46 protein-coding genes, 1 tRNA gene and 1 riboswitch (1 of these 48 cut by a window edge) are annotated in these 57,671 nt (G+C 58.2%); of the genes, 25 read left to right on the top strand and 22 right to left on the bottom strand.

Translation table 11 applies throughout. The features are described from left to right. Positions 1 to 167: 167 nt before the first annotated feature. The 6 genes from RX328_RS43010 (at position 168) to RX328_RS42985 (ending at position 5,785) form a co-directional block, all read left to right on the top strand. Positions 168 to 608, top strand: a complete 441-nt coding sequence (locus RX328_RS43010) for a shikimate kinase (protein WP_317258603.1) — start codon at positions 168 to 170, stop codon at positions 606 to 608. A gap of 491 nt (positions 609 to 1,099) precedes the next feature. Beyond that, positions 1,100 to 1,195, top strand: a riboswitch (TPP riboswitch). Beyond that, entirely contained in the window at positions 1,186 to 1,860 is a 675-nt protein-coding gene (locus tag RX328_RS43005; protein WP_213253613.1) for an O-methyltransferase, read from the top strand. Its footprint overlaps the riboswitch before it by 10 nt. Before the next feature lie 241 nt (positions 1,861 to 2,101). Further along, complete coding sequence (locus RX328_RS43000; protein ID WP_213253614.1) at positions 2,102 to 2,752, top strand: MFS transporter; 651 nt, start codon at positions 2,102 to 2,104, stop codon at positions 2,750 to 2,752. After that, on the top strand, positions 2,731 to 3,315 hold the full coding sequence (locus RX328_RS42995) for an MFS transporter (protein ID WP_213253615.1): 585 nt from the start codon (positions 2,731 to 2,733) through the stop codon (positions 3,313 to 3,315). The genes RX328_RS43000 and RX328_RS42995 overlap by 22 nt, the downstream gene beginning before the upstream one ends. Positions 3,316 to 3,900: 585 nt before the next feature. Next, on the top strand, positions 3,901 to 4,137 hold the full coding sequence (locus tag RX328_RS42990) for a hypothetical protein (protein ID WP_213253649.1): 237 nt from the start codon (positions 3,901 to 3,903) through the stop codon (positions 4,135 to 4,137). Between the two features lie 13 nt (positions 4,138 to 4,150). Then, positions 4,151 to 5,785, top strand: coding sequence for a recombinase family protein (locus tag RX328_RS42985; RefSeq protein WP_213253616.1), 1,635 nt, complete (start codon positions 4,151 to 4,153; stop codon positions 5,783 to 5,785). Here the strand turns inward: RX328_RS42985 and RX328_RS42980 are convergent. The 3 genes from RX328_RS42980 to hsdR all read right to left on the bottom strand — a co-directional run bounded on the left by RX328_RS42980 (position 5,756) and on the right by hsdR (position 10,884). Next, positions 5,756 to 5,832, bottom strand: a tRNA-Arg gene (locus RX328_RS42980). The genes RX328_RS42985 and RX328_RS42980 overlap by 30 nt on opposite strands. 279 nt (positions 5,833 to 6,111) lie before the next feature. Then, positions 6,112 to 8,391, bottom strand: a complete 2,280-nt coding sequence (locus RX328_RS42975; protein ID WP_317258602.1) for an N-6 DNA methylase — start codon at positions 8,389 to 8,391, stop codon at positions 6,112 to 6,114. A 42-nt stretch (positions 8,392 to 8,433) separates the two neighbouring features. Next, complete coding sequence (gene hsdR / locus RX328_RS42970) at positions 8,434 to 10,884, bottom strand: EcoAI/FtnUII family type I restriction enzme subunit R (RefSeq protein ID WP_213253617.1); 2,451 nt, start codon at positions 10,882 to 10,884, stop codon at positions 8,434 to 8,436. A gap of 1,967 nt (positions 10,885 to 12,851) precedes the next feature. Between hsdR and RX328_RS42965 the strand changes: the two genes are divergently transcribed. The 3 genes from RX328_RS42965 to RX328_RS42955 all read left to right on the top strand — a co-directional run bounded on the left by RX328_RS42965 (position 12,852) and on the right by RX328_RS42955 (position 15,409). After that, on the top strand, positions 12,852 to 13,715 hold the full coding sequence (locus RX328_RS42965; RefSeq protein ID WP_213253618.1) for a hypothetical protein: 864 nt from the start codon (positions 12,852 to 12,854) through the stop codon (positions 13,713 to 13,715). An 820-nt stretch (positions 13,716 to 14,535) separates the two neighbouring features. Next, positions 14,536 to 14,727: a hypothetical protein gene (locus tag RX328_RS42960; protein ID WP_213253619.1), complete on the top strand. Its 192-nt coding sequence runs from the start codon at positions 14,536 to 14,538 to the stop codon at positions 14,725 to 14,727. A 169-nt stretch (positions 14,728 to 14,896) separates the two neighbouring features. Next, entirely contained in the window at positions 14,897 to 15,409 is a 513-nt protein-coding gene (locus RX328_RS42955; RefSeq protein WP_213253620.1) for a hypothetical protein, read from the top strand. A gap of 620 nt (positions 15,410 to 16,029) precedes the next feature. Here RX328_RS42955 and RX328_RS42950 read toward each other — a convergent pair. The 3 genes from RX328_RS42950 to RX328_RS42940 all read right to left on the bottom strand — a co-directional run bounded on the left by RX328_RS42950 (position 16,030) and on the right by RX328_RS42940 (position 17,793). Continuing rightward, entirely contained in the window at positions 16,030 to 16,419 is a 390-nt protein-coding gene (locus RX328_RS42950; RefSeq protein ID WP_213253621.1) for a hypothetical protein, read from the bottom strand. A 41-nt stretch (positions 16,420 to 16,460) separates the two neighbouring features. Further along, positions 16,461 to 17,087, bottom strand: coding sequence for a site-specific integrase (locus tag RX328_RS42945; protein WP_312018071.1), 627 nt, complete (start codon positions 17,085 to 17,087; stop codon positions 16,461 to 16,463). 415 nt (positions 17,088 to 17,502) lie between these two features. Further along, positions 17,503 to 17,793 (bottom strand): hypothetical protein, encoded by a 291-nt coding sequence (locus tag RX328_RS42940; RefSeq protein WP_213253623.1) that lies wholly within the window; start codon positions 17,791 to 17,793, stop codon positions 17,503 to 17,505. A 258-nt stretch (positions 17,794 to 18,051) separates the two neighbouring features. Here RX328_RS42940 and RX328_RS42935 point away from each other — a divergent pair, with 258 nt between their 5' ends. From RX328_RS42935 to RX328_RS42910, 6 genes are all read left to right on the top strand, one after another. Then, positions 18,052 to 18,894, top strand: coding sequence for an HNH endonuclease signature motif containing protein (locus RX328_RS42935; protein ID WP_213253624.1), 843 nt, complete (start codon positions 18,052 to 18,054; stop codon positions 18,892 to 18,894). 46 nt (positions 18,895 to 18,940) lie between these two features. Beyond that, positions 18,941 to 19,336 (top strand): hypothetical protein, encoded by a 396-nt coding sequence (locus tag RX328_RS42930; protein ID WP_213253625.1) that lies wholly within the window; start codon positions 18,941 to 18,943, stop codon positions 19,334 to 19,336. Positions 19,337 to 19,604: 268 nt separating this feature from the next. Then, on the top strand, positions 19,605 to 20,789 hold the full coding sequence (locus RX328_RS42925; protein ID WP_213253626.1) for an SIR2 family protein: 1,185 nt from the start codon (positions 19,605 to 19,607) through the stop codon (positions 20,787 to 20,789). Positions 20,790 to 21,046: 257 nt separating this feature from the next. Continuing rightward, entirely contained in the window at positions 21,047 to 22,672 is a 1,626-nt protein-coding gene (locus RX328_RS42920) for an ATP-binding protein (RefSeq protein WP_249726787.1), read from the top strand. Further along, positions 22,605 to 22,898 (top strand): KTSC domain-containing protein, encoded by a 294-nt coding sequence (locus RX328_RS42915; protein WP_317258601.1) that lies wholly within the window; start codon positions 22,605 to 22,607, stop codon positions 22,896 to 22,898. The genes RX328_RS42920 and RX328_RS42915 overlap by 68 nt, the downstream gene beginning before the upstream one ends. Positions 22,899 to 22,901: 3 nt before the next feature. Further along, positions 22,902 to 23,558: a hypothetical protein gene (locus tag RX328_RS42910; protein WP_213253627.1), complete on the top strand. Its 657-nt coding sequence runs from the start codon at positions 22,902 to 22,904 to the stop codon at positions 23,556 to 23,558. An 18-nt stretch (positions 23,559 to 23,576) separates the two neighbouring features. Here the strand turns inward: RX328_RS42910 and RX328_RS42905 are convergent, their stop codons facing one another. The 6 genes from RX328_RS42905 to RX328_RS42880 all read right to left on the bottom strand — a co-directional run bounded on the left by RX328_RS42905 (position 23,577) and on the right by RX328_RS42880 (position 33,379). Beyond that, a complete protein-coding gene (locus RX328_RS42905) occupies positions 23,577 to 24,314 on the bottom strand; it encodes a UPF0489 family protein (RefSeq protein ID WP_213253628.1) in 738 nt (245 codons plus the stop codon). 299 nt (positions 24,315 to 24,613) lie between these two features. Next, a complete protein-coding gene (locus tag RX328_RS42900; protein WP_213253629.1) occupies positions 24,614 to 26,581 on the bottom strand; it encodes a hypothetical protein in 1,968 nt (655 codons plus the stop codon). A 195-nt stretch (positions 26,582 to 26,776) separates the two neighbouring features. Next, positions 26,777 to 29,323: a hypothetical protein gene (locus tag RX328_RS42895; RefSeq protein ID WP_213253630.1), complete on the bottom strand. Its 2,547-nt coding sequence runs from the start codon at positions 29,321 to 29,323 to the stop codon at positions 26,777 to 26,779. Between the two features lie 746 nt (positions 29,324 to 30,069). Next, positions 30,070 to 30,984, bottom strand: a complete 915-nt coding sequence (locus RX328_RS42890) for a plasmid partitioning protein RepB C-terminal domain-containing protein (protein ID WP_213253631.1) — start codon at positions 30,982 to 30,984, stop codon at positions 30,070 to 30,072. Further along, positions 30,981 to 31,889 (bottom strand): plasmid partitioning protein RepB C-terminal domain-containing protein, encoded by a 909-nt coding sequence (locus RX328_RS42885; protein ID WP_213253632.1) that lies wholly within the window; start codon positions 31,887 to 31,889, stop codon positions 30,981 to 30,983. Before RX328_RS42885 ends, RX328_RS42890 begins: the two co-directional genes overlap by 4 nt. After that, entirely contained in the window at positions 31,886 to 33,379 is a 1,494-nt protein-coding gene (locus RX328_RS42880) for a recombinase family protein (protein ID WP_213253633.1), read from the bottom strand. The genes RX328_RS42885 and RX328_RS42880 overlap by 4 nt, the downstream gene beginning before the upstream one ends. Positions 33,380 to 33,544: 165 nt before the next feature. Between RX328_RS42880 and RX328_RS42875 the strand changes: the two genes are divergently transcribed. Beyond that, a complete protein-coding gene (locus RX328_RS42875) occupies positions 33,545 to 33,943 on the top strand; it encodes a hypothetical protein (RefSeq protein ID WP_213253634.1) in 399 nt (132 codons plus the stop codon). A gap of 984 nt (positions 33,944 to 34,927) precedes the next feature. Here RX328_RS42875 and RX328_RS42870 read toward each other — a convergent pair. After that, a complete protein-coding gene (locus tag RX328_RS42870) occupies positions 34,928 to 35,824 on the bottom strand; it encodes an HNH endonuclease (protein ID WP_249726788.1) in 897 nt (298 codons plus the stop codon). A 457-nt stretch (positions 35,825 to 36,281) separates the two neighbouring features. Here RX328_RS42870 and RX328_RS42865 point away from each other — a divergent pair, with 457 nt between their 5' ends. Continuing rightward, complete coding sequence (locus tag RX328_RS42865; RefSeq protein ID WP_213253637.1) at positions 36,282 to 36,758, top strand: universal stress protein; 477 nt, start codon at positions 36,282 to 36,284, stop codon at positions 36,756 to 36,758. Positions 36,759 to 36,780: 22 nt separating this feature from the next. On the opposite strand, the gene RX328_RS42860 is transcribed toward RX328_RS42865, so the two are convergent. Then, on the bottom strand, positions 36,781 to 37,188 hold the full coding sequence (locus RX328_RS42860; RefSeq protein ID WP_213253638.1) for a YccF domain-containing protein: 408 nt from the start codon (positions 37,186 to 37,188) through the stop codon (positions 36,781 to 36,783). Positions 37,189 to 37,332: 144 nt separating this feature from the next. Here RX328_RS42860 and RX328_RS42855 point away from each other — a divergent pair, with 144 nt between their 5' ends. Beyond that, entirely contained in the window at positions 37,333 to 38,412 is a 1,080-nt protein-coding gene (locus RX328_RS42855; RefSeq protein WP_213253639.1) for an LLM class flavin-dependent oxidoreductase, read from the top strand. Between the two features lie 183 nt (positions 38,413 to 38,595). Next, a complete protein-coding gene (locus tag RX328_RS42850; RefSeq protein ID WP_249726790.1) occupies positions 38,596 to 40,491 on the top strand; it encodes a patatin-like phospholipase family protein in 1,896 nt (631 codons plus the stop codon). Here the strand turns inward: RX328_RS42850 and RX328_RS42845 are convergent. From RX328_RS42845 to RX328_RS42835, 3 genes are all read right to left on the bottom strand, one after another. Beyond that, positions 40,407 to 43,514 carry an EAL domain-containing protein gene (locus tag RX328_RS42845; protein ID WP_409410867.1) on the bottom strand — a complete coding sequence of 1,036 codons (3,108 nt, stop codon included), beginning with the start codon at positions 43,512 to 43,514 and terminating at the stop codon, positions 40,407 to 40,409. The genes RX328_RS42850 and RX328_RS42845 overlap by 85 nt on opposite strands. 209 nt (positions 43,515 to 43,723) lie before the next feature. Further along, positions 43,724 to 45,499: a putative bifunctional diguanylate cyclase/phosphodiesterase gene (locus RX328_RS42840; protein WP_213253642.1), complete on the bottom strand. Its 1,776-nt coding sequence runs from the start codon at positions 45,497 to 45,499 to the stop codon at positions 43,724 to 43,726. 208 nt (positions 45,500 to 45,707) lie between these two features. Further along, positions 45,708 to 46,670 carry a sensor histidine kinase gene (locus RX328_RS42835; protein ID WP_213253643.1) on the bottom strand — a complete coding sequence of 321 codons (963 nt, stop codon included), beginning with the start codon at positions 46,668 to 46,670 and terminating at the stop codon, positions 45,708 to 45,710. A gap of 187 nt (positions 46,671 to 46,857) precedes the next feature. Between RX328_RS42835 and RX328_RS42830 the strand changes: the two genes are divergently transcribed. The 3 genes from RX328_RS42830 (at position 46,858) to RX328_RS42820 (ending at position 49,682) form a co-directional block, all read left to right on the top strand. Then, the gene (locus RX328_RS42830; RefSeq protein ID WP_213253647.1) at positions 46,858 to 47,700 is read left to right on the top strand and encodes an SDR family NAD(P)-dependent oxidoreductase; all 843 of its coding nucleotides are present in this window, start codon (positions 46,858 to 46,860) and stop codon (positions 47,698 to 47,700) included. A gap of 159 nt (positions 47,701 to 47,859) precedes the next feature. Then, positions 47,860 to 48,891: an IS110 family transposase gene (locus tag RX328_RS42825; RefSeq protein ID WP_247510610.1), complete on the top strand. Its 1,032-nt coding sequence runs from the start codon at positions 47,860 to 47,862 to the stop codon at positions 48,889 to 48,891. Positions 48,892 to 49,184: 293 nt separating this feature from the next. Beyond that, positions 49,185 to 49,682, top strand: a complete 498-nt coding sequence (locus RX328_RS42820; protein WP_213253462.1) for a cupin domain-containing protein — start codon at positions 49,185 to 49,187, stop codon at positions 49,680 to 49,682. Positions 49,683 to 49,792: 110 nt separating this feature from the next. On the opposite strand, the gene RX328_RS42815 is transcribed toward RX328_RS42820, so the two are convergent. From RX328_RS42815 to RX328_RS42805, 3 genes are all read right to left on the bottom strand, one after another. Continuing rightward, complete coding sequence (locus RX328_RS42815; protein ID WP_213253461.1) at positions 49,793 to 51,169, bottom strand: cytochrome P450; 1,377 nt, start codon at positions 51,167 to 51,169, stop codon at positions 49,793 to 49,795. A gap of 410 nt (positions 51,170 to 51,579) precedes the next feature. Continuing rightward, positions 51,580 to 52,821, bottom strand: coding sequence for an LLM class flavin-dependent oxidoreductase (locus RX328_RS42810; protein WP_213253460.1), 1,242 nt, complete (start codon positions 52,819 to 52,821; stop codon positions 51,580 to 51,582). Between the two features lie 213 nt (positions 52,822 to 53,034). Further along, positions 53,035 to 53,445 carry an Lrp/AsnC ligand binding domain-containing protein gene (locus RX328_RS42805; RefSeq protein WP_317258600.1) on the bottom strand — a complete coding sequence of 137 codons (411 nt, stop codon included), beginning with the start codon at positions 53,443 to 53,445 and terminating at the stop codon, positions 53,035 to 53,037. A 51-nt stretch (positions 53,446 to 53,496) separates the two neighbouring features. Between RX328_RS42805 and RX328_RS42800 the strand changes: the two genes are divergently transcribed. Continuing rightward, the gene (locus RX328_RS42800) at positions 53,497 to 54,708 is read left to right on the top strand and encodes a PHB depolymerase family esterase (protein WP_213253458.1); all 1,212 of its coding nucleotides are present in this window, start codon (positions 53,497 to 53,499) and stop codon (positions 54,706 to 54,708) included. Between the two features lie 34 nt (positions 54,709 to 54,742). On the opposite strand, the gene RX328_RS42795 is transcribed toward RX328_RS42800, so the two are convergent. After that, positions 54,743 to 55,411, bottom strand: a complete 669-nt coding sequence (locus tag RX328_RS42795) for an MBL fold metallo-hydrolase (RefSeq protein ID WP_213253457.1) — start codon at positions 55,409 to 55,411, stop codon at positions 54,743 to 54,745. A gap of 160 nt (positions 55,412 to 55,571) precedes the next feature. On the opposite strand from RX328_RS42795, the gene RX328_RS42790 reads away from it, so the two are divergent. Together RX328_RS42790 and RX328_RS42785 are read left to right on the top strand one after the other, a co-directional pair. Further along, a complete protein-coding gene (locus tag RX328_RS42790) occupies positions 55,572 to 56,387 on the top strand; it encodes an RMD1 family protein (RefSeq protein WP_213253468.1) in 816 nt (271 codons plus the stop codon). Positions 56,388 to 56,655: 268 nt separating this feature from the next. Next, positions 56,656 to 57,141 carry an MmcB family DNA repair protein gene (locus tag RX328_RS42785; RefSeq protein ID WP_213253456.1) on the top strand — a complete coding sequence of 162 codons (486 nt, stop codon included), beginning with the start codon at positions 56,656 to 56,658 and terminating at the stop codon, positions 57,139 to 57,141. A gap of 140 nt (positions 57,142 to 57,281) precedes the next feature. On the opposite strand, the gene RX328_RS42780 is transcribed toward RX328_RS42785, so the two are convergent. Next, a protein-coding gene (locus RX328_RS42780; protein ID WP_213253455.1) for an ActR/PrrA/RegA family redox response regulator transcription factor crosses the window boundary here: on the bottom strand, positions 57,282 to 57,671 show its 3' portion. It continues 165 nt past the right edge of the window; only the last 390 of its 555 coding nucleotides appear in the window; its start codon lies beyond the right edge, outside the window — the gene reads right to left on this strand; its stop codon occupies positions 57,282 to 57,284.

The following is a 57,671-nucleotide window of genomic DNA, read 5'->3' as shown; positions in this document are numbered from 1 at the left end:
TTTTGTCAAGGGGTCATTGCCACCTCAAGAGGTTTCGACAGGTATGTTTAATCTAACTTGCGGAAACGTCGCAGTCGGGCAACTGCGAACGCTTCCGGACGGCAATGAGGAGAAGCCGCGTGAAGCGTGTGTTGATCACAGGCATGTCCGGCACTGGAAAATCGGCCGTGGTCGGAGAACTCGCGGCAAGAGGCCATCAGGCCGTGGATCTGGATACGCCGCAATGGTCCGAATGGATCGACGTCGATCCCTCAGACACATTTACGCCGGGAAAAGGGAAGGATTGGGTCTGGCAGGAGAGCCGGGTACGAGCACTTCTCGCTGGGCATAATCAGGGCACGCTGTTCCTTAGTGGATGCGCGGAAAATATGGAGCGGCTATTCCCCCTCATCGACAAGATCATTCTTCTCTCCGCGCCAGTCGCAACGATCATGAAGCGGCTCGAAGCACGTTCGTCCGACGGTTATGGCAACAGTGAGGAGGATCGGCAAAAGGTGCGTGAACTCATTGCGCTGATCGAGCCGCTGCTCAGAAAATCCGCCGATCATGAGATCGACACGACAGGGCCGGTTCATGCCACGGTCGCCGAAATCCTCCGGATTTCTTAGCTCGCCTTACAACGGAAAATGCCGATTGTTTGCCGTCGCGTCATTGGTCGCCGAAGGACATCATATTGATGCGAAGGTCGAATGCCGCCGAGCACCACTCCTCCTGCGGCAACGAATTTTCTCCCACCTCGGCCCGGTGTAGCAGGTCGCAGGAAATCGCAGATATGAGGGGGAATCTGGCGCGCCGCGGCCGATGAAGATGGGCACTACTGCTTCGCCGTGGCGCTATGAAGTCGCAACCTATCTCATGCCGTAACCCGAGAATATTCGATTGCCTACGATTTGGCACTGCGCTCAAAGGAGCTGCTTCCGATGTCGCGGGCGTCTCGATGTGCTTCCATGGACATGGCACCGAACCACCCTGGGTATCGGTGCCATGTCCGTTCCAGGGGGCGACCCAGAAGTTGAAGGCAAGGTGCTAAAATGACGCGTTTGACCCACAAGAGACATTCTGACCGCGATGCTTGACGGCTATACGTTGACCTGAAACGTTGGCGCGTCCGGGGTGCCCGTTTGACGCGGGCTGAGATCACACCCGTTGAACCTGTCTGGGTAATGCCAGCGAAGGGAGCAGACCATGACCGTACTTGGCAATCAGGCATTGCAGGACTTCCTTGATGCTCTTCACGCGAAGAGCGACGAGCAGGCCGCACTGATCCTGGCATTCGAGGCAAAACGGGACAGCAGCGAGCTTTCTCCAAGCGCAGAAGAAATTAGGGCCTTTCGGAGCGACAAGCTCGTTGCACTTGATCGCGACAAGGCGGAGTTCTGTTACCAGCTATGCCGAGCGAAAAAAGTCTCCAAGATCATCGAGGTTGGCACGTCGTACGGTGTATCGACCATCTACCTCGCTGCAGCCGTGCGCGACAATGTTAATGCATTCGGTGGCAACGGAGTGGTCATTGGGACCGAATATGAGCCAAGCAAAGCGGCGGCTGCACGGGCACATTTCGCGCAAGCCGGATTGAGTAGTTTTATCGAACTGCGAGTAGGCGATCTTCGCGAAACCCTAAAGCAGATCGATGGGCCGATCGACTTCGTCCTAATGGATGTTTGGATCGCGATGGCGCGACCTGCATTAGAATTGATTTCGCCACATCTTTCACAGGGCGCGGTTGTGGTGTGCGACAACACCAAAAAACATCGGGGGTTTTATGCTGACTATTTCGCGTTTCTACATGATCCAGCCAACAGCTTCACCACAATGACACTGCCCTTCCAAGGTGGCTTGGAAATATCAGTTCGGTGTTAGACGTGGCGCAGAACACGGACTTCCATTCACTAGCCGATCGTTGACGCTCACGGAGCGAGTTTCTACACTGGGCGTAGATCATTGGAGATATTTGAGATGACGATCGCAACCGTCGTAGTAGGGCGCTGGCGCATGGACCGGTAACGGCATCCATGCCGGTACCCCGTGCGCCCCCGACAAGTTCGGGGGCTTTTTTTTGAGCAAGTTTCTGTCCGGCTTGTCAGATTGAGAAGAGGAAACCATGCCAGGGAAAGCCGCAGACCCGCCGGCCCTGATGACCTTGATCGCGCTGAGCGGTCTGTCGGTGGTATCTCTCAACATGTTCCTGCCCTCATTGGCAAACATCGCCCATGAGTTTCAGGCGGACTATGCGCTCGTCAATCTGTGCATCGCCGTATACGCGGCCGTGAGCGTCGTGCTGCAGCTCGTGATGGGGCCGTTGTCGGATCGCTTCGGCAGGCGACCTGTGATCCTTGCCGCCCTGCTGCTTTTCCTCGTCGCCTCGCTGGGCTGCCTGTTGGCGGCCAACGTCTGGGTGTTTCTCGCCTTCCGCATGATGCAGGCGGTCATCGCCCCTGCTTACGCCGTTTCGGTCGCCATTATTCGGGATTTCTCCGCAGGCAACAAAGCTGCAAGCTCCATCGGCTACGTGGCCATGGCCTCGGCCGTCGCTCCCATGCTGGCCCCGATGCTGGGTGGTACACTCGATGAGCTGTACGGATGGCGGGCCAGTTTCTGGGCCTTTCTCGTCATGGGCGGCGCGACCCTCGCGCTGTGCTGGCTCGATCTGCGGGAAACCAACAAAACACCCGCGGCTACGTTTGCGCGGCAATTTCGATCATATGCGAAGCTCGTGGGATCTGGGCGTTTTTGGGTTACGCGCTGTGCATGACGTTTTCCCGGGGGGCGTTCTTCATCTTCATTGGCGGAGCGTCGCTTGTCGCTGTCTCCACGTTCCGGATTTCCACCGCGGAGCTCGGTTTCTATATGGGAACCATCACGGTCGGTTTTGTTCTCGGCAGCTTTCTGTGCGGCCGCTTCTCCGAACTTTATGGGCTCACGACGATGATGCTGATGGGCGGATTGGTGGCGTGTGTGGGCCTGGTTCTGGGAATCCTGCTTTGCTTCTATGACGCGGTGAATTTGCCGATGTATTTCGGCGCCTGTGCCTGCGTTGGTCTCGGCAACGGATTGGCGATCCCGAGCAGCAATGCCGGTGTCGTCTCTGTTCGGTCAGAACTTGCAGGCAGCGCGTCGGGGCTGTCGGCTGCGCTGACGGTGGGCGGCGGGGCACTCCTGACGGCAATCACGGGCGCGGTTCTGACCGAAGCGAATGCGGCCCCAACCCTGTTAGCAATGATGCTCCTGTCCTCGGGAATGGCCTTGCTTGCAACGCTGTACGTAATGCGGCTCGACGTGCAAGAGAACCCGCTGGAGCGAGAGCTCGATGCTTGAACGAATTTTTGCCTATTGCGGGCTCGTCCGGGATTTCTGACATAGGTCGGCGGCGCCCGTGCGTTTTGTCTGATCGCATTTTGGGGAAGATTCGCGTGGGGTCGGCGAGGACGAGACCGTCGACCGACCGAGGGCAAGATAAAAGCGACGGTGTCGCTCCGTGCCGTCGAGGGTCGTAAGTGTTTGTCTGCACATTGTTTTGGATGGCACTGCGGCGGCACCGTATGAAGCGGCCTGGTGCCGCTCGAACCGAGAAAGCATTCGAAATCAACGATCCGTGCGCCATCGTTCGCAGCGTAGCGTCTTGTTGCGAATGCCCGGCAGGATGTCTGGCCATGATCGCATGGGAGGCCGCTGCCGGACCAACGGTGCGCCGTCAAGGCTCGCGCTGCGCACGACCGGCTCCGCCGGCTTGCGACCTTGACTGCGCTCCGCTCGCCCGGCTCTTTGCCGCCATGCGATCATGGCTTGCTGTGAGCGATTGCGCTCACGCCGCAAGGGAAGCGCGAGGTCGGAGCACGGCAGCGTGATGTGGCGTGGACTTCGGCTGTTCAGTGGATCGGCCAAGCTTGCCACAGTGGCGCCATGGCTTCCTCGCAAGAATCGCAGCCACGGCATGCGCCGGGCGGCGCGCTATTCGACGATCACTATGACTATGTGGCCGCGCCCGCTCGTCCTGGCCGTCGACGGGCGAAGCGCGATCGGACGACATTGACGGTGACGGATGACTGGCCGGAAGACGTGCCGGTGACCGAGGCCGAGATCGCCGTGTTCGAGGCGTGGTTTGGCGAGTTGTTCGACGAGCTATTTGGAGACGGCTGAGGGGGACATCACCATGGCAGCGGCAGTTCGGGCGGCTCTCTACCTCCGAGTCTCAACGGGGCGGCAAGCCGACAACGATCTCTCCATCCCGGATCAGCGCCGCCAGGCGAAAGCCTACTGTGCGTCGCGCGGCTGGGAGATTGCCGCTGATTATGTCGAGCCCGGTGCCTCCGCAACCGACGATCGGCGACCGGAGTTCCAGCGCATGATCGACGCGGCGACGGTCAAGCCGCCAGCGTTCGGAGTGATCCTGGTCCACAGCTTCAGCCGCTTCTTTCGCGACCAGTTCCAGCTTGAGTTTTACGTCCGCCGGCTTGCCAAGAACGGCGTGCGGCTGGTGTCGATCACCCAGGAGCTCGGCGATGATCCGATGAGCAACATGATCCGCCAGGTCATGGCGCTGTTCGACGAATACCAGTCCAGGGAAAACGCCAAGCATACGCTGCGAGCCATGAAGGAGAACGCGCGACAAGGCTTTTGGAACGGCGCGCTGCCGCCGATCGGCTACCGCATCGTGGAAGCCTCTGAGCAACGCGGCCACCGTACCAAGAAGACATTGGACATCGATCCCATCCAGGCCCAAACTGTGCGGCTGATCTTCCGCCTAGCGCGCGAGGGAAACGGCTCCTCGGGGCCAATGGGCGTCAAATCGATCGCCAAACATCTGAATGGGTCTGGCATCCGAACGCGCGACGGCGGGCGCTGGGGCGTGGACGCCGTCCACAAGGTGCTGACGCGAACGACGTATATCGGCCGCCACCGCTTCAACACCAAATATTGGAAGACCCGCGAGCGCAAACCGGACGCCGAGGTGGTCGAGATGGCCGTGCCGCCAATCATCGACGTAGCCGAGTTCGAGGCGGTGCAGAGGCTGCTCAAAACGCGCAGCCCTACAATGACCGCGCCGCGCGTCGTCAGCGGCCCCACGCTCCTTACCGGCATCTGCTTTTGCGCCACTTGCGGCGGAGCCATGACACTGACGACGGGAAAGAGCGGCAGGTACAGGTATTACACCTGCTGCACCAAGGCTCGGCAGGGCGAGACCGGCTGCAAGGGACGAACCGTTCCGATGGAAAAGCTCGACAGCGTGGTCGCCGAGCACATCGAGCAGCGCCTCTTGCAGCCCAAACGTCTCGAGCAAATCCTGTCGCGTGTGCTCGACCGCCGGGAGGAGCGCGCCGAGCGCCGAACGGCGCACGCCGCCGAATTACGCAAGCGTGCGGCCGAAGCAGGCGCCAAGCTCAAGCGGCTTTACGACGCCATCGAAAACGGAATCGCTGACGTGTCTGACCCGATGCTCAAGGAGCGGGTGACGGTGCTGAAGGCCATCCGCGATCAGGCCCGCGCCGACGCAGAACGGGCCGACGGTGCGCTCGATCGGCTCGGGCCGAGCATCACGCCGCAGGCGCTCAAGACCTTCGCTAGTCAGGCGCGCAGGCGAATGCGGACCGAGTCGGGCGGCTATCGCCGCGACCACCTCCGCGCGCTGGCCCAGCGCATCGAAGTGGACACGAAAGAGGTTCGCATCATGGGGTCGAAAAGCGTGCTGCTGCGGACGCTCGTCGCTGCCTCAAGCGCAAAAACGGCAGGTTTTGGAGTGCCCAGTTCTGTACCGAAGTGGCGCACCCGACACGATTCGAACGTGTGACCTTTGCCTTCGGAGGGCAACGCTCTATCCAGCTGAGCTACGGGTGCTTCGGGGGTTCATTTAGCCGATTGGCCGGGCAGGGGCAACGGGCTTTGGAAGCTCCTGCGGCAAAGGTCACACGTTCAAATCGTGTCGGGTGCGCCAGGAAAGCACGTGCCGGGCGTGCCGGGGCTGTGGCGGGCCGAAATCGCTGCTTTGCAGCGATTCAGCTGCTCGGGAACCAATAGCCGGGCATTCCGAGAGCGCGAAGCTTAACCGAGTTTGTAACAGCCGATGGAGCTGATCGTCGTGGCCGTGAATATCGCTAACCATGTCGTATCCTAAGGTCACTCCGCGGCTTCTCTTTCTTGAGCGGGCATTGGTGCCAAGGCCTCGGCTAGGAGAGAGTCGAGTAGCCGACGTCGGGTTGCGGCTGCAGCGATCAGGCTGGCCTCCAGCCGGTCGCAAATCGCCATTAGCGCATCGACCTTGGCGACGATGCGATTCTGTTCGGCGAGGGGTGGGATCGGGATAGGAAGTGGCTTCAAGTTTGCAGCCTTGATGCCCTTTGCCGTCATACCGGTTGCGTGTCTGTCGATCAGCGATTGCATGACGTCGCTCATCAAAGCGAACATCAAAAATTTGGTGTCGATACTTGCATATGGCTGAAAACAGATGGCTCGCTGTGCGAGCGCGAAAGGTTCCTCGATGTCGTTGAGGCAAATATTGGCTAGGGGAGCTTCAGTGGTGAAGAACAAATCACCGATCTTAGGTAGGCCGCGCGTCATCCATGTCTTGAACGTCGCCCTCGATATGTATTCGCGTGGCTCGCGGTTTAGGTGGCCCATGCGAATGTTCTTGGCGGTGATGAGTGGGATGCCTTCGTCCGTTTTTGGCGGCGTATTGCCACGATAGTCGATAAATAGAAATAGGTTTTCGAACGATTGGACTGCCCATCCACGGGGAAGCGGCATCGCCAGTTCCTCGGGCTTCGGATCGGGCTCAATCTTGATCCGGGCATCGTCGGTTTTCCTCTTCCGGTCGACCTTTGCTATCGCAATACGCTTCAAAAGCTCTGTTGCCGGCTCATCGTTCGTGTTCTGCGGTTCAAGGTTGCCGCGCACCGCGAGGTCGAGCACGAAGCGACGCAATCGGTCGACAGCGTCGGGTGCGTCGGCGATCCGTTCGTAGTGCTTAAGCAAGCGTCCTGCGTTGATCGGGCGAGCCTCAGCGAGGATCGTCTTCAAGTGGTGATGGTAAAGCGTCGTCTCGGCTTCGACTGCAGCAAGATCGACCAGCAGCTTTTTCGGGTTGCCGTAGTCGTCCGGCACGCTGTGCGGATTCTTAATATCGAGATTGTAACCGCGCGCCTTCACCGCCTCCGCCGTCACTTTCCACGCGCGCGGCGTCTCCTTGCGGCCTTTGCGGTTCTCGTCGCCCCACCAGTCGATGCAGTCCTGGAAATGTTCTAGGCGGATCGGCCTTGTCATTGAATAGGCCTTCTGGCCGTCCGGCACGCGGTGTTCGTAGAACCAGATGTCCTTGGTCGGCGCACCTTTTTCGAAGAAGAGCAGATTGGTGCCGATCGAAGCGTAGGGTTTGAATGCCGAATTTGGCAGCCGGACGATGGTGTGCAGGTTGCACTCCTCCATCAGATGTTCCTTGAGACGTGTCTTGATCCCCTCGCCGAACAGCGTGCCATCGGGCAACACCACGGCGGCCCGTCCGCCTGGCTTCAGCAACCGGACGATGAGGGCAAGAAACAAATCTGCCGTCTCCTTGGTGCGGAAGGTTGGAAAGTTGTCCTCAATTCCGTCTTCCTCTCGGCCGCCGAAGGGCGGGTTAGTGAGGACGATGTCTACCCGCTCGTCCTTACTCCAGGAAATGAGGGGCCGAGCAAGCGTGTTGTCGTGACGCACAAAGCTCGGATCTTCGACGCCGTTCAGCAACATATTAGTGACGCAAAGCATATGAGGGAGCGGCTTTTTCTCAACCGCGCGTAAGGCTGCTTGCATCTTCTCGCGTTGCTTGGGTGTGCGAACGTAGTCCCTCTCCATATGCCTTATTGCGCAGGTCAAAAAGCCGCCCGTGCCGCAGGCGGGATCGAACAGGAGTTCACCGGGGTGGGGGTCGATCCGGTCGACCATGAAGGCGGTGACGGCACGCGGCGTGTAATACTCGCCGGCATTGCCCGCGCTCTGAAGATCATTGAGAAGTTGTTCGTAAAATTCACCGAAGTGACGGCGGTCGTTCAGGTTGTTGAAATCGATTGCGTTGATTCTGTTGATCACCTGCCGAACCAAATGGCCGGATTTCATGTAATTGTAAGCGTCCTCAAACACGTCGCGCACCATGCGGTGGCGACCGTCCGTTTTCGCAGTGACGGCCAAGCCCTTTAGCGCGGGGAATAACTCGCCGTTGATAAACGCGAGCAGCGCGTCGCCGGTAATGCCCTCAGGGTCTGCTGCCCAGTTGCGCCACTGATATTTCTTCGGGATTGGGGAGCGATAATCGTCTTTTGTGAGTTCTAGCTCCTGGTCTTGATCGTCGATGATTTTCAGGAAAAACGTCCAGCATAGCTGACTAATACGCTGCGCATCGCCATCGACACCGCTGTCTTGACGCATGAGATCTTGAATAGATTTTACAGTGGTCCGGACTATCATGGTTCAAGCAGTCTCCTGATAGAGAACATCCTGCAACTCGTGGACGGCCTTTTCAAAGCCCTCCCTGCCGCCGAACGCTTTGATGAGTTGAACGACGCTGCCCATCGCGCTGAATGGCGCGATTTTGAGGACGTTGGCGTCGTCGAGGTTGAGAATGCCTTCGTCGCGATATTTTTCGAGGAGAGCTTCAAGGATGGCGCGAGCTTGAGGGCCGTATTTCGTAAACACGTCACGCTTCTTGACGTTGTCGGCCCGCTCGCGTCGCGTCAGCGGCTTTCGATCAAAGGCGACGTGGCAGATTAGATCGAAGGGATCGAGGTGCTTTCCGAGTTCCTCGCCAATGGCATCGAGCGAAAGCCCCTCGGCTTCCAGTTCTTCAATAATCGCCTGCTTACGCTCGGCCGCTTTCCAGCGCTTGAGGAAGTCGTCAAGGCTGGTGTAGCGCTTCTTCAGCGCGCTCTTGGTGAAGTCTCGAAGACTTTCGGTCACGAGCCGGCCGTTCTCGTCGAGATATTCGACACGCTCAGCGACAATACGCGCGCCGACACCGTCCACGTATATTTTTCGCGACCCGCCGCCAGTCGGTCGCGGAAAGCCTGGCCAATCGACAAGGGTTTCGTCCTCCGGGAGACCGAAAGGCGTCTGATCTGCTTCCCCCATATCGTTCGGCTCGCCCGCCGTGTCCGGAGGCGTGATCGGGTCGTCTGCGTCCGGCTCGTAGATCTGCACCGGGTCACCGTCGTATTCCGGATCGGCAAAGTGGTTTGTTGCGCCACGGAAGTCGATGAGGGTGAAGTAGAATTTCTTGGTATCCTCGTGAACGCGGGTGCCGCGCCCGACGATCTGCTTAAATTCTGTCATCGAGCCCACCGGGCGATCTAGCACGATCAACCGGCAGGTCTGGGCATCGACGCCGGTGGATAGCAGCCGCGAGGTCGTAACCAGAACCGGATACCGCGATTCTGGATCGATGAAGTTTCCGAGCTGATCTTGCCCGTCCTTATCGGTGCCTGTAATTCTCATAACGTATCGGTGATTGTCGTCGCAAAGGTCCCTGTTCTCATTGACCAGGGCCTGTCGCATCCGAGCCGCGTGCTCCTCGTCGACGCAAAAGACGATTGTTTTCTGAAATCGGTCGCCGCTCTCCTTGAGGAATTCGGTGATCTTTTTCGCCGTAAGCAGGGTGCGGTCGTCAAGCACCAGCGTTCGGTCGAAGTCCTTCGCGTTGTATATCCGGTCCTCAATCGCGTTGCCATCACGGTCGAGCTGGCCGAGTTCGGGGCGATAACCTTCGATGTCACGGTCGATATGAACCTTGATGACCTTATAGGGTGCGAGAAACCCATCGCTGATGCCCTGCCGCAGAGAATAAGTGAAGGCCGGCTCGCCGAAGTAGTCGGTATTAGAGACATATTCTGTCTCCTTTGGCGTAGCGGTCAGACCGATTTGGGTTGCACCCGAAAAGTGGTTGAGTATTTCGCGCCATGCGGAATCGTCCGCGGCGCTTCCGCGGTGACACTCGTCGATTACGATCAGGTCGAAGAACTCCTTGGAGAATTCCTTGTAGAGTTTTTGGCGTTCCTCTGGACCCGTGATCGCCTGATAGAGTCCGAGATAGATTTCAAAGGCGGTGTCGATACGTCGCTTCTTGTCGAGCGCAAGCGTTAGATCGACAGTTGAGCCGTCCTGCCTCTCGATGGTCTTGGAGTTAGTCGAGAGCTTCGCCATCGCCGCGCCGAACGGACGAAAATCGTTTACCATTGTCTGGTCGATCAGCACATTGCGGTCCGCCAAGAACAGGATGCGTTTCTTCCTGCCGGCCTTCCAAAGTCGCCAGATGATCTGGAAGGCGGTATAGGTCTTGCCGGTGCCGGTCGCCATCACGAGTAAGACGCGGTCTCGGCCAGCGGCAATGGCTTCGATCGCGGCGTTGACAGCGTTTACCTGATAATAGCGCGGGGCTTTACCGCCCCCGTCGTCGAAATAGTCCTGGAGCACAATCTGCTCGGCTTCTGCGACAATTCCCTTCCAGGCGCAATACCGCGTCCACAGGTCAGCGGGCGACGGGAACGCGTCTAGGCCGATATTTACCTCCTTGGTAGCGCTTTGGCCGGTGCGGTCATGGAACAGGAAGCCGTCACCATTCGAGGAGAAGACGAACGGAATGCGCAGCGCGAGGGCGTATTCGAGGGCCTGCTGAATGCCGTCGCCGACGCTATGGTTGTTGTCCTTCGCCTCTATGAGCGCGATGGGGATATTTGGTTTGAAGTAGAGAACGAAGTCGGCCTTTTTGGCCTTGCCGCGAGTAACCAATTTGCCGCGAACGATGATCCTGCCATTGGTAAAGAAGACCTCCTCGCGGACCTGCAACATCTCGTCCCACCCGGCACGCTTAAGGGCGGGCAGGATGAACTTCGTGCAAATGTCGCGCTCGGTGAGAGACCGCTTATCCATCGTTTCGCGACAAGTGCTCGAGGTCGATTAGCGGCTGGAGGCAACGCGCCCCCTTCAACACCCAAGGGCTGTCCTTGCAGGCCTCAATCGCACTCTCTGTTGTTTTCGAGCGCCCGCGTGCCATCCCGCCCCCAAGCCGGTGATAACGCTTCGTTTGGCCGAAGCGGTTTGAGGCTCAATCTAGGGTGGCCGGGCTATTGCAGGCAATACAAATTCGAGCGCTTCAGACGGGGATCTGCTGTGCGGTCCAATTTGTCATCTGTCGGAGTAGGGGCACGGCAGGAGGCTGAGCAGCCACAATGCTGGGGTCCTAGGTTTTATCGAGCCCCAAACTTTGTCCGGCGACCAATTGGTGCTCTGCACCGATCGAAGCTATGAGTATTGGAATGCCTCTCAAAAATATGCCGCCTCAGCTTGCCGGTAGCGGGGTCTACGGGATTGGTGTGTCGAGCAGTTCATCTTCGCCCGTCATTCCGAGAGCCGTCGCCCCAACAGTTCGCTGAAAGAGCTCTTTCGAGTCGAGCAATATTGATTCAAGAACCGAGCTCTGGACGCACGATAGATTCAAGACACGACCACTCCTGATTCTATTGTTGCGCAAATCTCATCTAGGCCGAGCTTTTCGCGACAGCTAAAGGCTGCCGCCACTTCGGGTTGAGCCGCTACCTCACGAACCGGACTGATTTGCACCAAGGATAAGAGAATCAACCCCGTCAGGACAGTGGAGACGATCGTCCCAAACCATCGTCCTAATACGAACCAAACGATTTCCTACCAAACGTGTTCTCGCCCCGCTCTGCGGCCGGCGCCTCGACAAATCGTTGCGTGCGGCCCCCCGTTGAGGCGGAGGGGCGTGTCGGTTCTTGTCGTTTTTGGCCTCTTACTGAGCTACGCCGAACTATATTGGATACGATGGATATTGAGCTTCTGGTGTTTTGGCTCTCTCGGTCGGCCTCTCGGGGGAATAGTCGAAAGTCGGCCTATGCTCTCTCGTTCGCATTTGGCGGAAACGTCCGGAGGTTGTGCTGATTGGCACTGCTTTTTCGCCCGCTGGCCTAGGTTCCCAAACGAGTTTGTCATTCAAAAAATTATTCTGAGGCCTAAATCGCAAACTAATCGCAAGTTAATTCCTATTGCATAAGCAATTAAACAGACTGTGAGTTTGCGGTCTGACAAACTCGAACGATTCTTTTTTGCTGCTCCGGTCTTGGAACTTGCGCAAATCGCAAACTGCAGCTGGTCTACCGCAAACGCAGCTTGCATCTTAAGGTAGTTTTTTAGGGGCGTTGAAGACCTGCCTGGAGACCCACTCGTCTCTGATCGTCTCTCCGGCCGGAGGTCGTTGCCGACTCCACGGCCGTGACAACGTCTCTGACGTGTTTGAGCGCGTCCACGTTGCCATCGAAGTCGCAGCCGTCGATCATCTGGGTGAGCCTACTTCGGAATGTCGCCTGGACTGCCGCCAACGTTTTCAATGCACCAAACGCATCTCCGGCATCCGACAACTGTTGTAGACCTGACTGTCGCCTACAGCCGCGGTTCCTTCTCGTCGCAACCTCCCCTTTTAGATCTGGGCGCTCACGACTGGGCCACCTCCTCGGTTGCACCTGATAGGCCGCAGGATTCGTTCGGAAGCTCGGTGGTGAGCTGAGCGTGCTTGGCGCTAGCCACACACCGGCCGGCAAAGGAAACGAATCACCCACTCGCTATACCCGCTTTCAGCGCCCGCCAAATACCGTGAACGTGCAGGGCAACCACGGTCAGTCCGCGGCTGATGACGATGCTCTCGGGAAAGATATCGGGCGGCACGTTCAAGACGCTGTAGACGAGGCAGTAGCGAAGCAGATTAGAATTCAAATGCGACCCGGCGGGTTGCTCAAGCGGTGACGGTCCATTAAGATTCCAGATTGAAATAAAAACCCCGCTGGTTTGCCGACCAGCGGGGTTTAAGAAAGGAGACCGTGGGAATGAGCCACGATCACGATTTTGATTATCGACTAAGTGCGGTTCAAGTTCAAGCTTCTCTGCGCCATGCAGGCGACGATTTTGCGCATAACCAGCACGCCGCCGATGAAGGTGATGTCCTGGGCGAGGGCGAAGAAGCCAATGAGGCTTTTCTTCGAGAGCTTGACGATGACGAGGCAGCGCCAACCGACACCGCGGCCGGCGCTCAGGCCAAAGCGATTGCTGTAGCGCCACCTGTTAATGCTTCAGCGGAGCCGCGCGACACCCTGACCGATGACGAACGGGCGGAAGTCATGGCTGACCTGGAGGAGCGCGACCAGCGGGCGGCGGTCGCCTACCCGTCCGCGCCACCATCGAAGTTTGACGGCCACCAGAAAGCTACCACACCGGAAGAGGTGGCCGCGCTCCGCGAACGGACCGCCATGCTCCGCGACTATCAGACCGAGCGGAGGCGTAAAGACGCTGCCACCAAAGCCTACCGGAGGAAACTATCCAACGAAGCGTCGGCCCGCATGCTCGCCAAGGAGCGCGAGGCAAAGGCTGATGCACGGCGCGGCCGTGACGTAGCGCGCAAGCGCGAGGAACGCGCCGGCCACATCACGGCGAGGCGGACCACGGCGCTGGAAGAGGCAATCGCGAACCACGACGGCGATCACTTCCTGATCAATCTGCGGGGCCGCGCCGCCGAGTTGGCGAAGTTCCGGGAAACCCTTACCCTCGCTCGGGCTCAGCATGGACCGAAGGCCTCGCTGACCGAAATCGCGGCGATCTGCGGTGCAACCAAACCGGCGGTGCAGAAGCGCCTCAAAAACGTTGGCAAGCTGGAGGCCAAGGGCGGTCCCTGGTATCGTTGGCGTGAGTCCTAATGGCCTTCTTCGCCACAGCGCAATGTCACCAGAAGGTTGTGTAATGGCGATCTTTAGCGTTTTCTGGGTGATACGGCCCGACCGGCCGAGTGATACGGTCGAGACGAGTGAGAGGGTCAAATCGTATCACCCAAAGATATAGCTATACCTGATATAAAACTAAAAATTTCAAAAGTTGCCGGACGAATCTGACCGTGATTTTCGCCCATATATAATACTAGTCTATTATCCTATTAGGTTACCTTAAGAGAGGGAACGGCTTGGACAAGTTTGACGCCCAAGCTCGCGGCCTCACCGGGCTCCGCCCGGCTCGTTACGCTCCAAGAGCTCCGCGCCAAGAGGCGCTCCGCCGGCGCGCAAGCGCGCCAGCTTGGCTTAAACCGTCTCCGGAAATGCGAAGCCTTGCCAGGTTTGAGTGATGAGATCCTTCGGGATGCGCCAGCTCCGCCGGCTTACTCCTCGGGAAATGAGGGTGCCCTTCCGGCCGCAGGCGGCTCCACGCCGGTAGCGCCCAGCTTTTTGCTTCGCGGCCTGGCCGGGCGCTTCACGACCCTCGGGACCACTTCGAACACTTGCGAGAATTCGCAGCGCGAGTCCGTGGCGACTCCGAGCACCGCGTCCGCTGTCTGATACCCGCGAAGCCTCTCGAATCACCAGCGAGCTTCCCAGGGGCTTGTAGAGCGATGGCCATTTTAGTGCGGCTCAGTTGAGCTTGCGTGCAACCTGATATTCTCCGTCACCGAACGCGCTTTACCTCACGATCACTGAGCATCTCTTTCTATTCGCCGGCTCACCCAGCAACGTCGATCCGATCAAGAATGTGCTCCGGGCTTTGCCGCTGCACAACCACCGGCCTGAAGTCCTCGCCGACCGCCTCGCACGCGCAGAGCCGTGCCCGTGGACGGGCGAGATCACCGAGGACCAGATCAAGATCGTGCTGGGCGAGCACGCATCTGGCCGAAACCGGGGCGCCGTGACATTGGCGAACTATAAGGAGCTGGTGCAGCACTAGGTCGATTGCCTAAAATTTGTGCGCGCATCCCGACCTTCGAACGCTATGTAGCTTTAAGAGAGGGGTCTCCGCAGTCGGACCGTTCTCACCCTCCTGTCGTTATCAGCCGGCGCAAATCGCCGGCTGGTTTCGTCTTAGGGATCATTCCGACTGCCGACAGGAGAATAGAATGCCCGTTGCCACCCACGCCCAGCTTGCCGAGACCATCCGGCAGACAGTTGAAATGTTCAAGCGCGACTGCAACGCCGCGTCGACCGTCTCCGACAACCTTCCGCGCGTTGCAGTCGTCGATGCCCCGGCGGACTGGAAAGAAGAAGGCTACGAGCACGCGGTCGCCATCACTATGGAGGTATTGGGTAGGACATACCGCGCGCTTGTCGACCATGAACAGGTCGAACACTTTGTTGAAAGAGTGCGCCAGCTACGCAGACGGTCTACAGCGACGTTGCAATACATGGACCTAGATGACGAAGCCGGGCGCGCATATGTCATGATTAAGCGCATCAGTGATGGCTACATTTTCGCCTTCGACTTCATTCGCCTGCACTGCGTCGGCGATGAACGTGTCGGCGAAAGTGCTAAGCGGAGCATTCTTCTGTCCGATGACCAGATGGACGATCTGCTAGCCAAGCTGGAACATGCGGCAGAAGAGGCAAACGTTGAATATGTGGAAGCCGCATAGGGCTGTCAGCTTGGCCGTTGTGGTCGAACGTTCCGAAGAACGGGCAAATGAAGTTCCGCAGCCCGTTCTTCTCGCGCCCTCTTGGATGACTCTTGCTGCCGTCGGACGAAGGCGATCATTTCCTTTCGTGCCGCGGCGGCTGAGATACCTGCACATATCGACCTTGAATGCCACCGCAGCGTTGTCGTGATGATATCTCCGCGCACCACCCAGCCTAGGAACGCATGCAGGCGCGAGTGCGTCAGCGATGACTAGGCGGCGGGCTGCGAATGTTGATTGTCGCCGCAACAACGAGCGTCTTATTCTAGGGCTATCGGTCTGTTCTTCCGAGCCTTGCCGCCATGGCCGCAACCACGCCGTCGCAAAATTCATTCACGTCAAAGTTTTGACTTAGGTATTGCAAGGGCCGCTTAGAGGCCGCTATGTCGCCATTCGCAAACACCACCTTGCAGCAAAATGAAAGTGCATCTGGCTAAAGCAGAGCTCTGATGCTCTTGCCGGATCCTATTGGCCAAGGATAGAGGAAAAAAATCTCGCCGACCCAATACGCAAGGGACTGGGTGTCCCGAACCGACTCTAGGACTTCGTCAGTCTGCGAAGTCCAGGCTGCGCAGATAGTGTTAGTCGAACTTGTAACGACTGATCTCGCAGAACTCGGAAGCTGAATCGATCATAATCGGATTGCTCTGAGCCCCGATGCCGTAGCTGTATCCTGCAATAGATCCGTTTAGATAAGCGACAGTTCCGTGCACGGTCTGATAGCCAACATAAGCACCGTAAGAGTTTTTGGCGTTGACCTGAAAACAATAGAACAGCCGGTTCGGCGTTGACGTTTTCGAATCTATCAGCCTGTGCCATCGATATTGTGCAGATGCTGGATCCTTAAGACGTTTGCCATATGCGTCAGCAATGATTTTCTTCTCCGCATCGGTCAGTGGGCGGTCTGAGGCGTAGCCAGCGCCGACGTTGGTGAATCCCACGACGACAAGCACGAGTGAAAGTCTGAGCATCGGTTTTCCTATTTTCGGGTTCATTGAGCGGAGTGCAATCGCTATCCAAGTCGGGCGACTAGATCGACGGCGCGCAAATGCGTGTAGCGCTGGAGCATGCGAAGCTCTTTGTGCCCGCTGATTGCCGAGACCTCAGCGATGTTCAGTCCCTTCTCAAACAGGCGGCTGACGCCCTCATGTCTGAGATCGTGGAAGCGGAAATCGTTCATCTGGGCCCGGACGCGAAGATGCTCGAAGGCTAGGCGGATTGAATTACCCGTGACAGGAAACACCCGATCGGCGTCCCGATCCTTCTCAGCCAAAAGCCCATTGAGTGTTGCAACAGCGCGACGCGACAGTGGGATGTCGCGAGAATCGCCGTTCTTCGTCAACGGCAAATGGGCGACGCAGCGGACGAGATCGACGTGCTGCCATTGCAGGTCGAGCATTTCGCCTCGGCGCATGGCTGTTTCAATCGCGAGAATGATTAGGGGCTTCATTAGGGGAGTGCGTCCGCTGTCACATGCCGCGAGCAGTCGGGCTTCCTCACCGGCTTTCAAGCGCCGGGTGCGCCCTCGGGGAACTTGGGGACGTCTGACCAACTTCACCGGGTTACGGGGCAACCAGAGACCCCACTCGCGGGTAGCGATCTCAATGGCGTGGGACACGATGTTGAGCTCACGGACCACTGTAGCAGGGGCCACACTCTTAAGGCGCTCGTCTCTATACGTAGCGACATCAGCGCTGGTTAGCTTAGCCAGCGTCCGGTGACTCATGGGGCAGCGCAATATGGAGTTGATCCGCGACGCCTCAGACACAGCCCCACGCTTGCCAGGTGTCACCTCAGCGCAGTAGCGCGTCAGGAGCTCTCGGAGCGTCGTTTTCTCGGCAAGTCGCGTATCAGCGACCCAGCCAGACCTATTGGCTTCCGCTTCAAGGTCCTGTGCCCAGCGCTGAGCGTCAGCCTTCGAGTTGAATGATTTGGCTCGCGGGGCCACGCCCCGACGTCGCACCTGTGCCTGCCAGCGACCCCGTAGCTTTCTGATGGTCGCCATTGTCTGCTGCCCAAATCACTCTTGTTTAGTGAGTGAAGGACGCCGGTGACTAGGTGCCAAGGACTATCCCTGCTGGCCCGCAACAAAACCGTTGTGCCGCTGATGTGCCGCGTTTGAGCCACAGGCTGAGCAAGGATTCGGAAAGACCTATCGAATCAAGGAGGTCTGTCTGTGATCGAGCAACCGAGCAGCCAAAACGCTTTGCTGTGCGCAGGCAAAGCTCTGTTTTGAAGAAATTGAACCGTTTCGGGCCCTCTGAGCCCGAAAGATTGGATGCACCGTCCTTGCTGTCGCCGGTCGTGATGTCCACGATTTCGCCGGTGGCGATCATCGCGATCATCAACCTTGCGACAGGCCTCCATTGCAAACTGCTGCGATTGCAGTGTGATCCCTGGCAGCACGGGGCAAGCAAACATCTGTTCGCGGCAAAATGGTCCGTTCGGTCCCCTTGCTGCATAGCACTGAGGGGTATCGCCCTGAGCCGCATCACTGACTTGACTGGCGCGTGTCGGCAGTGTCCGCTGATGTGCATGGCACGCAATCTTACAAAATCTAGAATGATCTATGATCCCTACGTGATTCAGACGCGCACCTCAAAATGACCAAGCCCCGAACACCAGTTCCCGATGATATTTCAGCGGAAGTCATGTTTGAGCATGACCGGACCTGCTGCGTTTGCCACCAGCGAGAGTTGGCGGTCCAAATCCATCACATTGACGAAGATCCGACAAATCACACGGTTAGCAATCTAGCCGTTCTTTGCTTGGAGCATCATGAACAGACGCAGGTGAGAGGCGGCTTTGCGAAGAAACTCAAAGCTGCCGATGTTGTGCGGAGTCGTAATGATTGGATTCGTCGCGTTCGGGATCGCCGCGACAAGACCGATGAACTTGTCATTCAGCATATGGCTGGGATGGCGCCTGCTCAGTTAGAGCCGAAGGATTGGGATACACCCTCGACAGCCAAGGTGATCGGCTTTCTCAACGCGCTCCCTAGCATACGAAGAGCCGCTATCTCAGCAGCCCAACCACTCTGGGATACGGGGATCACCTCAGAAATGCGTCAAGGCTGCTATGACGCCATTGATCTTCTTGAGAGCGCGTGGCTGCGACTCGCGAATTTCTATCCTCCAAGCCATTTTGGCGAGAGCGCAGCGGATCACTTTTTTAGCGAATTTGTTAAGGCAAGATTCGAATGGCACCGTAAAATTTGTGAGCCGCGTGGTCCGGGGTCGTCAGGGACGATTATTCATGTGACTACAAGCGGCGCGGTGCTCGACGATGTAGCCAAGGCGATAGAGGAAACTGTCGACGGATTGTTCATAGGCTTCTCTCTATGCCCTTTCGACCTAAAAAAATGCCACAGTGATTGGGACGCAGCTGGTCTACGAGACGCGGCGCAACAGGGTGCCAACAATGAGTCAAGAACGGCACATTCCTGAAGAATTATGGTCGGAACCGGAGAGCCTTTCGAACGGGTTATCGTAAATGAGCATGGCGTCCACCGAACACTTTTTCTTGGGGGTCACAAATGTTGGAGCTAGCAAGGTAACCAACTGTTGTTTCTACCGAACATACATCTCGTCTTTGAACGATAGGCAAAAAACGCTTTTGGAAAATGCATTTTCCCTTGATCCTAACGAAGTCCGATATGTCTCCATTGCCATGTTCAATGAAACGAAAGACCTTCCACATGCCACTCATATGATCGGATTGTCCGTGCCGCCCAACGCCGTTTGTTACGGCGCGATGGTTCCTCGACTCATGCTCGAGCGGCGCCACATCATTTCTTTCTTGGCTGAATCTCCGGATACTGCAGATGCTGCCGCAAGTTGCGAGATTTGGGTGGATGAGAACGGAAAGCTACGAATATCAATCGTATGACTGTCGCGGCTGAAAGAGGGGCGCTGCAGAAACGTCGCCACGGTTTGGGGTGCTGAGGTAACGCTCTCGATCCCTTCGGCATTTGGCGTTTCCTAGTCAGTTCAAGCGAATCGCGTCCCCGTCAGGGAACCGATTCGCGATTTGGCAAAAGAATTTTCGCGCAGTAGAGTCATCCGTTACTCTTGCAACTTTCGCTAGAAAGAGCCCTTCTGTAAGGCGACGATTCGGTCTGAACCGAAGAATCGTGGCTCGGCGAAAGGTTTCTTCATTGGCTGATCAAACGCACGATCCCCTCCAGTTTCTAAATCAAATTCGCCAAGCACTTGCGGCGCCGAAACTTTCGGTAGGATTTTTCATTGGCGCAGGCTGTCCGGTCTCAATTAGGTGTGGATCGGAGCCGCTAATTCCAGATGTTAGAGGTCTCTCGACCAAAATCTTCGCGGAAATGGCAGGATCCGAAGACCATAAAGATAGCTTCAATCGACTGTGTGAAATTTTTAAAGAAGACGGCGAGGCCACTCCCAATATCGAATCTATGTTAGGGAAAATTCGTTCACTTAGCGAGGTTGCTGGAAAAGCAGACGCTCGTGGTCTCTCTCACTCAAGCCTCTCTGCTATCGATAAAAAGATATGCGCAGACATTACCAAGGCCGTTGATCGCGAATATGTCGAGCCTGACAATCCGTATCTATCCCTGGCTCGTTTCGTGGAGAGTCGGGCGCGGCCAGCCACTGAACTCTTTACAACGAACTACCATCTGTTGCTGGAAAGCGCGCTCGAAGTTCAGCGTGTTCCCTTCTTTGATGGCTTCGTGGGGTCGGTGAAACCATTCTTCGACCAACGTGCAATTGATGATGATGTTGTTTCTGATCGGTGGTGCAGGGTTTGGAAGCTGCATGGGTCGATAAATTGGAAGTTGGATACCAAAAACAAGAGAGTTTTCAGGAGCAACGTCTCGTCAGACGGGTTGGAGCAATTGATTCATCCGTCGCACCGAAAATATGACGAAAGCCGGCGCATGCCTTACTTCGTAATGATTGATCGTTTTCGGAGCTTTGTTCGAAATCAAAAAATGCCAGTAGCAATGATCGTGTGCGGTTATTCTTTTGGCGACCAGCATATCAACGAGGCTCTTGTCGAGAGCCTGAAAGCTAATCCGTCTGCCGTATGTTACGCACTGCAATTTGATAAGCTAGAAGCCTATTCCGAAGGCGCCGCATTAGCTCAAAGCGTTCCAAATCTTTTGTTTCTCGCTCGTGACGGCGCAGTCGTGAGACGAAGAGCCGGGAAATGGATGACTCGTCCAGGCACAGACCAGAACGCGATCCGCTCGGGCTTCTTCGTTTCGGAAGAAGCGGACGACGAAGTCGCCGGCCCTTGTGAACTATTGCTAGGAGACTTCGCGAAATTCGCCCCATTCTTGGATGATTTTATCTCGTCGTCCGACATTTAGAGGCTCGAATGGGGAAGGAATCTACGTATCTCGGAACGGTCGAAGATGTAAGCGGGGCGACACTAAGAGTGCGCCTTGATGATGGGACGATATCTGGCCTTAGCTTTATAGAGGGCCAGAGCTACCGTGTCGGACAGCTTGGAGCATTCGTTCGCATATCTTTAGGATTCGTGGATCTCTACGGAGTAGTCTCGCAAGTAGGGGCTAGTGCTGTTCCGGAGAGATTGGCTGGTCTTAACGAATTCGGGAATCGTTGGATGACGATTCAGCTCGTCGGGGAAGGTCGCGCTCAAAGCGGATTTGATAGAGGCATTACGCAATATCCAACAGTGAGTGACGCGGTCCATTTGGTTACCGAGCAGGATCTACGAATGATCTATGGCCGACCGAAGGACCCCAAGTTCGTCTCTGTTGGACATCTAGCGAGCGTCGACAGCATTCCAGCCCTCGTTGATATTGACAAACTCGTGACGCGCCACAGCGCCGTTGTCGGCGCCACCGGTTCGGGGAAATCCACAACGGTAGCAGGGATTCTGGCGGCGTTGTCGGACACGCTTCGCTATCCGTCCGCGCGAATTATTGTCATAGATATCCACGGCGAATACGGAAAAGCTCTCGCAGATCGAGCCGCGGTATTCAAGGTGAACACCGGCTCGATTGCCGAAGAAAAACCCTTCTATGTGCCATACTGGGCAATGACATTTGATGAGTTGCTGCCGCTCACTTTTGGCGCACTAGAGGCTGGTGATCGTGGTGCGGTTATCGACCAAATCACTGAACTGAAGCGTGCCGCGCTCGCGAAAGCCAGCCGAGCCGGTGTAACGGAGGACACTCTAACGGTTGACAGTCCGGTCCCGTTTAGCATTCACCAGCTTTGGTTCAACCTTCACACCCAGATGCGTGCAACGCATATTGAAATAGCAGGGAAACCACAGTCGCGAGAAACCTGGGCTCTAGAAACAGACGCCAAGGGAAAAGTGATACAGGCGGGAGATGTGACCAAAGCAATACCACCTCGTTTTCGTTCTCCGAAAGATGAGAAAGACGATAAAGAGAAGATCCGGCTAAGTAGGTCGACGCTCAACATCGGCCGAGCCGTAGATGCACTCGGATCGAAACTACGGGATCCTCGATTTGATTTTCTTTTCCGGCCCGGTGATTATCTCCCGAACGAGAGTGGCGAGATCGCTGCAGATCTTGACAAGCTACTAGAAAGTTGGCTTGGGACTGAGAATCCTATCAGTATCCTTGACCTCTCAGGGATTCCGCCGATGATCCAATCGGAGCTAGTTGGGGCACTTCTTCGCATCGTTTATGACGCTCTCTTTTGGGCTCGCAACCTTCCAGAAGGAGGGAGAGAGCGCCCGCTACTTTTTGTCCTGGAGGAAGCACATAGTTACTTAGGCAAAGAAGGAAAGGGATTGGCGGCGGGGGCCGTTCGGCGCATAGCGAAAGAGGGCCGGAAATACGGAATTGGGATGATGTTGGTGAGCCAGCGTCCCGCGGAAATCGACGCAACCATTCTGTCGCAGTGTGGAACGATCTTCGCCTTGCGATTGTCAGACCCGACCGATCGAAATCAGGTGAAGTCAGCTTCGAGCGATAATTTGGACGGCTTATTCTCAATGCTACCCGTGCTACGAACAGGTGAAGCCATTATTGTTGGTGAGGCTGTAAACCTTCCAATTAGAACGGTGATAGACAAGCCTAGTAAAAATCGTCGTCCCGATAGCGCCGATCCGAAGGTAGTCGTCTCCGGCAGCGAAAGCGACGGTTACGAAAGCCCCGGTGGTTGGAATCAGCCACGAGATCTTGATGATTATGCGGAGGCTCTCAAGGCCTGGCGAAAGCAAGACGCTCGCTCCGAACGGATTAAGTCGTGAGCAAGGGGTTAAAATTATGAGACGGGATCCAGTCACCTCAACCAATATTAGTGAGATTGGCTACGACCAGCCCTCGCAAACGCTCGAAGTAATGTTTCGTAATGGTGGCGTGTATCAATATTTCGACATTCCCAGGCACGAATACGATAATTTGTTGAGGGCGGCCTCGATTGGCGAGTATCTAAATCGCAGCATCAAAGGAAGATACCGTTACGCTCGCGTTTAACCGATGAATCCGACAGTCATACCAAATTTTGAAGACGTGAAGACTATTGAAGACATCGCATCCCGCTTTGCGATGGCAGCAAAGTCAATAATGTTTGAGCATGACTTGCGGTTCCAAAGCCGCTCTTGGCGGATAACAGCGCTTGAATTGTATCTGTTCACTGAGTCGGACGTTTGGCGAGATCCCTTTACCCATAGAGGGGACGAGCAACTTAGTTCAAGAACTTGGTATGTGCATCACGACGGGCGTCGCTCTCCGAACTATTCGGGAATCGACATTACCGCCGGATCGAGGCAGCAGGGGATCTATGCAGGACTGCTGATCAGGGAGCTAGATCAACTCGATGGATCAGCGAGAGCTTTGCAGACGATTATTCGCGCTAAATTTCGGTCGACAAGAGAAGGCAATGTGTGGACACCAGATGAAAAGAAAATACTGACAACCATTCATCGAAGTTCCATCCTATCTTCTCCGCTCAGGCTGATTCCTAGGTCGGCGGCGCGATCAAACGAACCGCTATGGTGTGGGCCGAGATGCGGGCTTAAGCCAAAAGAAACTGATGATGAAAAGTTTGTTGCTGCTCCGCTACGCCTCGCCACGTGGCGGACCAAAAGAAACCAGGAGAAGATGCGAAAGTTTGAACTTAGCGAGCCGGAGTAGACCCAGCCTGACACTCAACTATTTCGGTAAGCTGAAATCAATTCCAAGAACATCTACAGCTAGTTTTAATACTCGTTCACTGTTTCCCCATCCGCCACAAAATTCAGGAGAAAGCGCAACTGTCGTAACGGCGACATGACCTGCGTCGATTGACTTGCGAACTGCGGAGAAAATGCCGACCACATACTGGTCAGACAGCATCTGAATTTGATCGTCTTCGCTGTCGTCACAGAAGAAATAGTCGAGATCGATGTTTATGATCCATGGCGAACCAAATTCTCTAACCCAATAGTCTAGATTCTGAAGGAGAGCCCACGGAGTGACTTGCTCTAGCTGGTCCAATTCGGGTCGATCGCCGTCGCCGTGGGTAGCGAAGCAGCACGTGGAGATAGAGTCTTTTGCATTCTCGAAATATAGGGACAAATAGTTGTCCCAACGGAACAGTCGTTGGGCTTGGCCTAGTCGATCTTCAAAGGACAGGTCGAGATATTCTTGAATGCTCACATCCCATTGCTTTGGGTAATGGAGAAGCCACGTCCCCATGTTGCTTCTTAAGGTATCGTAATGGCGATCGATATGCAGGATGGAGTGTTGAGTGGTTGGATTAACGTGTTTCATCCAACACCATAAGGCGGCGCGGTGATTGTCCATCACATAAATACTGCCGGTCTTCCAAAGGAAATTCTGATTGTATGCGCCGGAAGGGTTTCGTTCCCTAAACGGGACTAGGAATTCGCCAGAGGCCTGTGTGTCCATCGGTCCGACGTTCCTTCATTGTGAAAAGATACGCGCCACAGGTTTGCACGGGGCCGAGGCGCGACTTTAATTTACTCGCTCGGTGATAAGGGAGTAAAGCAACGTTCAGTGCCGCGATGCGCTGTAGACAAGCGTCGCACGACCCTTCGTGCGGTTATCGTGTCGGATTGTGATTTCAGCACGCTGGAAGCGATCTTCCGCAGCAGATTATCGTTGATCCTAACGAGGATTTCAAACCAGAGAGCGTTGCTCTGCCAGGGCCATGGTCCATGCTGACTAAGCGAGGTCCAACTACCCGCTCAGGATTGCATTGGGGGGCGCCACTTGCCTTGCGTAAGGCCTCCGTGATCAGCGTAGGCAACTTCCGTCCAGAAGTCCCGCGAACTGAATGTGATGTGCTTGAGCGGCTGGAAGGCGTCCCAAACTGTAATGGATCGATCGATGATGTAGAGGACTTGCCCGAGGTCAAGCCAAAAGACGTCGATCAAGTAGGGAGACAATTGAGCGTGTCCGTCTTTCTTTGGGGCTACTAGCGCCATGTTGGTAAGAAGATATTCTAGGCGCTCGTTGAATTCGTCGATGAATCTTTGCTTCGCTGGGTCCGGTTCGACGAGAAAAAGCCTTGCCCCGACTAGGGAACGGAGAATGCTGCTGGAAAGTAGCTTATCGCTCACAGGGCCGTAGCTGAGCGGCGAAACCGCAACCTTCACAGGTCGCAAGTCCGCAACTACCTCGTTGGCAGAAGTGAGCGGGGTGTCTCCCCGCCTCAGGTGTATTTCGTGGCGGACCAACTGCGTCAGAATAGCTAGGAAGCTATCGGAATAGTCCTGGAAAAAGGCGAACATGTCCCCAGAGCGTGAACGCTGGGTGAGCGACTTAGCCTTTGTCTCAATCAAGACGATATGATCTTCATCACGGGTCGCTACGTCGAGCTCGTAAGGACTTCCAGCGACTTTATATTCCTGTTGTGTGAGCATCGTGGGCGCCTTTCCCTTGCAAGATTCCGCGATCGCAAGTTCGAGCGTCTGTCCAACGATTTCCGCACCCCGTATTCTGTCCAGCTTCGACCAAATCAGCCGGAACACGTATTCGCATCCTGCCGCTGCAAGGAAAGAGCGCGGCATGGAGACGGCGCGATCCAATCCGTATGCGAACAGAAGGATACCGTCTTGCGTGCGTTCACGGGCATCCAACGGGTCAATGTAGCTAGCATTTACGCTTCCCACGGCACCTCCGGTGAGGCGTCTCAGAAGGGGGAGAGCCTGCTCAACCTGCTCGCGGGAATGGATTGTTAGCCGGTCATCGCTAGACCAGGTTATGAGTTGCCAAATTTCTCTGACGAGCACCCGAAAGGAGAAGCCGAGGCGATCCTGGTCTTGCTCCGTCAGGACCGTCGCAAGCGCATCGAGGATTTGCTTTAGAGCCTTCGGCGGCACCTGCGGCAGGGTGAAAAACTCGCGCCATAGCGTCGAATTGACCAACATGCGATGGAATTGAGTCACATGCGGATGCATGTCCTCGAACTGGTTGTAGCGCTGACAGTCGTGCGCGGCGGCGAAATCTGTCGCCAAGTCCACGAGAGACTGCCACGCAACACCTGGCTTGCGGGCGCTGCAGGGGCGATTGAGAAAGCGCATGGCCAGCGAGAATAGCCAACCAACCGGGATCATCGGACGCTTGGCATCATTAATGTTGAGGCCGATCTCGCCAAACAGCCACATTCCGTCGTGATAAGATCTTGCATCCCGCAGGAAGCGCAGAACTTGACCGGCGGTCTCGACGCCGCCAAGCAGCGCAACGAGCGCCTCTGCCTTTCGCACGATCTCCCGGCGGGATGTCTCCGCAATTTGCGGCCCATATGCTCCGACCTCAACCTTATAGCGCTGGTTTCGGAGACGCCGGCATGCTTCCCCAACAATGAGCTCGCGTTCCTGCCCCAGCGCAACCCTCATCGATGCCACCTCTGCGAATCCCGGCTGCACACGTGCCCAGGCAATTGCCTGCATCCATGCATTCTGGTTTTTGAGAGGAGCACAGCGAACATCCCGAAGCTCGTCCAGGATGAGGCGAACGGCGGTCGCCGCTTCTATAGGGCAGTCACCAAGGACGGCCGCAATATGCAAAGAACGGCTAAGACGATGGACCTCCGGAAGAAAGATACCGTCAACCTTTGCGAGACAGTCTCGCGGCGAGACCGGCACGAGAGACGGGTCATCGCTCTTGGCAAAAGAGTTCAAGTAAGCTTTTAGGTCACCGTCATGGAGCATGGTCAGCTCAGCACCTTCAGAATGCCACCGGCTTCCTCGCCCGGCTATTCGGCGACCTGCGTCAGATATCCATCCCTGTTCTCCACCGCAACTATGGCGGATTGCATTTTAGTCATTATTCCCGGACGCAGGTTGTCTCTGATACCAGACCGCAAATTCGACAACGTAGTGTTGTTCTGCCAGCAATCTTGATTGCTAGGTCGCGGGGCGTTTGAGCTCTCGCAATACAACACCAAGCGCGTTGATATTTTCCTGATCGCAAAGTTGTGCATCAAGGACACGTTGAGTGATGGGGGAAAGCCACCAACTCATGACCGGGTGGTATAAGGAAATTCGGCTGCGCCCCTGCCGCGCCGGCTGGTCGATACAAACGGGCAGGCCTGTTCCCCTCAAATAGACACCACGTCGGACTCTGATGGGGACGAACACACTTCCATCCAATAGATCATGGGCTCTTTCGAGAGCAGCCTCCTTGTGTCCCGACCTTAGTTTGTAAATGGTAGCAACGGGCTCCATTATCCAAGATAGCGCTCTCGACCAGAAACCTTGCTGCGGCGGCTCCAGAGTGGGATTGAGAATCCGACTAACGCTCGACGTTGAATGCGGGCGGCCGGCGCGAATGGCTTCCTTAAAAAACCACGGATCGTTCGTCAAATACAATACGGTCGGCCGTAACCCCCTCGCATTTAGAGCCGGGATGATCTGGATCAAGCTCTCGAGGCCACTGTTATCGAAGTAGCCTCCATCTACCACGTGATCGGTAATTATATTCCTGAACTCGTCCTCGTAGCGAAAGTGACCGGCCGGAGAAATAATTGGAAAACGAGCGCTGAGGACAGTCGCGGTTGAGAGCCGCATGTCTGCGGCGCGCTCCAACTTCGAGTAAACGCAAGACTCCATGACGTCGGGGAGGGGTTCGGTAGGTGTGAAGGGGTTGGTGGCATAGAGTTCGAAAGCGTTCTGTGCGACCACGAACAGGCCCTTGCATTTCTGAGACGCGGCGGAGGTGACGGCAGTGTAAATATCAGACATCAGAATGGGCCTTCCGTTGTCCATCGACGTCGCATTTAGAAGCAATAGGGGCTGCCAGCCTTTCGCATCATGCGGGCTCAGATAACCAAACGCGCCGCAAAAGCCGCGCTCATCTTCTGGACCACCGCACGCCGTCTTTTTACCGTGCACTACTTTGTTGTAGTGTCGCTCAATCGCCTGTTCCAGAAGAACCGCTCGGTTGCTCGGCGCAAGCAATGCAAAATGGTCGCGGAAGGACAGCCCCACGATTGCGGGAGACAAATAGTCCCCCGCAGTGAGCAACTGCAAACAAGCCCGCCAGCTCTTTGTTGGATCACGGTTCGGCGTCGAGGTTTCAACGCCCGTGGCTCCGAACCATATCGGATCCACGAATCGACATGGCGGTGTTCCTTCCGTTGATTCCTTCAAAGCCGTCCGGAAGGTGGTGGTGCCCAAGGCGCCGCCTGAAACTCCCGACAAAGCGAACGTCGCTTGTGCAAAATCGATGTATTTGTCCCTTTCGCTCCGCGTGATATCGAGAAGTGTCCCGAGGACCGTTGCGGTGAAGAAGGCTGCGCGACTAGCGCCTCCCTCCGCTGCGACCAGCACCATGCGGCAATCGGCCGGAGCGTTAGTGCAGCCGTTAAGCGCCATCCATTTATCAATAGCCTCCTCTATATAGATTTGACGCGAGGTTGCTTTACTCGATGCGCTGGGCGCTTGGACGGCTTGCCAATGAGGGGAGCGGTAGATTCGAATGTCGTGAAACCGGTCCACGTAGGTCGAAACGACCGCTAGGGCAACAATAGCCGTTGCAACGATCGGCCAGCGGAATTCGAAGCGTTCTTGGATGCGACCGGACAGGTTCACTAAATAGTCGACAAGAGGTATCCAGCTTCCTAGGAGGATAGGTATCAGCGCTGCTCGCCCCGCCCAGTCTGTCAGTTCCAACGGAAGATAGAAGGCAACAGCAAATAGGAACCCCATTACAACTAGGTTCGCTAAAGTCCGCTTTTCGGCAGTCAATGTAATGCCGGTCAGCGCGTCCGCAAGCCACGGGAGTCTGGTTTTGGGCCCAAGCCTTTTGTTAAGGTAGCCGAAGATCGTTCTGTCTAGGCGGAGCGTGACCACGAGGTAGATGATGGCCGCGATCCCGATGAAGATGGCAAGAACTCCAAGGTGAGAAAGCGCTTCGCCGACTTCCGGCAGCGAATAATCTGAAGTTAGCCAACCCGATTTCTTGGCTGCTTCCTGCGCCGTTTGGAGATCCCCAAGGTCCTGAGTGAACGCGTAGCCTAGACATGATCTAAGCCGTTCACCCGTCTGGATTTGCTCGCAGACTAAGATGTCTTTGCGAGATAGAAAGAGGCCCGTCCAAACTGCCGCAAATGTGAGGAGACCCAATAAGAGTGGAAAAGTCCTCGTCAGCTGTGAATCAAAAGTATCGCGAGCTGGATCCTCTACCTCTTTGTTGCTTCCGCCGTCAGTAAGTTGGGATTTCCTGAGTCTTGTCCGAGCATCAATGGCGCACTTGGCCGAATGCCATATCTGCAGAGACCAAACGAGCAATACGAGCGCAGCATACTGCACAAGACCTAAAGTCCCGATTCGATCATTGAAGAGGTCCCGTGCTTCTGTGAAGAACAACATTAGCGCGAAGCCGGCAAGCAAGCTGAAGGCGCTCGTTTTGCAAACCCAGGCAAGCCTAAGGCAGTGACGGAAACTGCTCATCGGGTGGTCTCGCTAGTGAAGTTTATGGTCCGCCCTTGGTAAGGTGCACTGCTTCTCGAACACACAAGGTATTGGCAAGCATATTAAGGCAGTGCTCACAGGTTGCAACACTGGCACAGCTCATTTGGAATTAGAAGTGTGGCCTTTGAACTGGTTCATCGTTACCGCCCGCAGACAAGATACCGAAAGTGCCTGTGGTGCCACGCGCCGGCGTCGCCGGCTGAGCTTCTTGAAATCAGTCATTGAAGCTCGATCGGGCCGTCTCGCAGGGAACGCTGACAATCTGAGATTTAGTTCTCCATAGTTCATGCACAGTTTGAAGTATCGGGCTAACTGGGACCACCGATAAATCTTCTGCCATCGGCGATTGTGGTGAGTGTCGCCGAGCGTGCCAGTTTCGAAGGGTGGCGGTCCCTTTCTCGTCCGGCATTGTGACGGATTGTGATTCCGACAGGCCTTCGAAGCAGATTGCTCTCTGATTGCAAAGGGAATTTCGAGCACAGAGCGTTGCACCGTCAAGCCATGGTCCATCGATTTGGTCCGAGTCGGAAGTGCCAGCTGTTGCCGCGGTGGGGCTTGAGGCTAACACTCCGATCTCGGCCGATTTGGCTAACGAAAGCTCGTCGGCCTGATGGGCTCCGAGCGGGTTCGCCGCCATCCCCATCACCACAATTGATCCGCCCCAAAGTGCGGCTTCTCCTGTGGTCCCCGCGCTTACGGGTCCGGGTCCCCTCTTCAGCGACACGTCAATCGGACGCAATCGTCGACGTCATCTGCACAATATTTCGAAACTCGCTCAAAAAATCGGGCTGGTGTTTCTCAAGGTATCTGGCGATCTTCGTGTTTCCAACAAGCTTTGACAGATAACCTTTGACTACAGTGAGGTGGAGGTGGTCCTGTCCGTATGAGTCTTGGATGGACGTTATCGCCTGTTGAAGCTTCGTAAGTTCGCTCTCCATGCGCGCCAGTGCTTCTGTAGTCATACCCTTTATCCGCTTCGGCGTGGACGGGTTGACGAGCTGTGCTTGAGCAGTTCCAGCAAGTATTGCTGATGCGTAGCCCACGGAGTAATTATTCGCGTTGATCAGAAGCTCAGCAGCCTCGATTTGTCGGATAGGTATCATTTTTCTAAGCACGTCAAATACCGCCATGGGGCACATCTTATCTTTAAGCAAACTTACAACTTCTTCGCAGATGCCATCGACTAGAGTTGCCTTTCGAATGAGACTACGAACGTTAATATCGAGCGCTTTCGCAATCTTTTCTTTCGGCACGTTGCGCTCGATCGCCTTGGCAATCATTCTCTGCTCTTGAATCGCGGATAGTCGACTTACTCGCTTATTGTAAGTGAACGCCTCATCGTCAGTCGAAACTAGGCACTCGACCTGAGTCTGGCCTCGATCTTTTAGAACCTCGATCCGGAGGTGGCCATCCAACAGTAGGTAAGTTCCTCGAGTCTGCTTATCTCGGCAAACAACCGGTGGCTCGACAATTCCGATCTCTTCAATGGAACACGCAATCTGGCGATACTTGTGGCTCGCCTTGACCGTTTTTCCAATTGGGCGCACTGGGAGTATCGAGCTAATCGCTAGGACTAGTGTATCTGAACTAAATGCCTGGATAACTTCGGTTAGCGCGTCAGGGCTTACATAGCGGTTCATGGCGTCATTCTCGCGGCTAGTCTCTCTTCCAAGAATGATGGCATCGAAGCCAAATCCTCAGCCTGAAGTAGCCTGGTAAAATCCTTGTCCTTGCGCAGCGCTCGAATAGCTTCAACTACGAACAAGAGGCGGCTCTGCGTTACCTCTGCTTTTTTGACCAGAAGCCGCTGGCGATCAGCTTCTCGCCGATATATCCGAATCATTGACTCGCTTGTGAGCGGCCTTTTCGCCCCGTCACGCCTTCCGTAGCTCTGGCTGTGCAAGTGCTTGCCCCGTCTCTGGCGTTGATCCAGCAACCGACGGACTGCAACGAGCTTCTTGCCCCTCAGTTTCTTTTCAGAATACGCTTGGGTAAGTGCGCGCTGCACATCTGCGTCGTCTGACTTTGCGATTTCGATAGCCATATTGAGAGGGAGGATGCCCGCTTCCACCGCGTTTACAAGGCGTTCCTCGCCTTCAGCGAGTAGAGTGCTAATCATTCGAACGTAGTCGAGGCTCACACCGATCTTTTCGGCGATTTCACGATCGTCGTAGCCTCGTCCGCGCAACGTGTTGATGTCCTCCAGTAAATCGATGGCGCGGTGATGGCGGCGTGCGCAATTTTCGACCAAACTCATCACTAAGCAATCGCTCTCTTCCGCATCAATGATCATGGCTGGAATTTCACTTTGGCCGAGCTGAACGAATGCTTCGATACGACCCTGACCGCACACAAGATCGTATTCAAATTCGTCAACATCCGAGAGCCGAGGACTGACCGTAATGGGTCGTTTCAGGCCGACTTGCGCAACGCTTTCTACGATCTCATTGAAATTTCGCCGATTTCTGACCCGCGGGTTTAGAATCCGGATCGTCTTAATTGGGATCACCTTGAGGTGTCTTTGGGCGTTGATCAATCCGTTCATGCTGCTTCTCCAAACAGGGACCGACCAGCGAGCGAAAAGAGAAAATCCAATGAATTAAAGCGATAGGCATCCAGAGAGAGCGAATTGTCTTCCGCGAGCTTTATGAGGGGCACATTCAAGTCAAGGCTAGGGAACACGTAGTAGTCCAACGGTCTTGAATTCGAGGCGTCGAGGCGAACTGCGACGGTCAAGTCTGGAATGAGGCCTGTATCCAGCCGAATGCGCCAACGGAGAGATCCGCTCGTTGTCGTCAGAGCACGAGCGATCACGATGGCTGCCGTAAACTCTCCATTAATAGATAGGAGCTGAGTGCCTTCGTCGCGTGTAACATCGCCGCCAGCGACCTCGAAGCCGGCGACAATTTTGTCTAGCACTTCCGGATAGGCAGCCCGTATGCTGCGGTTTATCTCGATGTATCGGTAGTCTCGATCAGGCTCGTAGCCGATCAGACTGTATGCTCTGATAAGACTACCGAAGCGACTTCGGTATGCGCTTGAAGATGGCATATCCGCTCGTTCATCTATTACCAGTCCCGACAGCGAACCCTCTTCCTGGAGAATTGTCTGCAGGAAAGATAGCAGTTGTTCGTCCGAATAATGGTTGCTGCGAGCATCGATGATCGATCTAGCTCGATCAAACAGCGATCGCTCGATGATCGATGGATATACACCTTCTGCTCGGACCCAGTTCTCGCGACTGTTGACGACCCGCTTTTGCTTTAGTTTGAAGGATACGCGGTTGAAAACATTGTTGCCGATGTATTTTTCGTTGGTGAGGATCTGATGCACAGATGATCGAGACCACCGCCGCTCGAAGTCTGTAAGAATCCCTTCGTTGTTCAAGCGCGACGCAATCTCGTGCTCGGACAGGCCTTCATCTACAAACATTGTGTATATTCGGCGAACGTGAGCGATTTCATCTTGAGGCCCGAGAGCTAATACGACTCGGTCGGTCTGAAGACTTTTCCTCTCGCCGCGCAGTAGCTCGGCTTTGTGTTGACGCTTTTCGTCGATCAGCTGCCTTCGAAGGCCGTAGCCGGCTGGGCCGCCCTGCCTGAACCCAAGTTCGACCAAGCGGCATTGACCAGCAAAGACTTTGACCGAAAGCTCACGGCTGTATTCTCCAGCCATAACCCGCTTAACATTCTTGAGCAGGATAGAGCCGAGGCTGCCATCGTTGTCAAACTGCTCGCCACAATAGTGAACTCGGATTCCGGCCCGCGAGCATAGGTGCTCATGATAGGCCCCTTCGTCCGCATCTTGAAAGCGCCCCCAGCGGCTCACGTCATAGACTAAGATCGCCTCAAAATCGGCCGCTCCGGACTGCACCACTCTGATCAGGTCTTGTAAGCCGTCACGATCGTTGAGCGTTAGCCCGCTACGACCTGCATCTTCAAAAACTCGGACGATCTCAAAGCCGCGCTGATCCGCGTAACGCTTGATCTTGTCGAGCTGATTCTCCGTCGAATACTGTTGGAGGTCCGTGGACATCCGAACATATGCCGCGGCCGGAGAGGGGGCATCCGAGCGATTTGAGCGACTCTTGGAGCTCTTGGTTTGCCTTTTCAATCGGCACCTTTATCCAACAGCCAGACGACCTGCCTTCCCCAAGACAGTGTGAGTTACCCGCCTGATCGTAGCGAACAGGAGAATGGAATGTCGTTTACAAAAAAGGGCAATTCCTTTCCACGATACCGACGCCGTGGCGGACCGGACGGGGGCGGTGGAGGGCCACCTCATCAAGTTAAGTTTGCTGCCGAAATTGCGTTAGCCTTGGAGAAGATGTTGCGAGGTGGAACAGTTCGTATCAAAACGGTGGCAGGTTGGACCGGAGCGAACGAACGGACTGTAAAGAATTGGGTATCAGGTCGTTATGGTCCATGTGGCACCCATCTGATCGTGTTGATGCAGCATTCGGATGAGGTGATAGAATCAGTGCTTTCAATGGTTGGCTTGGATGATCTGCGACTAACAGAAAAGCTAATTATCATGGAGCAGCACATGCAAGAGTTGGCGTCATTGATAAGAGCTCTGAAGAAAACGATCGAACGCTAGTTTGGCCGATGGGCTGGCAGGCGCGATAGATGCAGTCGATAACCTGCTTTCGATGGTGGGCGTCGCGATCTACCAGTCCCACAGAAGTTGATTTTCATGGAATGCCTCTACAAGAGTTTGCAGCAATTATCAGAGACCTAAGATCCGAGAGCGCTCAGCGCCCGCCATAAGTTGTAAGTTCCAGAGGGTAGCCTCGCTAGCGCCTCGATGAAGAAACAAAGTGCCGGGTTCATCGAACCCAAAGGCCAAATGCTCCGGCAATGGCAGCAAGTAGTGATGTCCACCAAAAGGAAGGCGAACGAGCAGCGCTTATGGAACGCAGATAGAGGAAAGCTCCAACGAAAAGCCCGTAGTTTCTTCTGAACTCGCCGTTTCGCTTGGCGATCTCGACTAAATCTGAATGTTTCACGTCCTGATCTGACATGGCCATCCTTACCCATCTCACCCAATCCCGAGCCGTGAGCCCTTCTTGGGGTTGGGTATAAAACCACTGATTTGGGTCCTGAGTCGAGTTAAATTTCGGATTTTCAGAAGTGCGCTTTACGCCGACCAAGAAGGTCGGGGGCGCCGTCAGCCTGGATGATCGGCCGAACGCCCGAAACAGAGGTCGAGAGCGCCAAAACGGCGAAGCTGCCTAAGAGTTCGCGAACTCGTCCTCAACGGCTGTCCGGACCCGCATGAACTTGCATGTTCTTGTGCGCCCGGGATGGAAGGCACGGATGCGTGCAACTTCGGCCGTCGCTGCGGAGCGCACCGAGTCAATGGCGTTGATGTGGGAGCAACTTTGATCGGGGAAGGGTTGGCAGTTCGTTTTGTTTGGGCGCAACAAGCTGTCCGAAGCTGCCACGCCCCTGGTGCTGACGCAGAATGTCAATTGAAGGAGAGACTTCTCAACCTAGACAGTTTCAACACAATTTCTAGCTCAGCTTCGGACTTGGCCCCACGTATCGTCAGGAGTCCGAGGATAACGCGAACCCCACCGAACTACGCGACTTGCTTGAAGCGTTCGAAGCGGATTGCCAGTCTATTTCTGTCGGGTTGGTCCTTGGTTCGCTTTGGTAGGATGATAGTGCGACCATTCAGGTTTTTGAGCGCGTCCAGCATTGGGCCGTCATTTTGACCGAGCAGTCGATTTGATACGTGCATACGAAAGTCAGGATCAATTCCGATTAGATGCGCATCAAAGGCCGCGTGGTGGATCTTCGACAATGGGATTCCATTCGTGACCATAGGTTGGCCAAGCAGTTCATCCCGGTCCGGGACGATATGGGCGGCGTCGAGAAGCAGCAGCTCGGGAAGGCCAGACAGTGCACAGCGACCGTCATAAGCTGTGATCACAGCCTCTCGGAACGTTGCTTGATGCAGGCGTTGCTTGACCGTTCGCAACGCATACTTCCGCTCCAAACTGTCCGCTGGCGGATCAAAGGTCTCTGGAGTTGGGCCAAAAGTAATCCGGGCTTTGAGTGCTTGGCCGTCCCAACCGGAGATGAAGGTTGGAAGGAGAGCATGGTAGCGACCTGGTGCTATCCCGAGAAAATAGATGATGGGAATTTGGTTCTCGTATGCCTGCTTCAGCCACCGATTGTCGGCGGCATCCGGATTCGTGCCCATGAAAGCGTAATCGACTGTCTCATCACCTCGGAATATTTGATGATGGACTTCCCTCTGATCGTCATACCAGACTTTACCACCAGGCTTCGGGAAAACCGTCTTGATGGACAGCAAGAAGCGCATTTGATGAGGTTTGAAGATGCCGCGCTGAGGATTGACTAACGGAATTCGCTCTTCCCGAAAGAGAAACCCGGACGTTAGCTCAGTCGCGGATAGGTGGTCATGAATCTCATTCAGCCCGCGGACGCGTTCGAAGGCAGCGACTCGCATCAGCGTATCTAGACTTGTCGGGTCCATTAGGTCGCTTGGCGAGTGTTAACCGACTTCCCGCGTCGGAGTTGTGACCCTGACATAGTTCACGCCCGATTCGAAGCCGTCTTCGAGCCGTCCGAGGGCGTCATCATTCCTCCCCGAGAGCGAGGATAAACGTGGCCCGAATGTGCCTCTGATGTGAAAATAGCGGCCGGTTGCTTTAAAAAGCTCAGATCTAAAGGGATTAGATGTATCGCCGGTCCAGCTTCGGAGGGCAACGCTCTATCCAGCTGAGCTACGGGTGCAACAGGGCTTCATTTAGCCGATTGGCCGGGCAGGGGCAACCGGCCCTTCCGGGTCGCGAGACGAAGCTGGCGGGCGAGAACCGCATTTCCACTCAAAATTCCAATCCGTTTCGGCCAATTGGTGGTACTCTTGCCGCGTTGATCTTCTAGACCATGGATGGGGACGTCCGATGTACAAGAAGGTTCTTCTCGCCTATGACGGTTCGGTCGAGGGGCGGCGCGCGTTGCGGGAGGGCGCAAAGCTCGCACAACTCTGCCATTCCGAGGTCTTTTTGCTCGCCGTCGTCGAGGTCTCCTCGATCATGACACCCGAGGCCGGGCTTACGATCCCGATCGAGTTGCAGACCGAGGATTACAAGGCCATCCTGAACGAAGGCACCGAGCGGCTGAAGGCGCTGGGATTTTCGCCGACGGCGCGGCTCGAGGTCGGCGATGCCGGGCAGAAAATTGCCGAAGTCGCCGAGGAAATCGGCGCGCATCTCGTCGTTGTCGGCCATCGCCCGCAGGGGGCGCTGGCGCGCTGGTTCGGCTCAATCGGCAGCTATCTGGTCAAGCGCCTGCGCTGCAGCGTGCTGGTGGCCCAGACCGAGATCAGCGACGCCGAGTTCGAGCGGCTGAAACCGGCGGAGACGGCGGCCTCGGGATAGTCAGAGGCGGATCCGAGCTAAACTAGTTCGCGGGAACGATGATCTTGCCGATCGGCCACAGCGCGATCCCGGCAAGTTTTAAGTGTGCCCAGGCAAAGGGAATGCCGATGATAGTTACGGCCAGCAGCACGGCCGTGACGACATGCCCGAGCGCCAGCCACCATCCCGCCAGTACCAGCCAAATGATGTTGCCGATCACCCCGAGCGGCCCGGTGCCGATATCTTCTTGGCCCGTATAGGCGTCGCGCGAGACCGCCGTGAAGCCGAACGGGAACAAGGTGTAGGCCGCGATATTGAACGCGGCCCGCGCCCAGGGAATCCCGATGATGGTGATCGCCATGATGACGGACGCGATCAGCCAGCCGAAAGCCATCCATGCGCCGCCGAGAACGATCCAGATGATATTGAGAAGCAGTGAGACGGGAGACATGGATGCTATCCTATGTTGACGCAATGCTGGCGAAATGCGCGCTGCGGGCGAACCCGATTGCCCCAAGCCTGGCAGACGCTAGACTGATTCCCACGACGATCAAGCAACAAGCGCGCCAAAGAATACGTCAAGGGAGAAACGTTCATGCGTCCGCTCGAATTCGGCTGGTATCTGCCCACGCATGGCGACACCACGGCCTACGGCCTGATGGATGCGCAGATTCCCGGCTCGCCCGAACTCTGCGACCGCGTGGTGCAGGCGGCAGAAAAGGCCGGCTTTGAATATCTCCTGATCCCGGTCGGTTCGGTGTGCTGGGAAGCCTGGATCACGGGCGCGTTCATGGCGGCGCGTTGGTCGTCGATCAAGCCGCTGATCGCGGCGCGGCCCGGCTACATCAATCCGGTGCTGCTGGCGAAGATGATCTCGACCTTTGACCAGATGTCGGGCGGGCGCATCTGCGTCAATCTGATCGCTGGTCAGAACGAAAGCGAGGTCGAAGGCGAGGGCATTCCTTATCCAAAAGAGCAGCGTTACGAACTGATGGAGGAGGAAGTCTCGATCCTGAAGGCGCTCTGGACGACGCGCGGGCCGGTGAATTTCGAAGGCAAGTTTCACAAACTGTCTGGCGCCCATATCCGCCCGCGTCCGCACCAGCAGCCGTTTCCAAAATTCTATCTTGGCGGCGGCTCGCGCCAGGCTTGGGAATTGTCGGCCAAACATTCCGACGTGCATCTGTTCTGGGGCGATTTGCCGGAAAAGATCGCCTCGAATATCGTCGAGATCAGGGAGATGGCGCGCGGAAATGGCCGCGAAAACGACATCGGCTTCGGCATGCGCCTTCAAGTGATCTGCCGCAAGAACGAGGCGGACGCCTGGGAGGCCGCCGATCAACTGGTGCGGCATGCGACCGAGCGGCAAAAGCAGGAAATGAAAACGCTTTACAACAAATCGGAAGCCAACCAGCGCGTACAGCAGCTCGCCCGTGAGCATGGCGATCTTCTGCTGCCGCATCTATGGACAGGCATCACAAAAGTCCGCCCCGGCGCCGGCATTGCCGTGGTCGGCAATCCCGTCCAGTGCGCCGATACGCTGCAGCAATTCATCGACGCCGGCTGCCACTCGTTCTGCCTGTCCGGCTATCTGCATGACGAGGAGGCCGAGCGTTTTGGCCGTCTGATCCGTCCCATTCTCGCGGAGAACAATCGCGGCCGGTGCGCGGCGTAGAGCGGCAGCGGTTTGCAGCGTTCATGCTGCAGTGCATCCGCCGTTGGGCCAAATGCTGCGGTGCGCTCGCTGGCTTTTATATCACTCGCGGTGCCGTGTGGGCGGCGCTAGAGTCGGGCTGCGAATTCAACCGGGTACCGCCAAATGAATGGGTCGAGTTCGGTACTGGCGTGGAGCTCTGCGTTGGAGGACTTCGCGCTGTTTCGAACGCTCAGTTCCGAACAGCGGCTCAAGGCACTCAACGCCATGGTCCGCCAGGATCTGGTGCGTGGACAAATGCTGGTCGCGCAAGGCGGGCCGTCGGACTCGCTTTTTCTGGTGCTGCACGGCGCACTCGCGGTGCGCAAGACCGGCTATCTCGAACCGATCGCCGAGCTTCGCGCCGGCGAACTGGTCGGCGAGATCGGCTTCTTCGGTAACGTCCCGCGCACGGCCGATGTGATCGCCATCCGCGACACCAGCGTGCTGGCGTTGACGCGTCCGGCCTATCAGAAGCTCGTCGAGGAGGCACCCGCCATCGTCGAGGCGCTGCTCGCGGCGCTGGCACGGCGGTTCGCCAAGGAGACCGCGCGCATTGCGCCGTTTCCCACTTCGCCGAAAGCACGAACAGTGGCGCTGATCGACGGCGGATTGGAGCCGCTGCCGGGCGCCTTCGATCGCCGGATGCGCGAGGGGCTGGCCGCGATCCATGCCGAGATCGTCGACGCCGCGCGTTTGCATGCGATGTTTCCCGGGCGCGCGCTCGATGCGCATGACGTCACCGAATGGCTCAACAAGCTCGAACATACCGCGCCGCTGGTGGTCTATCTCGGCGGCCGCGAGGCGTCGCCGTGGGCGCGCAAGGCGATCCGTCAGGCCGACATGGTGGTGTTCGCCTGTCGCGGGGATGCGCCCGCGGCGGCATTGACGGAAATCGAGGCTGTCGCCTGCGAGGTTCATTCGATCTCGGCGCGGCGCCTCGTTCGCATCCATGACCGGCGAAGCGGCGAGGTCTCCGGCACCGCGGCGTGGCTCGCCCGGCTGCCGGCCTTCATGCATCACCATGTCGCACTCGAAGACCAGGTCGATATCGACAGCCTGATTCGCTTTCTATGCGGCCGCGCCGTCGGCTTCGTCGCTGCCGGCGGCGGCAGTTTTGGAACCGCACATGTCGGCATCTACAAGGCCTTTCGCGAGCGCGGCGTAATATTCGATATCTTCGTCGGCACCAGCGTCGGCTCCGCCATGGTGGCTGGCTTCGCCAAAAATCTCGAAGCCGAGCATCTCGAGCGCGGCACGCATGAAATATTCGTCACGAGCCGAAGCTTTCGGCGGCCGACCTGGCCGCGCTATGCGCTGTTGGATCACAAGGCGTTCGATCGGGCGCTTGCCAGTCAATACGGTCCTGACTGCCGGATCGAGGATTGCTGGCGGCCGTTCGCGGCCGTCGCCACCAACCTTTCGACCCACAATCTCGAGCTGATCCGCACGGGGCCGCTTTGGCAGGCGGTCCGCGCATCGAGTGCCATCCCCGGGCTGTTGCCGCCGTTCTACACGAAGGAAGGCGCGATGCTGGTCGATGGATGTCTGATCGACAATGTGCCGCTGGCGTCGATGCACCAGCTCAAGAGCGGCCCCAATCTCGTCGTGCATTTTGGCGAGCCGGCGGCGGAGATGTTCGATGTCGACTATGAATCGCTGCCGGGACGGCTGGAATTGATCGCCGCCATGCTGACGCCGTTCCGCAAGAAGTTGCTTCCTGAGGCACCGAGCGCGGTGAACGTTTTGTGGCGGAGCCTGGTGGCGCACCAGCGCTACGATATGTTGCCGGTCGGGCCATTTGATACGGTGATGCGGCCGCCGCTTCCGCTCGAGATCGATGTGACGGATTTCGATCGCCACACGGAAATCTTTGAAGCCTCCTACCTCTGGGCCAAGGAGGCCATTGCGGCGCTGGAGGCGGGTGGCAGCTCGGCGATCGCAGCCATTCTCGATACCGGCGCGCTGGAACGGCGTCAGGCGACAGCCGTCGCGGGCTCCAATCGCGCACCCAGCAATCGTCTAGCCTCAGCCGCCGGCTTCGGTGCGCTGAACAGATAGCCCTGCATCTGGGTGCAGCCGAGCTCGCGCAGCATCTCGCGCTGCTGCTCGGTCTCGACGCCTTCCGCCGTCGTGGTCATGTTGCGAGCGGCTGCAATGTTCACCACCGCCTGCACGATCGCCGCTGAGCCGTCGACCTCGATGTCGCTGACGAAACAGCGGTCGATCTTGATCTTGTCGAACGGGAATCGCTTCAGATAGCTCAGCGAGGAGAAGCCAGTGCCGAAATCGTCGAGCGCGATGCGCACGCCGATGGCGCGAAGCTGATGCAGGATGGCGAGCGCGGTTTCGTCGTCATGGATCAGCACCGCCTCGGTGATTTCGATCTCGAGCCGGTCGGGCGGCAGTCCGGAAGCGGCCAGCGCGCCGGTGATCCGCAGCGCCAGCGTCGGCGACTTCAATTGGATCGGAGAAACGTTGACGGCGAGCCGGACCCGGGATGGCCAGCCGGCCGCCTCGGTGCAGGCGGTCTGCATGACCCAGTCGCCGAGTTCGTTAATCAGGCCGGTGTCTTCGGCAATCGGGATGAATTCGGCCGGAGAGACCATGCCGCGTTCGGGATGCCGCCAGCGCAATAGCGCCTCGCAGCCCGTCACCTCGCCGCTCGCGAGATCGAGCAGCGGCTGGTAGTGAATTTCGAAGCCACCGTCGGCCAATGCCTGTCGCAGATCCTGCTCCATCGTGAGCCGCGCCTGGGCGCGCGCATCCATGGAGGGCTCAAAGAAGCGATGGGTGCGGCGTCCCTCGGCCTTGGCGGCGTACATGGCAAGGTCGGCATGCTTGATCAACTGGTCGAGTTCAGTGCCGTCCTCCGGCGCGAGCGCGATGCCGATGCTGGCATCGGTCGAGAGATGATGGCCGAGGCACCGATAGGGCTGCCGTAGCGCCTCGTAAACGCGGGCCACGAATTCCTCGACCTCGGTGCGGCTGCCGATCGCGGTCTGGATCACAGCGAATTCGTCGCCGCCGAGACGGGCGATCAGATCGCCCGGCTTGATGCAGTCCTTGAGGCAGGCTGCGACCGCCTTCAGAAGTTCGTCGCCGACATGGTGCCCGAGCGAGTCGTTGATGCCCTTGAATTCGTCGATGTCGATGTAGAGCAGTGCGAATCGGTCGCCGCCTATGGCCTTGCGAAGCTCGCGCTCGATCTGCTCGCGGAACAGCACCCGGTTCGGAAGATCGGTCAGCGCATCGTAATGCGCCAGATGCGCGATCTTCTCGTTGGCAAGCCGGCGCTCGGTAACGTCGTCGACCACGTTGATGATGTAATGCGCCTGGCCCGCCGAGTTACGGATTCCGAGCCGTTTGGAGGTGACGTAGCGCGGGCCCATCCCCTGAGTTTCCCAGACGTGCTCGTCCTTGAACAGGCCGTCGGGAGATTGCAGCGTATTCTCTTCATCGGCCGCGATGATCTCGGCGGCAGCTTGCGGAAAGATGTCGGAGGCCGTCCTGCCGATGATCAGGTCGCGCGAAATGCCGAACTGGGCTTCCGCCACGCGGTTGACCAGAAGATAGCGCCGGTCGTGCACGTCCTTCACAGTGATCTGGGAGGGGATGTGATCGATGATCTGGCTGAGGAAGGCGTAGTTGCGGTCGCGCTCCTGCTCGAGGTTGCGCCGCTCGGTGATGTCTTCCATGGTGGCGACCCACCCGCCATCCGCAAGCGGCTTTCTCACCGTCAAGAATGTGCGCCCGTCGGCGCATTGGATGACGCTTTGGCCCGCCTGGCCGCGCGCGATGTTCTGCACGACCGATTGGCAGAACTCATCGATGTCGCCATCGAACGAGCCGCGATCCTTGCGATGCTGCATCAGGTCGCGAAGATGACAGCCGGGCTTGACCACGTCGGCCGACAGGTTGTGCATGTCGATGTAGCGCTCGTTGAAGGTGACGAGGCGAGCCGTGGCGTCGAACGTCGCAAGACCCTGAATCATGTTGTTCAGGGCGGTATCGAGCCGGCCGCGTTCCGTTTCCAGCCGCTGCTGCGCTTCGCGGCTCTGCCGGGTGATCTGCCGGATGATCAGGAACAGGATCAGGGCGATCACCGCAGCGGACAACGTTGCCGCGATGAGCAGGAATCTGGTTTGCTCCTGCCAGTCGGCGAGTGCGGCGGCGACCGTGTTGGTCGCGACCACCACGCCCGAGTAATGCGCGAGCGGAGCCGCAGATCCCAGCCTGGCGGTCTGGTCGATTGGACTTTGCACGCGCAGCGTCTGCGCGCTGCCGCTTTCCCGCACGCGCTGCAGCAGCGGCGCGTTCGAAAAATTCTGGCCGATCAGTGCGTCGACACGCGGATAGCGGGCCAGCAAAGTGCCGTCGGCATGAAACATCGAAATGGCGGCGCCGGTTCCGAGCGCGACGGAAGCGAAGAATTTTTCGTAATTGGCAGGGTTGATGCGCCGCGTCATCACGCCGAGGAAGATGCCGTCTTCGCCCTTCAATCGATGGGCAATGACGGAATTCAGGTTGCCCGTGAGATAGCTTCGAACCGACTCGGCCAGAATAGAGGGTGACCGCGAATCGAATTTGAAGCTCTTGAAATAGGCCCGCTCGGAGATGTTGAGCTTGGGCGCGGGCAGCGGCCGCGACCAGTTGATCATATCCCCATTGGAATCGAAGATCGAGATGTCGCCGAGGTATGACAGGACGCCCGCCTTCGATCTCATGATCTCGTGCGCTTCCGCGCTCGCGACGCGTTGTCGGAACTCCTTCTCCGAGCCGATGCCGGAAATCTGCAGTCGGGAGATCACGTCGTCGGCGAGCGTGTCGGAGTCCTCGAACTGCTGGTCGAAATGGCGGGCGAGCAGACGAACGGTGTTCTCCAGCTCGCGCTCGCTGTTGACGAGCGCGCGCTCACGGAACTCGCCGGCCATCATGATGGTACCGACGAAAATCGCAGCGACCAGCAAGCCGCCGCAAAGGGTCAGCCACAACACCGGGCCCCGGATCGTTGCGGTAACGTGCCGTCCGGCGGCCGCGGTCCGGGCCTTCATGCCTCGCAGATGGTGAAACAGATCGCGCATTCTCCCTTCTCCCGGGAACATGCGTACGATGCGCGCATCTCATAAGCCGTTAGGAAATCCGGTTACCTAAGCCTTAATCGAGTGTTCTTCGGGCGCAATCGCGGGGTCTAGAGCCTTTTCGGTTCTGATTGAATCAGAACCGGGCTCTAGGTTTTTGTCTTGACGCGTTTTCTTGACGCGAACCGGTGTCCACTTCGCTGGAAAACGCTCTAACGGCGATAGCCGCCGGCGCGCGAATAGGTGGGGCGGTTTTCCTGTGCCGGCCGGCTGGCCTGGCTGGCGCGCGCCTCGCTGGCGCGCGGGGTCGTCAGCTTGAGGTCCTCCAGGAAGATCGGCTTTGAGAAGTAATAACCCTGGGCGTAGCGGATCTTGGTCGCTGCCTGCAGATAGGCCAGTTCCTCGAAAGTCTCGAGCCCTTCGGCGATCACGGTCATGCCGAGCGCTTCGCTCAAGGATTCGATTGCCCGCAAGATGCCTTGGCTGCGCGGACGCTTATGGATATCGGTGATGAAGGAGCGGTCGATCTTGATCTCGTCGGCGGTAATGTCGGCCAACGCCGACAGCGACGAATAGCCGATGCCGAAATCGTCGATCGAGATCTTGACGCCGAGCTTGCGGAAGATCGGCAGGATCTCGTCCTGGAAGTGCGTCTTGGTCACGAAGGCGTCTTCCGTCACCTCGATCATGAAGCGCTTTGGAAATCCGGTGGCTTCGATCGCCTGGGCGAACGAGCGCATGAATTCGAGATTGCCGGCCTGTTTGGCCGCGACGTTCATGCTGATCGTGGTGTCGGGGCCGAAGTTCTCGTTGATCAGGTCGATCGATTTGACGATCTCGGCCAGCACCAGGTGAGTCAGTTCGTCGATCAAGCCGAGTTCGGTGGCAAGATTGATGAAGGTGCTGGGGGCTTGAATCACCCCCTCGTCGTCGCGCAGTCGCACCAGCGCCTCGACGCCCATGAGCTCCTGGGTCCGGATGTCGACCTTGGGCTGGAAAGCGCAGCAAAAGCGTTTTTCCAGGATCGCCACCCGCAGCGCCTGCTCGACTTTCATCCGCGCCAGGGCTTCGCGTTCCATGCTGGCGTCGAAGAACGCGGCGGCGCCCTTGCTGCCGTTCTTGACGCGGTACATCGCGATATCGGCGTTCTGACGCAACTCCTCATAGCTGCGCCCGTGCTCGGGGTAGAGGCTGACGCCTATCGAGGTCGAGGCGAAGATTTCAGATTGGTCGATGAAGAACGGCGCTTTCAGCCGCTGCAGGATGAAGCGGATGAATTCGGCGACCTCGCTCTCGCTCTGAACCGGGTTGAGCAGCAACACGAACTCGTCGCCGCTGATCCGCGACAGAATATCGGAATCGCGCAAATCAAGTCCCACCCGCTTGGCGATCTCCGCCAGCAGCGCGTCGCCGACCGAATGTCCGTAGTAGTCGTTGATGTGCTTGAAATTATCGACGTCGAGAAAGGCCAATGCAAAAAGGCCCTGTCCGTTGTCGTACTTCAAGAGACTGTTGACGCGATGTTCGATCACGCGCCGCGTCGGCAGCCCGGTCAGTTCGTCGTAGTAGGCGGAGCGGAACAGATGTTCCTCGAACGCCTTCTGTTCGGAAATGTCGGTCGAGCTCGAGATCAGCAGATTGCGCTCGGCGATCCGAACCGGCCGATGCGAGGTCAGGAATACCTGCTTGGTTTGGCTTCCGGCAATGGATTCTTCCAGCACCGCCGGGCGACCGGAACGCAGCAATTCGAGGCAGGTTTCGCGGCGATCGTTCAGGTGCGAGGCCTCCGGTGCGGCGGTGGCCATCTGCAGCGCGGCCGCCGCGGCGTCGTTCACCAGCACGAACTCACCGCTCTCGTCCTGAACTGTCACGCCAGTCGGAAGCAGCCTGATGATGTCTCTCAGGATGTTCAGTTCGGATTCGAGTGCGCTTTCGTTGACGGCCTGCGTCGCCGGCGCCGGAAAGTCGTGCTTGTAGGGACCCTGCATGCCGCGGAGCTTGGCAAAGTCCCTTGTAGTATTGGTTAAGCGGACTTCTGAAAAGCCGCAACAACCGTAGGAGTCAGCGATTCCGAACGGCCCCGGGCTCGATCGTCATTAACAGAGTGTCAACGCGAAGCGAGAGGGTCACTCAAAGCGGCAGAGATCTGTTTCGAGAAAAGATGCTTCAGAACGAGAATAGCGGGCGCTGTCGTGCCTAGCTCGCCGGGATCTTGCATTGCATCGTGCAATGCACGCCGGTCTTCAGGAAGCTGATCTCGGTCTTGCCGTCGAACGCGCGCAGTGCCGCTTGCAACAGCTTGGTGCCGAAGCCCGGCGGGCCGACGCTTTCGATCACGGGACCTTCGGTTTCATCCCAGGTGAGGTTGAGGCGATCGTCCGACACCGACCACGACACTTGCAGCAGCCCGCGGGCCGAAGAAAATGCGCCGTACTTGCCCGCATTGGTGGCCAGCTCGTGGAAGATCAGCGCCAGGCTGACCGCCAGTTTGGCCGGCAGAAACAGGGCATCGCCGTTCAAATTGAACCGGACGTGGCCGTAGGGCCCGAGCTCGGAACGCAGCATGTCCTTGATGTCGCAACCGCTGCCGTCCAGCCGCGCGATCAAATCGTCGGTCGCCGATAGTGCGCGGAGGCGGTGGTCGATGCTGCTCCAGATCTGCGGCTGGTCCTGCAGGACCTGGTGCAGCACAGCGTGGATCGTTGACGTCTTGTTCTTGAGCCGGTGCTGCAACTCCTCGACCAGGAGCTTGCGATATTCCTCTTCCTGGGCAAGCCGCTTGGAATCCTCACGTTGTTTAGCAACAATCCTCCGGTAATGCTCAACGCCCCAGATGGCGAAACCGCAAACAGCCCAGAACATCACTAGCAGCGCAAACCGTGCGGAATCGGCCGTGGCACTGCCGAAATTGACGAGGACGCCGAGCGCGCCTCCCGCGATTGCCGTGGCGATCCCGATCCGGGCACCGCCGACGGCGGCGGCCAGGAACACGGCTGGAAAATAAGGCGTGAAGAATACGTCCGGACGAATCTGGGCGACACCCCACCGGGCGATCGTCGACAAGACGAGACAGCCGGTCGCGAACACCGTGCTGGAAAGCAGGGAGGGCTGGGAGATTCCCTGCCAGCCGTTCCTGAGCTCGTCGATCAACTTCTTCATCAGGACTGTCACTTCACGTGATCAGCGCATCCAAAATATGGCCGATCACGCCGAAAATCGGGGATTTCGTGGCGACCAAGGCAGCAAAGCCAGCCGAGCGCCGGGTGGTCGCGATGGAACAAGCTCGCTTGCCTTGTCCGCGAGGGGCGGGAATATTGCTGTGAACGAATTTGACGGGGGTAACAACATGGGACGGCTGGACGGCAAGGTAGCGGTGATCACCGGCGCCACGAGCGGCATCGGGTTGCATAGCGCGGAGCTATTCGTCGCCGAGGGCGCAAAAATCGTCATCGCCGGGCGGCGCGTGCCGGAGGGCGAGGCGCTGGCCAATAAGCTCGGCGCCAACTGCATCTTCCGCCAGACCGACGTCACGGTGGAAGAACAGATGAGCGCGCTGATCGGGCTTGCGGTGGAGAAATTCGGCCGCATCGATTGCCTATTCAACAATGCCGGCGGCCCGGCGCAGACCGGCGGCATCGAAGGCCTCGAAGTCGAGCGGTTTGACGCCGCAATGGCGACGCTGGTGCGCAGCGTGATGCTCGGCATGAAGCATGCGGCGCCGCATATGCGTAAGCAAGGTTCCGGCAGCATCATCAACAACGGCAGCATTGCCGGCCGCCTCGCCGGCTTTTCGTCGTCGATGGTCTATAGCGCGGCGAAGGCCGCCGTCATCCATCTTACCAAATGCGTGGCGATGGAACTCGGCGAAGCCAACATCCGCGTCAATTCGATTTCGCCCGGCGCGATCGCCACCGGCATTTTCGGCAAAGCGCTCGGCCTGCCGGTGGAGGCCGCCGAAAAGACCTCGGCCGTGATGCGCGAGGTCTACAAGGCCGCGCAGCCGATCCCGCGCGCCGGTCTGCCCGAGGATATCGCGCACGCCGCGGTGTTTCTGGCCAGCGACGAATCCTCCTTCATCAACGGCCACGATCTGGTAGTCGACGGCGCCATGACCGGCGGCCGCAATTGGAGCCAGCAGCAGCAGGGCTATGTCACGCTGAAGAAGGCGTTCGATCAGGGCGCGGGGTAGCCGTCATTGCGAGCGAAGCGAAGCAATCCATGGTGCCGCATACCGAGCAATGGATTGCTTCGTCGCTTCGCTCCTCGCAATGATGGGGTGGACGGCCCCCGAACGGCATCGATGTGCCAGACTGGCGATGCTGAGTCGAACCAGACAAGGGGACCGTCCATGACGAAGATTAGCACGATTGGGTTGGATCTGGCTAAGAACGTGTTTCAGGTTCACGGGATTGATGCATCGGGAAGGGTTGTGCTGAGGCGGCAGCTCAGGCGGGCTGCCGTAGAGAAGTTCTTTGCGGGGTTGCCACCGTGCCTGGTTGGCATGGAGGCTTGCGGGAGCGCACATCATTGGGCCCGGGTGATCAGGCGCTATGGCCATGAGGTGCGACTGATGCCGCCGGCCTATGTGAAGCCCTACGTCAAGCGCAACAAGAACGACGGCCGGGATGCGGAAGGTGTCTGCGAGGCAGTGGGCCGGCCGACGATGCGCTTTGTTCCGGTGAAGAGCGTCGAGCAACAGGCCACGCTGGCGGTTCATGGCACACGTGCCTTGCTGGTTCGCCAGCGGACGATGGTGGCAAACGCCTTGCGGGCAGCGCTGAGCGAGCTCGGGATCGTGGCCGCGCAAGGACATCAGGGGCTGTGTGAGCTGATGGCCAAGCTTGAGGAGCCGAGCGAAGAGATTCCGGAGATGATGCGATGTGCTCTGTTGATGCTGGCGCAGCACTGGCAGGCGCTCAATGCCGATGAACGCGTGCTTGAACGGCAGATCGCGAAGGCTGCCAGATGCGATCGGGACGCGCGCCGGCTGATGGAAGTCCCAGGCGTCGGCCCGATCATCGCCAGTACGGTGTTGGCCAAAGTGCCCGATGCGAAGGTGTTTCGCTCCGGTCGGGACTTCGCCGCCTGGATCGGGCTCACCGGCAAGGACCACGGTACTGGCGGCAAGCATCGCCCAGGGCGTATCTCCAAACAGGGAGATCGTATGTTGCGCGCGCTGCTGATCAGCGGAGCCAGCGCCCATCTGCGGCAGCAAAAGAGGCGCGGCGTCAGCGACCCGTGGCTGCGCGATCTTTTGGCGCGGCGGCCTTACAAGGTCGCCATGGTGGCGTTCGCCGCTAAAGCCGCGCGCATCCTCTGGGCCATGCTGAGCAAAGGAGAAGTTTACCGAGACCGCGCGAGCGCGCCGGCTGCTGCCTAGTTGAAGGGCGACAGCCGCCGCGCTCGCGCTCATCCCTATCGGAAGGGCAATTAAGGTGTGATGGCAAATGGTCAGGAAACCAGGATCGAAACACTCCGACACGTCATCGCGCGTCACAGCGCGCCGCAATGATTGGAATTCGATCCGCGATCTCCATCAGGGCCCGCGGTCAATGGCCGCTTCTCGAGGCCGTATACATGACCGCTCCCCGATCCATTGCCGAAGCACCAAAAAGCCCTTGCCGAGAGGGGGCCGTCCATACATGACGGTTGGATTGGAGCAAGGAGACGCAAATGTCTACAACATTCCACCTATCACCATCGGCGAACGGCCGCCCACTCTATCTCGCCATCATCGCCGGGCTCGCCTGTGCCTTCGTCATCGGCAAGACGCTGCCGTCGACCATGGACGCAGTTTCAGCGATCATCGAGCCGCTCTGCGCCAATAGCGTGACCGGTTCAACTCAGGATGCCGTCGAGCCGATCAGCTCGCACGCCTTGCCGAACGTGCCGGGCAAGCGCGTCACGATCGTGCGCGTGTTCTACGGCCCGGGCGGCTTTACCCCCGCGCACCGGCATGCCGGCTCCGTCACCGCTTACATTACCAAGGGCGAGATCCGCTCGCAGCTTGCCGGCGGTCCCGTCGAGACGTTTGGGGTCGGTCAGTCGTTCTTCGAGCCGCCCGGCTCAACCCATCTCGTCTCGGCCAATGCCAGCCTGACCGAGCCTGCGGAACTGATTGCGGTGTTCGTGGCCGACGAAGGCGCACAACTCACGACGCTGGTGAAATGAAGCTCGCAAGCCGGGAATCGCGGGCAAAGCGAAGCGTGCCCACCATTCCAAACCGCGATCGGGGAGAGATGGTGGGCACGCTGCGCTTTGCCTACCCTACGGACTGAGCCTCACACCGGCTTCACCACGACGCGCAGCCCGTCCCGCGGCTTCGGGATCGGCCACATCTGCCAGTCGGCCTTGTAGCCGGGCTCCAGCGACACCTCGAGATTTTGCAGGAAATGCCGCGCGAAGCACTTCGCCTGCATGTAGGCGAAGTGCAGGCCGAGGCACATATGCGCACCGCCGCCATAAGGCACCCAGGCGAAGCGGTGGCGGGTGCGTTGCGCTTCGTCGGAGAAACGCATCGGATCGAACTTGTCCGGATCGGGCCAGATCTCCGGCATATGGTGCGTGAACAGCGGGTTGACGCCGACCAGCGTGCCGGCGGGAATGTCGTACCCCCTAAACGAAAAGTCGCGCACCGCGCGGCGCGGCATCGACGGCACCGGCGGCTTCAGCCGGAGCGCTTCCTTGAACGCCATTTCCGACAGCGGCATCTTGTCGAGATTATCGATGCTGGAGGGATCGTTGGCCTCGATGCCGACGCCTTTGACTTCCTCGCGCAACTGCTGCTGCCATTCGGGGTGGGCGGCAAGCTCGCCGACGAAGGAGGTCAGCGACGATGTCAGCGTGTCATGCGCCGCCATCATCAGAAAACTCATGTGGTCGATGACGTCCTGGGTCGACAGCAGCGCGCCGTCCTCGTGCGTCGCCTGGCATAGCTGCGAGAACAGGTCATCGCCGCCGCCACGCGCGCGGCGGATCGGAATCTGCTCGGCGAAGTAGGCAACGATCCGCTTGCGGCCCGCAACGCCGCGGCCCATCTGCGTGAACGGCAGCGGCCGCCGGATCGGCGCCACGGCTGCGGCCACCATGTCGATGAAGGCGCGGGTGATCTCGTCGACCTCAGGCCCGATATCGGCACCGAGGAACGACGTCGCCGCCAGGTCGAGCGTGAGCTGCTTCATCGCCGGATACACCAGCATCTCGCCGGGCTGCGCCTTCCACTGCTTGACCCGCGCGGCAATGCCGCGGTCGAGATCGACGAGGTAGGACTTCATCGGCCCCGACTTGAAGGCGACCGACAGCGCGCGGCGGTGCAGGCGGTGCTCTTCGAAATCCAGCAGCATTAGCCCGCGCGGAAACAACAGGCCGAGGATCGGTCCCCAGCCATGGGTGGAGGAGAACAGGCGTGCCTGGTCGAACAGCACGAGCTCGTTGGCTTCAGGCCCGAGCATCGTCACGCTGGTCTCGCCGAACAGACGGGTGCGGTAGATCAGACCGTATTTGGCGGCCGACTTCTCAATCTGTCCCTTGGGGTCGGCCAGCACCGCCAGCGTGTTGCCGATGAACGGCCAACCCTCGTGACCGGGAATGTGCCGTAACGCCTTGGGGTTCGGCGGCACCGGGATATTGACGGGGGAAGCCACACTCTGCATCGACATGGCAATTGCTCCGGTTGAGCCTCGGATTGCGAGTATTATCCACCGTGTTGGCGGCCTTGTCGCGGCCTTAAATAGCGACGATTGCGGGCTCGGGGCTAGCCGAGGCAGGTAAATAGCCCTTCGTTTCGATGCGGCAAAGCGCGCCTGCCGGCCACAGGGGCCACCGCTCAGGAACTTTGCGGCACGTGGTGTGCTCCCATCAGCTGGGCAACGCTGCTAAACCCGTCATTGCGAGGAGCCAACGGGTCCGGCCTTCGGCCGGCCCGATGATAAACTCCGCGACGAAGCAATCCATGTCCCCGCTTGTGGCACAATGGATTGCTTCGCGGAGCCTGTCATCGGGCGCGCATACGCGCGACCCGGTGGCTCGCAATGACGGGGAGAGATCTCCACGCCCCTCACAAAGCCCATCACGCCTTCCGTTTCGCGGCTTCCTTCTGCAGATCCGGCGCGTTGATTGTCGGGATCGCCACCCGGCCGGGACCGGTATGGGCAAGCGCTGCCGCGGCCTTTTCGTTCTCCATGATCTTGGCCATCACGGCTTGGCCCGCGCGCTCGAACACCGCGCGGTTCTCGATCAGGAATTTTTGCGACTCGCGCAGTTTTGCGACATAGCCGTTGATCTCCGGAATCACGTAGCGCGCGACCATGTCCCAGCTTCGGCGGGTATTTTCCGGGTTGGCCCAGTCGTGCACGAATCCGATGATGGCGCCGACGCCGCCCGAGACCTGCATCAAATTCTTGATGGTTTTTACGAGATCATCCGGCGTGCCGATGGTGGAGGCGGCATTTTCGCCGCCGGCGGTTTTCTCGATCGCATCCTCGGGCGAGGTGAACGGCTCCAGCCCCGGCCGCTGCAACGTGCGGACGTTATATTCGTTGTGCCAGCGCATCAGGCCGGCGCCGGCCTCGCGCTGTGCCTGTTCGCGGGTCTCGGCGATGTGCCAGCTTAGCAGCACGCGCCAATCCGAACGGCTCACGGTGGTGCCGGCCTTCTTGGCGGCATCCTCGGCAAAGCCCCATTGCGTCGGCAGCGCCATCAGGCCCTGCGTTGACATCGAGCCAAGCGAGATGATGCCGATGCCGTATTTGCCGGCAAGCGTCATGCCCGACGGCGAAATCTGCGACGCCACCACGAACGGCATGTCTTCCTGCAGCGGCAGCAATTGCAGCGCGCCGTCCTGCATGGTGAACCAGTCGCTCTTGGCGGTGACGCGCTCGCCCCTAAACAGGCGGCGGATGATCGCGATCGCCTCGTCCTGGCGGTCGCGCTGCGTCATCGGATCGATGCCGAGCGTGTGCGCGTCGGAGGCGAGCGCGCCCGGACCGGAGCCGAAGATGGCGCGGCCGCCGGTCATCCAGTCGAGTTGCACCATACGCTGAGCGACGTTGTAGGGGTGGTGATAGGGCAGCGAGATCACGCCGGTGCCGAGCTTGATGCGCTTGGTGCGCTCGCCGGCGGCTGCCAGAAACATTTCCGGCGAGGCGATCATCTCCCAGCCCGAGGAATGGTGCTCGCCGCACCAGAATTCGTCGAAGCCGAGCGCATCGATCTGCTCGACAAAATCGAGGTCGCGGCGGAATTGCAGCAGCGGATGCTCGCCGATCGGATGATGCGGGGCGAGAAAAGCTCCGAATTTCAGGCGTGCCATACGTATTCCTCTCCGGATTTATTGTTCTTTGGAACAGCTTAGGTCCCAAACTACGGCGAGGGAAAGGGCAAGGCAATCCTCGAAGCCGGGCGGCCAGCGCATGGTTGTCGCGCAAAGGCAGGCGACATGCCGCAGCCCGGAATTCATGGGCGATGCTCTTCCTCTTATGGTTCGGTTGCTTTCGGTGCGCGCGGCGCGGCGTCGCAAGCAACGTCAGAACGGAGCGCGCGAGAGACTGACGCTCCAGGTCTCCTTTGCCGTCGACAGCGTGATCAGCGTTTCGGTTCGCTCCACGCCGTCGACCGCCTTGATCGTTTCGGTGAGAAATTTTTCGAGATCGCGCGTGGTGCCGACGCGAACATAATTCCAGGCGCTGGTAATGTGGTGGCATTTCAGCACGTCCGGTGACGATTTCACCCCTTCGGGCTGCTCCAGTTCACATCCGCCCACTCGGCGCGGCCGGCGCTGCTTGCGGCGGTCGCGCTGTTTGCGTTGTCGATCATCGCCTGCGCCGCATTCCTGACATGGATGCGCCGGATCACAGGATGACAAATTAACGTCAACTGCCAAAATTTGATTGTGGGGAATGACAGTGCACGGTCTTTTTAGTTTGCGGTGCAGCAACTATCTGTTCTGAGTAGCGTTCATAGGAACGACTCGCCCCAGGAGCTGCAATTGTCTCTCGCCAAGAACGTCGAATTCCTGCGCCATTTTCCGAAGCTGAACGGCTTCAATGGCTTGGGAATCTATGGCCGAAGCACGTCGCCCGGGGCCGGCAGTCCGCTCGCCGAAATCAACGGATTCGGCACAAACCCAGGCGCGCTCAAAATGTTCGCGTTCGTGCCGGAGCAATTGTTGCCCGCGCGCGCCCTTGTCGTCGTGCTGCATGGCTGCGGCCAGACCGCGGCCGGTTACGATTTCGGCACCGGCTGGTCGACGCTCGCCAAACGCTATGGGTTTGCGTTGCTGATGCCCGAGCAGCAGGCGTCGAACAATGCCAACACCTGCTTCAACTGGTTTAATCCGAGCGACATCGCGCGCGGCCGCGGCGAGGCCGCTTCGATCCGGCAGATGGTCGCGCGGATGGTCGCCGATCACAAACTCGATCCGCGCCGCATCTTCATCACCGGGCTTTCCGCCGGCGGTGCGATGACCTCGGTGATGCTGGCGGCCTATCCGGAAGTGTTTGCGGGCGGTGCCATCATCGCCGGTCTCCCCTACGGTATCGCCAGCAATGTCCGCGAAGCGCTTGGCGGCATGATGCAGTCGACGTCGCGCCCCGCCGGCAAGCTGGGCGATCTCGTGCGCAAGGCCTCCAAGCACAGGGGACCATGGCCGAAAGTATCGGTATGGCACGGCAGCGCCGACCGCACCGTTAACCCGGGCAACGCCAATGAGATCGTCAAGCAGTGGCTCGACGTCCACGGTCTGCCGGCCGCACCGATGTCGATAGGGGAGATTGACGGCCACCCGCGCGAAGTCTGGTGGAATGAAGACGGCGAAACCGTCGTGGAGTCCTACACCATCACCGATATGGCCCACGGTACGCCGCTGGGGCTTGCCGGCAATGACGAGCGCTACGGCGCGGAAGGTGCGTTCTTGATCGAGGCGGGAATTTCCTCGTCGTATCACATCGCAAATTTTTTCGGCCTGACCGAGCGCATCAGTCCTGCGAGCGAAGCGGCCAGGCCGGCGCAGGCGCCGAAGATCGTTCGGTCGGCTGCCACGGAGTCCCTGCAGTCGTCCGATATCGCCGCGAGACTCTGGTCGAGGACCCACAAGCCGGTTCGCGAACACAAGCCGGCGCCGCGCGAACCGAAGCGCCGCGGCATCGATGTCAGCAGCGTCATCACCCGCGCGCTAACGGCCGCAGGCTTGATGAAGTAGCCGGACATCACAGCGTCAGCCGGATAATTTCAGCTCACATCTCGTCGGTAAGGAACGGATTGGTCAGCCGCTCCTGACCGAGGCTGGAGCCGGCGCCATGGCCGCAGATGAAGCCGACGTCGTCGCCGAGCGGCAACAGCTTTTGCTTGATCGAATTGATCAGCGTGGCGTGGCTGCCGCCGGGCAGGTCGGTACGCCCGACCGAGCCGTTGAAGACCACGTCGCCGACATGGGCGAAGCGCAATTCCTTGTTGAAGAACACGACGCTGCCCGGTGAGTGGCCGGGGCAATGCAGGATGTCGAAGGCAAGCTCGCCGATCGAGACCTGATCGCCTTCGTCGAGCCAGCGGTCGGGCCCGAAATTACGCACCCCGGTGATGCCGAAGCGCTCGCCGCTCGAGACGACGTTGTCGAGCAGGAATTTGTCGGCGATATGCGGTCCTTCGATCTTGACCTGCAGCGCGTCGCGCAAGTCGGCGGCGCCGCCGACATGATCGATATGGCCGTGGGTCAGCCAAATCTTCTCGACCGTGACGCCGGTCTGCTTGATCGCCTCCAGAATTTTGGGAACGTCCCCGCCGGGATCGATCACCACGGCCTTCTTGGAAGGCTCGTGCCAGATGATGGTGCAGTTCTGCTCGAACAGCGTCACCGGCACGATCATCGCGCCGGCTTTCGCCTGGGTCTCGGTTTTGTCATCCATGGCAGGCACCATATTCTACCTTGAAAAGGGGTCAACACGGGCGGGAACCGATAGGTGATCGGTTTCAGTCCGTGATACGGTTTGCACGGAAGGACATCTAGTGGCGAAAGACGGAAATCGCATCAGCGCCGATCGTGATTTCGGCCGGGATGCGCAAGTCATCAATCAAGCCTCCAAATCGCCGCTCGGCGGGACCCGAACGACGGCCCGGGCGTTTTTTGTCAGCGATCGCCTCAATACGTCGGGCCTCGAGCGCGGCGACGTGCTGGCAACGACGCCGCTGGCGTTTCGCGTCAATGAAAACGGTGTCGTCGTCCTGTTTCGTTATGGCGTGGTGGTCCTGATCGGGCTGAATGCGCTGGAAGAGGAGGAATTCCTTCGCGGCCTGGATCACCGCATGACAGGGAAGTTTGCGCGGCGCGACGAGGAAATCGCAATCATCGAGCTCTCGCCCGATAAGGAGGATCAGATTCCACCCGGCGGGCCGATCTGCCTGCAAAGCCTGTCGCCTGACCGGCTGATCCTGATCTGCGAGGCCCTGGCGAAGAGCGTCGTCCTGGCCCGGCATGAACGCGAGGTTGCCAGCGTATTTGACACGACCGAACCGTTCGCTCGGGAACTGGCGCTGAGCGGGCGTATGCGTGGCAGCCGTCGCTCGATCCTGAAAAATATCGGCAGCGCGCTTCTGGTACGGCATCGGGTGTCGGGGCCGGTCGAGGTGGAAGAGAAACCCGACGTGCTCTGGGACAAGCCGCATCTGGAGCGGCTGTATGCCCGGCTGGAGGACGAGTACGAACTCAAGGAGCGCGCGGAGTCGCTGAACGGCAAACTCGCCGTAATCGCCGAGAGCGCGCAGGTGTTGACCGATATCATCGACACGCGTCGCTCGCTTCGGCTCGAAGTGATTATCGTGCTCCTGATCCTGTTCGAGGTTCTGGTGACGATCTATCAGCTTGCCATGGGCCGGCACCCCTGAGCGGAGGTCGTCATTCCGGAATGGTCCGCAGGACCAGACCTCAGGTGTGCAGTTGCACACTGGGGAATCTCGAGATTCTCAGATGCGCAATTGCGCACCATAGTTCGATGCTTCGCATCGCCCCGGAATGACGGATAGGTGATACTCACCGCTTGATCTGCGCGGTGCGCTGAAGTCGAAACAAGGCGGGCGGGGGGACAAATTTGCGGCCGGCTCGGCGAGCAGACCGCCTGTCGGACGGCCCGGAATCGGCTAAGGTTCGAGCGCCATGGAATCACCCGCCCGCCAGATCAGCCTCGTGCCCGCGCCGGACCGCCGTCAGTCGGAGACGGCGCTGGCGATCGCGCGCGGCACCGCGCGGCTGTTGCGGTCGCTCGGCTTTTCCTGCATCAGCGAGCTGCCGCTGCCGTCTGGCCGGCGTGCCGATCTGGTGGCCCTCAACCAGAGGGGCGAGATCTGGATCGTCGAGATCAAATCGTCGGTGGAAGATCTGCGCGCCGATCAGAAATGGCAGGATTACCGGATGCATTGCGACCGGCTGTTCTTTGCCTTCACGCAAGACCTTCCTTGCGAGATTTTCCCTGAAGATACCGGCCTCATCATCGCCGACGCCTATGGCGCCCATCTGCATTGTGAGGCGCCCGAGCATCGCCTGCCCGCGGCGACGCGCAAATCGATGACGGTGCGCTTTGCGATGGCCGCAGCGCAGCGGATCAACCGATTGATCGATCCGCAAGGGCATGGTGAATTTTGAAGATGAAATCGTAGCCCGGATGAAGCGAAGCGAAATCCGGGAACGATCTCGCAATCGGATGAACTGCCCCGGATCGCGCGGAGCCTGTCATCGGGCGCGCATTCGCGCGACCCGTTGGCTCCATCCGGGCTACAAGAAACTCACCGCGGCGCGCGTTTCGCCAGAATACGCTGCAATGTGCGGCGATGCATGTTGAGGCGCCGCGCGGTTTCGGAGACGTTGCGGTTGCACATCTCATAGATGCGCTGGATGTGTTCCCAGCGCACGCGATCCGCCGACATCGGATTGGACGGCAGCTCGGACTTTTCAGTGCCACTGGCGAGCAGCGCCGCGACCACGTCATCGGCATCCGCAGGCTTCGAGAGATAGTCCACCGCGCCCATCTTCACGGCCGTAACAGCGGTGGCGATATTGCCGTAGCCGGTCAGCACGATGGTGCGCGCGTCGGGGCGCTTGCGCTTGAGCGCCGACACGACGTCGAGCCCATTGCCGTCGCCGAGCCGCAGGTCCACGACAGCAAAGGCCGGTGC

It is taken from the genome of Bradyrhizobium sp. sBnM-33, assembly GCF_032917945.1.
GTDB lineage: Bacteria > Pseudomonadota > Alphaproteobacteria > Rhizobiales > Xanthobacteraceae > Bradyrhizobium.
This window is presented reverse-complemented; position numbering and strand designations above follow the sequence as displayed.

Coding starts and splice junctions, on each gene's coding strand:
- RX328_RS42835 (WP_213253643.1), bottom strand. CDS start 46,670: ATGAAGAAGTTGATCGACGAGCTCAGGAACGGCTGGCAGGGAATCTCC.
- RX328_RS43005 (WP_213253613.1), top strand. CDS start 1,186: ATGACCGTACTTGGCAATCAGGCATTGCAGGACTTCCTTGATGCTCTT.
- RX328_RS42865 (WP_213253637.1), top strand. CDS start 36,282: ATGTACAAGAAGGTTCTTCTCGCCTATGACGGTTCGGTCGAGGGGCGG.
- RX328_RS42785 (WP_213253456.1), top strand. CDS start 56,656: ATGGAATCACCCGCCCGCCAGATCAGCCTCGTGCCCGCGCCGGACCGC.
- RX328_RS42895 (WP_213253630.1), bottom strand. CDS start 29,323: ATGAGCAGTTTCCGTCACTGCCTTAGGCTTGCCTGGGTTTGCAAAACG.
- RX328_RS42840 (WP_213253642.1), bottom strand. CDS start 45,499: ATGCAGGGTCCCTACAAGCACGACTTTCCGGCGCCGGCGACGCAGGCC.
- RX328_RS42985 (WP_213253616.1), top strand. CDS start 4,151: ATGGCAGCGGCAGTTCGGGCGGCTCTCTACCTCCGAGTCTCAACGGGG.
- RX328_RS42930 (WP_213253625.1), top strand. CDS start 18,941: ATGAGCATGGCGTCCACCGAACACTTTTTCTTGGGGGTCACAAATGTT.
- RX328_RS42990 (WP_213253649.1), top strand. CDS start 3,901: ATGGCTTCCTCGCAAGAATCGCAGCCACGGCATGCGCCGGGCGGCGCG.
- RX328_RS42915 (WP_317258601.1), top strand. CDS start 22,605: ATGATTATGCGGAGGCTCTCAAGGCCTGGCGAAAGCAAGACGCTCGCT.
- RX328_RS42795 (WP_213253457.1), bottom strand. CDS start 55,411: ATGGATGACAAAACCGAGACCCAGGCGAAAGCCGGCGCGATGATCGTG.
- RX328_RS42940 (WP_213253623.1), bottom strand. CDS start 17,793: ATGATCGCGATGATCGCCACCGGCGAAATCGTGGACATCACGACCGGC.
- RX328_RS42900 (WP_213253629.1), bottom strand. CDS start 26,581: ATGCTCCATGACGGTGACCTAAAAGCTTACTTGAACTCTTTTGCCAAG.
- RX328_RS42810 (WP_213253460.1), bottom strand. CDS start 52,821: ATGGCACGCCTGAAATTCGGAGCTTTTCTCGCCCCGCATCATCCGATC.
- RX328_RS42950 (WP_213253621.1), bottom strand. CDS start 16,419: ATGCTCAGACTTTCACTCGTGCTTGTCGTCGTGGGATTCACCAACGTC.
- RX328_RS43000 (WP_213253614.1), top strand. CDS start 2,102: ATGCCAGGGAAAGCCGCAGACCCGCCGGCCCTGATGACCTTGATCGCG.
- RX328_RS42880 (WP_213253633.1), bottom strand. CDS start 33,379: ATGTCCACGGACCTCCAACAGTATTCGACGGAGAATCAGCTCGACAAG.
- RX328_RS42825 (WP_247510610.1), top strand. CDS start 47,860: ATGACGAAGATTAGCACGATTGGGTTGGATCTGGCTAAGAACGTGTTT.
- RX328_RS42905 (WP_213253628.1), bottom strand. CDS start 24,314: ATGGACACACAGGCCTCTGGCGAATTCCTAGTCCCGTTTAGGGAACGA.
- RX328_RS42855 (WP_213253639.1), top strand. CDS start 37,333: ATGCGTCCGCTCGAATTCGGCTGGTATCTGCCCACGCATGGCGACACC.
- RX328_RS42890 (WP_213253631.1), bottom strand. CDS start 30,984: ATGAACCGCTATGTAAGCCCTGACGCGCTAACCGAAGTTATCCAGGCA.
- RX328_RS42955 (WP_213253620.1), top strand. CDS start 14,897: ATGCCCGTTGCCACCCACGCCCAGCTTGCCGAGACCATCCGGCAGACA.
- RX328_RS42935 (WP_213253624.1), top strand. CDS start 18,052: ATGACCAAGCCCCGAACACCAGTTCCCGATGATATTTCAGCGGAAGTC.
- RX328_RS42820 (WP_213253462.1), top strand. CDS start 49,185: ATGTCTACAACATTCCACCTATCACCATCGGCGAACGGCCGCCCACTC.
- RX328_RS42860 (WP_213253638.1), bottom strand. CDS start 37,188: ATGTCTCCCGTCTCACTGCTTCTCAATATCATCTGGATCGTTCTCGGC.
- RX328_RS42830 (WP_213253647.1), top strand. CDS start 46,858: ATGGGACGGCTGGACGGCAAGGTAGCGGTGATCACCGGCGCCACGAGC.
- RX328_RS42975 (WP_317258602.1), bottom strand. CDS start 8,391: ATGCGTCAAGACAGCGGTGTCGATGGCGATGCGCAGCGTATTAGTCAG.
- RX328_RS42815 (WP_213253461.1), bottom strand. CDS start 51,169: ATGTCGATGCAGAGTGTGGCTTCCCCCGTCAATATCCCGGTGCCGCCG.
- RX328_RS42910 (WP_213253627.1), top strand. CDS start 22,902: ATGAATCCGACAGTCATACCAAATTTTGAAGACGTGAAGACTATTGAA.
- RX328_RS42875 (WP_213253634.1), top strand. CDS start 33,545: ATGTCGTTTACAAAAAAGGGCAATTCCTTTCCACGATACCGACGCCGT.
- RX328_RS42920 (WP_249726787.1), top strand. CDS start 21,047: ATGACGATTCAGCTCGTCGGGGAAGGTCGCGCTCAAAGCGGATTTGAT.
- RX328_RS42885 (WP_213253632.1), bottom strand. CDS start 31,889: ATGAACGGATTGATCAACGCCCAAAGACACCTCAAGGTGATCCCAATT.
- RX328_RS42965 (WP_213253618.1), top strand. CDS start 12,852: ATGAGCCACGATCACGATTTTGATTATCGACTAAGTGCGGTTCAAGTT.
- RX328_RS42870 (WP_249726788.1), bottom strand. CDS start 35,824: ATGCGAGTCGCTGCCTTCGAACGCGTCCGCGGGCTGAATGAGATTCAT.
- RX328_RS42845 (WP_409410867.1), bottom strand. CDS start 43,514: ATGCGCGATCTGTTTCACCATCTGCGAGGCATGAAGGCCCGGACCGCG.
- hsdR (WP_213253617.1), bottom strand. CDS start 10,884: ATGGATAAGCGGTCTCTCACCGAGCGCGACATTTGCACGAAGTTCATC.